58 protein-coding genes (1 of these 58 running past the window's edge) are annotated in these 57,671 nt (G+C 67.2%); 37 read left to right on the top strand and 21 right to left on the bottom strand.

The genetic code is table 11. The features are described from left to right. A protein-coding gene (gene rpsU, locus OXG33_12305) for a 30S ribosomal protein S21 (protein ID MCY4114698.1) crosses the window boundary here: on the bottom strand, window positions 1-215 show its 5' portion. 1 nt of this gene lie to the left of the window's left edge; 215 of the gene's 216 nt are visible here — the first part of the coding sequence; the start codon lies at window positions 213-215; only part of the stop codon is in view: it crosses the left edge, with 2 bases visible at window positions 1-2. A 208-nt stretch (window positions 216-423) separates the two neighbouring features. Between rpsU and OXG33_12300 the strand changes: the two genes are divergently transcribed. The 13 genes from OXG33_12300 (at window position 424) to rpe (ending at window position 12,629) form a co-directional block, all read left to right on the top strand. Continuing rightward, a complete protein-coding gene (locus OXG33_12300) occupies window positions 424-1,461 on the top strand; it encodes an MraY family glycosyltransferase (protein ID MCY4114697.1) in 1,038 nt (345 codons plus the stop codon). Window positions 1,462-1,500: 39 nt separating this feature from the next. Then, a complete protein-coding gene (gene rpmE, locus OXG33_12295; GenBank protein ID MCY4114696.1) occupies window positions 1,501-1,713 on the top strand; it encodes a 50S ribosomal protein L31 in 213 nt (70 codons plus the stop codon). A gap of 59 nt (window positions 1,714-1,772) precedes the next feature. Next, window positions 1,773-2,729: a DUF1385 domain-containing protein gene (locus tag OXG33_12290; protein ID MCY4114695.1), complete on the top strand. Its 957-nt coding sequence runs from the start codon at window positions 1,773-1,775 to the stop codon at window positions 2,727-2,729. Next, on the top strand, window positions 2,722-3,789 hold the full coding sequence (gene prfA / locus OXG33_12285; GenBank protein MCY4114694.1) for a peptide chain release factor 1: 1,068 nt from the start codon (window positions 2,722-2,724) through the stop codon (window positions 3,787-3,789). The genes OXG33_12290 and prfA overlap by 8 nt, the downstream gene beginning before the upstream one ends. Continuing rightward, the gene (prmC, locus tag OXG33_12280) at window positions 3,737-4,645 is read left to right on the top strand and encodes a peptide chain release factor N(5)-glutamine methyltransferase (GenBank protein MCY4114693.1); all 909 of its coding nucleotides are present in this window, start codon (window positions 3,737-3,739) and stop codon (window positions 4,643-4,645) included. The genes prfA and prmC overlap by 53 nt, the downstream gene beginning before the upstream one ends. After that, window positions 4,642-5,298: a guanylate kinase gene (locus OXG33_12275; GenBank protein ID MCY4114692.1), complete on the top strand. Its 657-nt coding sequence runs from the start codon at window positions 4,642-4,644 to the stop codon at window positions 5,296-5,298. Before prmC ends, OXG33_12275 begins: the two co-directional genes overlap by 4 nt. Then, window positions 5,295-7,697, top strand: coding sequence for a primosomal protein N' (gene priA, locus OXG33_12270; protein MCY4114691.1), 2,403 nt, complete (start codon window positions 5,295-5,297; stop codon window positions 7,695-7,697). The genes OXG33_12275 and priA overlap by 4 nt, the downstream gene beginning before the upstream one ends. Window positions 7,698-7,706: 9 nt before the next feature. Continuing rightward, a complete protein-coding gene (gene def, locus OXG33_12265; GenBank protein ID MCY4114690.1) occupies window positions 7,707-8,207 on the top strand; it encodes a peptide deformylase in 501 nt (166 codons plus the stop codon). 27 nt (window positions 8,208-8,234) lie between these two features. Further along, complete coding sequence (fmt, locus tag OXG33_12260; protein ID MCY4114689.1) at window positions 8,235-9,212, top strand: methionyl-tRNA formyltransferase; 978 nt, start codon at window positions 8,235-8,237, stop codon at window positions 9,210-9,212. Between the two features lie 37 nt (window positions 9,213-9,249). After that, entirely contained in the window at window positions 9,250-9,951 is a 702-nt protein-coding gene (locus OXG33_12255) for a zinc metallopeptidase (GenBank protein ID MCY4114688.1), read from the top strand. 106 nt (window positions 9,952-10,057) lie between these two features. Next, window positions 10,058-10,789, top strand: a complete 732-nt coding sequence (locus OXG33_12250) for a zinc metallopeptidase (GenBank protein MCY4114687.1) — start codon at window positions 10,058-10,060, stop codon at window positions 10,787-10,789. 60 nt (window positions 10,790-10,849) lie between these two features. Continuing rightward, entirely contained in the window at window positions 10,850-11,968 is a 1,119-nt protein-coding gene (rlmN, locus tag OXG33_12245) for a 23S rRNA (adenine(2503)-C(2))-methyltransferase RlmN (protein MCY4114686.1), read from the top strand. Continuing rightward, window positions 11,958-12,629 carry a ribulose-phosphate 3-epimerase gene (gene rpe, locus OXG33_12240; GenBank protein MCY4114685.1) on the top strand — a complete coding sequence of 224 codons (672 nt, stop codon included), beginning with the start codon at window positions 11,958-11,960 and terminating at the stop codon, window positions 12,627-12,629. Before rlmN ends, rpe begins: the two co-directional genes overlap by 11 nt. Here the strand turns inward: rpe and OXG33_12235 are convergent. Continuing rightward, window positions 12,626-12,832: a bL28 family ribosomal protein gene (locus tag OXG33_12235; protein MCY4114684.1), complete on the bottom strand. Its 207-nt coding sequence runs from the start codon at window positions 12,830-12,832 to the stop codon at window positions 12,626-12,628. The genes rpe and OXG33_12235 overlap by 4 nt on opposite strands. Before the next feature lie 88 nt (window positions 12,833-12,920). On the opposite strand from OXG33_12235, the gene OXG33_12230 reads away from it, so the two are divergent. The 12 genes from OXG33_12230 to tatC all read left to right on the top strand — a co-directional run bounded on the left by OXG33_12230 (window position 12,921) and on the right by tatC (window position 23,693). Then, on the top strand, window positions 12,921-14,564 hold the full coding sequence (locus tag OXG33_12230; protein MCY4114683.1) for a DAK2 domain-containing protein: 1,644 nt from the start codon (window positions 12,921-12,923) through the stop codon (window positions 14,562-14,564). 3 nt (window positions 14,565-14,567) lie between these two features. Then, complete coding sequence (gene recG / locus OXG33_12225) at window positions 14,568-16,892, top strand: ATP-dependent DNA helicase RecG (GenBank protein ID MCY4114682.1); 2,325 nt, start codon at window positions 14,568-14,570, stop codon at window positions 16,890-16,892. Between the two features lie 65 nt (window positions 16,893-16,957). Beyond that, window positions 16,958-17,518, top strand: coding sequence for a 16S rRNA (guanine(966)-N(2))-methyltransferase RsmD (gene rsmD, locus OXG33_12220; GenBank protein ID MCY4114681.1), 561 nt, complete (start codon window positions 16,958-16,960; stop codon window positions 17,516-17,518). A gap of 30 nt (window positions 17,519-17,548) precedes the next feature. After that, a complete protein-coding gene (gene coaD, locus OXG33_12215; GenBank protein MCY4114680.1) occupies window positions 17,549-18,040 on the top strand; it encodes a pantetheine-phosphate adenylyltransferase in 492 nt (163 codons plus the stop codon). Window positions 18,041-18,085: 45 nt separating this feature from the next. Beyond that, window positions 18,086-18,529: a hypothetical protein gene (locus tag OXG33_12210; GenBank protein ID MCY4114679.1), complete on the top strand. Its 444-nt coding sequence runs from the start codon at window positions 18,086-18,088 to the stop codon at window positions 18,527-18,529. A 22-nt stretch (window positions 18,530-18,551) separates the two neighbouring features. After that, on the top strand, window positions 18,552-19,073 hold the full coding sequence (locus OXG33_12205; GenBank protein MCY4114678.1) for a DUF177 domain-containing protein: 522 nt from the start codon (window positions 18,552-18,554) through the stop codon (window positions 19,071-19,073). A 9-nt stretch (window positions 19,074-19,082) separates the two neighbouring features. Beyond that, entirely contained in the window at window positions 19,083-19,283 is a 201-nt protein-coding gene (gene rpmF, locus OXG33_12200; GenBank protein MCY4114677.1) for a 50S ribosomal protein L32, read from the top strand. Between the two features lie 15 nt (window positions 19,284-19,298). Next, window positions 19,299-20,291 carry an ACP S-malonyltransferase gene (locus tag OXG33_12195; protein ID MCY4114676.1) on the top strand — a complete coding sequence of 331 codons (993 nt, stop codon included), beginning with the start codon at window positions 19,299-19,301 and terminating at the stop codon, window positions 20,289-20,291. Further along, on the top strand, window positions 20,284-21,048 hold the full coding sequence (gene fabG, locus OXG33_12190; protein ID MCY4114675.1) for a 3-oxoacyl-[acyl-carrier-protein] reductase: 765 nt from the start codon (window positions 20,284-20,286) through the stop codon (window positions 21,046-21,048). Before OXG33_12195 ends, fabG begins: the two co-directional genes overlap by 8 nt. A 6-nt stretch (window positions 21,049-21,054) precedes the next feature. Then, window positions 21,055-22,413, top strand: coding sequence for an acetyl-CoA carboxylase biotin carboxylase subunit (locus tag OXG33_12185; GenBank protein MCY4114674.1), 1,359 nt, complete (start codon window positions 21,055-21,057; stop codon window positions 22,411-22,413). Window positions 22,414-22,415: 2 nt separating this feature from the next. After that, window positions 22,416-22,847 carry a transcription antitermination factor NusB gene (nusB, locus tag OXG33_12180; GenBank protein MCY4114673.1) on the top strand — a complete coding sequence of 144 codons (432 nt, stop codon included), beginning with the start codon at window positions 22,416-22,418 and terminating at the stop codon, window positions 22,845-22,847. Window positions 22,848-22,862: 15 nt separating this feature from the next. Then, window positions 22,863-23,693: a twin-arginine translocase subunit TatC gene (gene tatC / locus OXG33_12175; GenBank protein MCY4114672.1), complete on the top strand. Its 831-nt coding sequence runs from the start codon at window positions 22,863-22,865 to the stop codon at window positions 23,691-23,693. A gap of 21 nt (window positions 23,694-23,714) precedes the next feature. Here the strand turns inward: tatC and OXG33_12170 are convergent, their stop codons facing one another. Further along, complete coding sequence (locus OXG33_12170) at window positions 23,715-24,650, bottom strand: RluA family pseudouridine synthase (GenBank protein MCY4114671.1); 936 nt, start codon at window positions 24,648-24,650, stop codon at window positions 23,715-23,717. Between the two features lie 106 nt (window positions 24,651-24,756). Between OXG33_12170 and lepB the strand changes: the two genes are divergently transcribed. Continuing rightward, window positions 24,757-25,335, top strand: a complete 579-nt coding sequence (gene lepB, locus OXG33_12165; protein MCY4114670.1) for a signal peptidase I — start codon at window positions 24,757-24,759, stop codon at window positions 25,333-25,335. Here lepB and OXG33_12160 read toward each other — a convergent pair. Next, window positions 25,313-25,843, bottom strand: a complete 531-nt coding sequence (locus OXG33_12160; protein ID MCY4114669.1) for an HIT domain-containing protein — start codon at window positions 25,841-25,843, stop codon at window positions 25,313-25,315. The two genes, lepB and OXG33_12160, sit on opposite strands and share 23 nt — an antisense overlap. A 69-nt stretch (window positions 25,844-25,912) precedes the next feature. On the opposite strand from OXG33_12160, the gene OXG33_12155 reads away from it, so the two are divergent. After that, window positions 25,913-27,112 (top strand): PLP-dependent aminotransferase family protein, encoded by a 1,200-nt coding sequence (locus OXG33_12155; GenBank protein ID MCY4114668.1) that lies wholly within the window; start codon window positions 25,913-25,915, stop codon window positions 27,110-27,112. Here the strand turns inward: OXG33_12155 and OXG33_12150 are convergent. Further along, window positions 27,109-28,173, bottom strand: coding sequence for a ketoacyl-ACP synthase III (locus OXG33_12150; protein ID MCY4114667.1), 1,065 nt, complete (start codon window positions 28,171-28,173; stop codon window positions 27,109-27,111). The two genes, OXG33_12155 and OXG33_12150, sit on opposite strands and share 4 nt — an antisense overlap. A gap of 191 nt (window positions 28,174-28,364) precedes the next feature. Between OXG33_12150 and fabF the strand changes: the two genes are divergently transcribed. From fabF to OXG33_12125, 5 genes are all read left to right on the top strand, one after another. Further along, the gene (fabF, locus tag OXG33_12145) at window positions 28,365-29,606 is read left to right on the top strand and encodes a beta-ketoacyl-ACP synthase II (protein ID MCY4114666.1); all 1,242 of its coding nucleotides are present in this window, start codon (window positions 28,365-28,367) and stop codon (window positions 29,604-29,606) included. Between the two features lie 16 nt (window positions 29,607-29,622). Beyond that, a complete protein-coding gene (locus tag OXG33_12140; GenBank protein ID MCY4114665.1) occupies window positions 29,623-30,063 on the top strand; it encodes a biotin/lipoyl-binding protein in 441 nt (146 codons plus the stop codon). A 3-nt stretch (window positions 30,064-30,066) separates the two neighbouring features. Continuing rightward, on the top strand, window positions 30,067-30,684 hold the full coding sequence (locus tag OXG33_12135) for a biotin transporter BioY (protein ID MCY4114664.1): 618 nt from the start codon (window positions 30,067-30,069) through the stop codon (window positions 30,682-30,684). Between the two features lie 3 nt (window positions 30,685-30,687). Next, window positions 30,688-30,927, top strand: a complete 240-nt coding sequence (gene acpP, locus OXG33_12130; protein MCY4114663.1) for an acyl carrier protein — start codon at window positions 30,688-30,690, stop codon at window positions 30,925-30,927. Window positions 30,928-31,048: 121 nt separating this feature from the next. Continuing rightward, entirely contained in the window at window positions 31,049-32,428 is a 1,380-nt protein-coding gene (locus OXG33_12125) for an aminotransferase class III-fold pyridoxal phosphate-dependent enzyme (protein ID MCY4114662.1), read from the top strand. Between the two features lie 12 nt (window positions 32,429-32,440). Here the strand turns inward: OXG33_12125 and OXG33_12120 are convergent, their stop codons facing one another. The 12 genes from OXG33_12120 to OXG33_12065 form a co-directional block, all read right to left on the bottom strand. Then, complete coding sequence (locus tag OXG33_12120; GenBank protein ID MCY4114661.1) at window positions 32,441-33,970, bottom strand: NADH-quinone oxidoreductase subunit N; 1,530 nt, start codon at window positions 33,968-33,970, stop codon at window positions 32,441-32,443. 4 nt (window positions 33,971-33,974) lie between these two features. After that, complete coding sequence (locus OXG33_12115) at window positions 33,975-35,456, bottom strand: NADH-quinone oxidoreductase subunit M (protein MCY4114660.1); 1,482 nt, start codon at window positions 35,454-35,456, stop codon at window positions 33,975-33,977. Further along, window positions 35,453-37,384: an NADH-quinone oxidoreductase subunit L gene (gene nuoL, locus OXG33_12110; GenBank protein MCY4114659.1), complete on the bottom strand. Its 1,932-nt coding sequence runs from the start codon at window positions 37,382-37,384 to the stop codon at window positions 35,453-35,455. Before nuoL ends, OXG33_12115 begins: the two co-directional genes overlap by 4 nt. A 30-nt stretch (window positions 37,385-37,414) precedes the next feature. Beyond that, window positions 37,415-37,717 (bottom strand): NADH-quinone oxidoreductase subunit NuoK, encoded by a 303-nt coding sequence (nuoK, locus tag OXG33_12105; GenBank protein MCY4114658.1) that lies wholly within the window; start codon window positions 37,715-37,717, stop codon window positions 37,415-37,417. Continuing rightward, complete coding sequence (locus OXG33_12100; GenBank protein MCY4114657.1) at window positions 37,714-38,304, bottom strand: NADH-quinone oxidoreductase subunit J; 591 nt, start codon at window positions 38,302-38,304, stop codon at window positions 37,714-37,716. The genes nuoK and OXG33_12100 overlap by 4 nt, the downstream gene beginning before the upstream one ends. Beyond that, window positions 38,297-38,788 (bottom strand): NADH-quinone oxidoreductase subunit I, encoded by a 492-nt coding sequence (locus OXG33_12095; protein ID MCY4114656.1) that lies wholly within the window; start codon window positions 38,786-38,788, stop codon window positions 38,297-38,299. Before OXG33_12095 ends, OXG33_12100 begins: the two co-directional genes overlap by 8 nt. A 7-nt stretch (window positions 38,789-38,795) precedes the next feature. Next, window positions 38,796-39,797, bottom strand: coding sequence for an NADH-quinone oxidoreductase subunit NuoH (gene nuoH / locus OXG33_12090; GenBank protein MCY4114655.1), 1,002 nt, complete (start codon window positions 39,795-39,797; stop codon window positions 38,796-38,798). Between the two features lie 3 nt (window positions 39,798-39,800). Further along, window positions 39,801-42,233 (bottom strand): molybdopterin-dependent oxidoreductase, encoded by a 2,433-nt coding sequence (locus tag OXG33_12085; GenBank protein ID MCY4114654.1) that lies wholly within the window; start codon window positions 42,231-42,233, stop codon window positions 39,801-39,803. Continuing rightward, on the bottom strand, window positions 42,230-43,399 hold the full coding sequence (gene nuoD, locus OXG33_12080) for an NADH dehydrogenase (quinone) subunit D (protein ID MCY4114653.1): 1,170 nt from the start codon (window positions 43,397-43,399) through the stop codon (window positions 42,230-42,232). Before nuoD ends, OXG33_12085 begins: the two co-directional genes overlap by 4 nt. A gap of 59 nt (window positions 43,400-43,458) precedes the next feature. Continuing rightward, a complete protein-coding gene (locus OXG33_12075) occupies window positions 43,459-44,037 on the bottom strand; it encodes an NADH-quinone oxidoreductase subunit C (GenBank protein ID MCY4114652.1) in 579 nt (192 codons plus the stop codon). 3 nt (window positions 44,038-44,040) lie between these two features. Then, window positions 44,041-44,328, bottom strand: coding sequence for an NADH-quinone oxidoreductase subunit A (locus tag OXG33_12070; GenBank protein MCY4114651.1), 288 nt, complete (start codon window positions 44,326-44,328; stop codon window positions 44,041-44,043). Between the two features lie 146 nt (window positions 44,329-44,474). Further along, window positions 44,475-45,134 carry a redox-sensing transcriptional repressor Rex gene (locus OXG33_12065; GenBank protein MCY4114650.1) on the bottom strand — a complete coding sequence of 220 codons (660 nt, stop codon included), beginning with the start codon at window positions 45,132-45,134 and terminating at the stop codon, window positions 44,475-44,477. 129 nt (window positions 45,135-45,263) lie between these two features. Here OXG33_12065 and OXG33_12060 point away from each other — a divergent pair, with 129 nt between their 5' ends. Both OXG33_12060 and OXG33_12055 read left to right on the top strand, forming a co-directional pair. Next, window positions 45,264-47,351 (top strand): beta-galactosidase, encoded by a 2,088-nt coding sequence (locus tag OXG33_12060; GenBank protein MCY4114649.1) that lies wholly within the window; start codon window positions 45,264-45,266, stop codon window positions 47,349-47,351. Between the two features lie 112 nt (window positions 47,352-47,463). Continuing rightward, window positions 47,464-49,566, top strand: coding sequence for a beta-galactosidase (locus tag OXG33_12055; GenBank protein ID MCY4114648.1), 2,103 nt, complete (start codon window positions 47,464-47,466; stop codon window positions 49,564-49,566). 70 nt (window positions 49,567-49,636) lie between these two features. On the opposite strand, the gene OXG33_12050 is transcribed toward OXG33_12055, so the two are convergent. After that, window positions 49,637-50,848, bottom strand: a complete 1,212-nt coding sequence (locus OXG33_12050) for an amino acid ABC transporter substrate-binding protein (GenBank protein ID MCY4114647.1) — start codon at window positions 50,846-50,848, stop codon at window positions 49,637-49,639. Window positions 50,849-51,167: 319 nt separating this feature from the next. Here OXG33_12050 and OXG33_12045 point away from each other — a divergent pair, with 319 nt between their 5' ends. The 3 genes from OXG33_12045 to OXG33_12035 all read left to right on the top strand — a co-directional run bounded on the left by OXG33_12045 (window position 51,168) and on the right by OXG33_12035 (window position 55,212). Further along, complete coding sequence (locus OXG33_12045; protein ID MCY4114646.1) at window positions 51,168-53,138, top strand: hydantoinase/oxoprolinase family protein; 1,971 nt, start codon at window positions 51,168-51,170, stop codon at window positions 53,136-53,138. Window positions 53,139-53,209: 71 nt separating this feature from the next. Next, window positions 53,210-54,124 (top strand): ABC transporter ATP-binding protein, encoded by a 915-nt coding sequence (locus OXG33_12040; protein ID MCY4114645.1) that lies wholly within the window; start codon window positions 53,210-53,212, stop codon window positions 54,122-54,124. Next, entirely contained in the window at window positions 54,121-55,212 is a 1,092-nt protein-coding gene (locus OXG33_12035) for an ABC transporter permease (GenBank protein ID MCY4114644.1), read from the top strand. The genes OXG33_12040 and OXG33_12035 overlap by 4 nt, the downstream gene beginning before the upstream one ends. A gap of 3 nt (window positions 55,213-55,215) precedes the next feature. On the opposite strand, the gene OXG33_12030 is transcribed toward OXG33_12035, so the two are convergent. The 3 genes from OXG33_12030 to OXG33_12020 form a co-directional block, all read right to left on the bottom strand. Further along, the gene (locus OXG33_12030; protein ID MCY4114643.1) at window positions 55,216-56,061 is read right to left on the bottom strand and encodes a hypothetical protein; all 846 of its coding nucleotides are present in this window, start codon (window positions 56,059-56,061) and stop codon (window positions 55,216-55,218) included. Between the two features lie 79 nt (window positions 56,062-56,140). Beyond that, window positions 56,141-57,079 (bottom strand): cysteine synthase family protein, encoded by a 939-nt coding sequence (locus tag OXG33_12025; protein MCY4114642.1) that lies wholly within the window; start codon window positions 57,077-57,079, stop codon window positions 56,141-56,143. Beyond that, window positions 57,070-57,671: serine--tRNA ligase (locus tag OXG33_12020; protein ID MCY4114641.1), on the bottom strand; the 602-nt coding region annotated here is incomplete at its 5' end. The genes OXG33_12020 and OXG33_12025, both read right to left, overlap by 10 nt.

Genomic DNA, 57,671 nt, shown 5'->3' with positions numbered 1-57,671 from the left:
TAGAGCGCCTGGCTCTCCGCTTGCATCGCCTTGAGCGCCGCGCGCCGGGCTTTGCGGCGCTTGGCCGCCGCCTTCTTCTTGCGCAGCACGCTGGGCTTGTCGAACGCGCTCCGCCGTCGAGACTCCGTGATAATGCCTTCTTGCTGCACCTTCTTGTTGAAGCGTCGCAGCGCGGCATCGAAGCTCTCGTTGGCGCCTACGGTGATATGAACCAAGAACTCCTCCTCGGCGTTTCCGCCAATAAAATACCCGCCGCTTGGGCGGGCTTCAGTCGGTCGCGAACAACGCCTGGGGGTATCGGAAAAGGTGCCTCCTGGCGACGCACAGCCAGTTCTGCCAGCCACTTCGCAGCAGCCACGGCTATCTTAGGAGTCGGATGATTCATCGGTCAATGCAAATCTCAGTGTAGCCGAGGTGCGGATCGTGATAGACGTCAACTGGCTCGCGCTGGCCATTGGAGCGCCGCTGGTGCTCCCTATGACGTTGGGGATCCGCACGCTCGCTCGTCGGCGCGGGTGGATGCATCAGCCCGGGCCCGATCGGATTCACGCCAAGCCTGTGCCGCGGCTCGGAGGGGTGGCGATGTATGCCGCCTTCGTCGTCGTGGCGCTGGTGGTGGCCCAACCCTACGATCTGGCGCTGGCCGGTCTGCTCGGCGGGGCGACGGTGATCGTCGCCGTGATGCTCGTCGACGATGTCCGCGGACTCCGTCCCCGCGACAAGCTCCTGGCTCAGCTGGTCGCCGCCGCAATTCCATTGGCCTGCGGCATTCGCATCGACGCGGTGAGCAACCCGCTGGGCGGCGTGATCGATCTGCCGCTGGTGATCGTGGTGCCGTTCACCCTGTTTTGGATTGTCGGCATGATGAACGCCATCAACTTCACCGATGGGCAGGACGGGCTGGCGGGCGGCGTGTCAACGATCGCCGCCCTGGTGCTGGTGGTGCTCTCGAGCCGCCTGGGACTTCCCGACGTGGCGACGCTGGCGCTGGCGCTCGCGGCCGTGTCGCTGGGGTTCCTGCCGCTCAACTTCTACCGCGCGAGCATCATCATGGGGGACAGCGGCTCGCACTTTCTCGGCTTCAGCCTGGCCGTAATCGCGATTCTCGGGCCGGCGAAGATCGCGACGGCCATGCTTGTGCTTGGCGTGCCGATCCTGGAAGTCGCCTGGTCCATCGTCCGACGGCTGGCTGCGGGCGGGAGCATGAGCACCCGTGATGCGCGCCACCTGCACCATCGGCTGTGGGAGGCGGGGCTGGCCCAGCCCGTGGTCGCGCTGTTCTACTACGTGGTGGCGGCGGGTTTGGGCACCATTGCGCTTCTGGTGGAGCGCGTGAACAAGGTCTACGCCTTCCTGGGCCTCATGGGGCTCTTGCTGGTGCTGCTTCTGGTGCTGGCGCGCCTGCCTCGGCGGCGGCTCATCGGCCGCCCCGCCGAGCCGCCGCGCATGGCCGAGCGCTAACCCTGTGATAGGTTTGACGGTGTCCACGGGAGACGCTGCATGAAGCCCGATATTCACCCTGACTACGTTGAGTGCACCGTCACGTGCGCCTGCGGCAACAGCTTTACGACGCGCGCCACGGTTGCCGCCATCAATGTTGACGTGTGCGCCGAGTGCCACCCGTTCTTCACGGGTCAGCAGCGTCTGGTCGACACCGCCGGCCAGGTGGAGCGGTTCGAGCGACGTCGCAGGCGAGCGCGCGCCAGGGCTTAGCTGCGGATGCGCGGCGTGTGCGCCGTGTTTCCGCCCCGGAATGATCGACGGCAGACCTGATGGCGGCTGACGCGCAGAGCAACGAGTTGCGCATCAACTACGGCGGCCAGGCCGTGCTCGAAGGCGTGATGATGCGCGGCCGCAAGGCGCTCGCAACCGCCGTGCGGCATCCCGCGGGACACATCGTGCTGCGGGCGGAGACGCTCGATCCCGACAGGCTCTCGCAGCGGCTGCGCCGCGCCTATTTCCTGCGCGGCGTCGTGGCGGTGTGGGAGATGCTCGTCATCGGCATGCGGTCGCTCAGCTTCTCGGCGCGCGTGCAGATGGCGGAGGACGACGGCTCCGAAACCGAGGACGTTGAGTCCTCGACCTATATCACCGGCAGCCTGGTCTTCGGGCTGGCGCTGGGCGTCGGGCTGTTCTTCGTGCTTCCGCTCGTGATCACCTCGTTCGCCGACGCGAGCGTCGAGTCGGATCTCGTCAGCAACATCATCGAAGGCGGCGTCAGACTGGCAGTGTTCATCGCCTATCTCGGCGGCATCGGCCTCATGCCCGACATTCGGCGCGTCTGGATGTATCACGGTGCGGAGCACAAGACCATCAACGCCCTGGAGGCCGGCGAGCGCCTCACGACCGCCAACGTGCAGCGGCAGAGCTTGGCCCATCCCCGCTGCGGCACGGCGTTCCTGGTGATGCTGGTGGTGGTCTCGATCATTGTGTTTGCGTTTCTGGGGCGGCCGCCGTTCGTGCTGCGGGTGCTTTCGCGCATCGCGTTGCTGCCGCTGATCGCGGGCGTCGGATTCGAGCTGATCATGCTGACGGCGCGGTACCGATCGAATCTCTTGGCACGGATCGTCTCGGCCCCCGGCATGTGGGTGCAGCGCTTGACGACACGCGAACCGGACGACGACCAGGTCGAGGTGGCGATTGCCGCCATGGATCGCGTGCTGGAAGACGAGGCGCAGCTGACGTCGCTGCGCCCCCAGGTTCAGCCGGTGGTGGTGCCGCATGCTTGACCGGCTGCACGCTCTGCACGCGCGCTCCGAGGAGATCACGGCCAAGCTGGCCGATCCCGCGGTGACAGCCGATCCGGCTCAGCTTGCGACGCTCTCCAAGGAGCTTTCGCGCTTGACGCCGCTGGCCCGTCTGCGGGAGCGATGGCTGGACGCAGCGGACCGCATGGAGGAAGCGCGAGAGCTGGTGAACTCCTCGGACCCCGAGCTCGCCGAATTGGCCGCGGATGAGCTCTCGGCGGCCGAGGAGGAGCTAAGCGAGATCGAGGACGACGTGCGCGAGCGGCTTGTGGGCCGCGACCCCGATGACGAGCGCAACGCCATCGTCGAGCTGCGCGCCGGCACCGGCGGCGACGAGGCCGGTCTGTTCGCCAAGGAGCTGATGCGCATGTACCTGCGCCTCGCCGAGCGACGCCGCCTGCGCACCGAGGTCATGTCAACGAATGAGACGGGAATCGGCGGTCTCAAGGAGGGCGTGCTGCGGATCCTGGGCGAGGGCGCCTATGGCCTCTTTCGCCACGAAAGCGGCGTGCACCGCGTGCAGCGGGTCCCCGTCACCGAAGCGAGCGGTCGCATCCACACGTCGGCCGCGAGCGTTGCCGTGCTGCCGGAGGCCGACGCCATCGAATTGAACATTCCCGACGCGGATATCCGCGTGGACGTGTTTCGGTCCAGCGGCCACGGCGGGCAGAGCGTAAATACCACCGACTCCGCCGTGCGCGTGACCCACCTGCCCACCGGCACGGCGGTGAGCATGCAGGACGAGAAATCGCAGCTCCAAAATCGCGCCAAGGCCATGGCCATCCTGCGCGCTCGGTTGCTGCAGGCAGAGCGCGAGCGCCAGGCCGCCGAGCGCGGTGAGTTGCGCCGGGGACAGATCGGCTCGGGTGACCGCAGCGAGAAAATCCGCACCTATAACTTTCCGCAGGACCGCGTGACGGATCACCGGATCGGACTCACGCTTCGCAATCTGGACGGAATCCTTGACGGTGACCTGGATCGACTGGTCGATGCCTTGCAGTCGCGCGCGGCCGAGGAGCGAGTTCAGGCTGCGGTGCTCTGAGACCACCCCGCGGAGCGTCGATGAGTGGCGGCGCCAGGCCGTGACCAAATTGCGCGCGGCGGGAGTCGACACGCCGCTGCTGGATGCCAACGTCCTCGTGGGCGAGGTGCTCGGCGTCGATCCGGGTCGGATTCCGTTCTGCGGAGATCGGCAGTTGACGGCGGCCCAATCGCGGCGCGCGGCGGCCATGGTTCAGCGGCGCGCGGCGCGCGAACCGGTGGCATACATCATCGGACGCAAGCCGTTCGCCAACGGCTCGATTCACACGACGCCGGATGTGCTCGTGCCGCGCCCGGAGTCCGAGACGCTGGTGCAGGCGACGCTCGCGGTCGCTCGCGCCTTGCGGCCGCGCGCCCTGATCGACGTGGGTACGGGGTCGGGCGCCGTAGCCGTGGCGCTGGCCCGGGAGCTGTCGGAGATTCCGGTGATTGCGAGCGACGTGTCACGGGCCGCGCTCGCCGTCGCGCGCGACAACCTCGCGGAATGGGGCGTGGCCTCGGGAGTTCGTTTGCTGCGGGCCAACGGACTTCGCGCGGTGTGTCCGAGGCAGACGGTGGTGGCCGCTAACCTTCCCTACGTGCCGTCTGCCGCGATCCCGACGCTGGAGCCGGAAGTCTCGCGGTGGGAGCCGCATCTGGCGCTTGACGGCGGCCCGGATGGACTAGTCGCCGTCCGCAGCCTCATGCGTCAATGTGCCGGGATCCAGCCGCTTGCTGTCCTGCTTGAAGTGGCCCATGACCAGCGCGTACGAGTTTCCGCCTTGGCCGCGACGGCGGGCTTCACCTGTCATGCGGTGCACCGAGACCTTGCCGGCCATCCGCGAGTGCTCGACCTCCGCCCGGTGGGCGCGGGATGACCCGCGACGCCGCCCCACCGCCACGGGGTCTGCTCTTCCTGGTGACGGCGCCCACCGCGGCGGGCAAGGACAGTGTGCTCCGCACGCTGCGAGGTCGCGGTGTCGACCTGTCGTGGGTGACGACCGCGGTCACGCGCGCGCCGCGGGAGGGCGAGGTCGACGGCCGCGATCACTTCTTTCTCCAGCCTGCCGAGTTCGAGTCGCGCCTACGCTCGGGATGGTTCCTGGAGTCGGCGCGGGTGTACGGGCGGCTCTATGGCACGCCGCTGCATCAGGTCCAGGAACCGCTGGCAGCCGGCCAGGACGTCGTGCTGCGGCTGGACGTTCAGGGCGCGCGCGAGCTGCAGCGCCTGACGCCGGAGGCAATCGTGATCTTCATCGAGCCGCCGTCGGTTGAGGAGGCGCTACGACGCATCCGGGAGCGCGGTACCGAGTCGCCGGCCGAGGCCGAACGACGCCTCCAGGCCATGCTCGACTTTGAAATGGACTTTGCCTCTCGGGCGGACTATCGGGTGCCCAACGCCACGGGCGAGCTCGAGGCCGCGGCGGACCAGGTGTGGGCCATCGTCGAAGCCGAGCGGCTGCGGGAGCCTCCGCGGCGAGTGGACCCCGCGACGCTGCGTCCCTGGAGCGATCCGCCCGTCGAGCCGTGACGGCCGCCCGAAGCTTCGCGGAAGTGGTCGTCGCCGCGGGCGACGTGCGCGGCGCGCAGACTTTTCACTACGAGATTCCGGCGAAGCTCGAAGGGCAGGTCCGGCCGGGCCAACTGGTGCTGGTTCCGTTCGGCACCCGCCAATCGCATGCCGTCGTGATGCGGGTGGGCGACGCCTCTCCGGTCGAGGCGACTCGTCCAATCTTCGACATCATTTGGGATGCTGAGGTCCTGGACGCCGTCCATCGTGAGCTCGTGGAGTGGACGGCGCGTCGTTATGCGGCGCCGATCCTGACCGCGCTCAATCTCGCGGCGCCGCCGGGACTTGCGGGACATTTGCGATCAACCTATGCGCCCGCGGACGACGCCGCCCAGCCGCAGGCCGCGTTGGCCCCGGCGGAGACTCGGACCCTGGAGTTGATCCGCCAGCGCGGGGAAGCGTCCGAGGCCGAGATCCGGCGCGTTGCCGGCAAGACGGCCGCCCGATCCGGAGTTCGCCGGCTCGTGGCGATGGGGCTCGTCAACCGGCGCATTTCGCTGCACCTGCCGCAGCCGGCGGGCGAGCGCATGGTGTCCGCGGCGGCGGTCGATGACGCTGGCGCCGTTGACGCCCTGCTGGCTCGCGCGCCCAGGCAGCGTGAGCTGTGGCGGGTGCTCGAGGCCGCCGATGAGCCCATACCCGTGCCGGCGGCGCTGCGCGCCGCGGGAGTCAGCCAGCCAATCTTGCGTGCGCTGGTCATGCGCGGGCTCGCCCGCGTCGAGCGACGCGCGAGCACTCCGTACGTCGTTGATGGCGCAGGGCCTGGTGCGACGCCCGGCGAGACGTTCGACGCGGCAGCGTGGCGGCAGCTGCAATCCATGCTCGAGGGTGGCGACGCGGGCGCCGGCATCGTTCAGGGTGACGAAGCCGACCGCTGGTCAGTTTTCGCGCAGTTGATCGAGCGTGCCGTAGACGCCGGGCGGCAAGCTCTTGTGATCGCCCCCGACGTCCGCACGTCGGCCCGACTGGCCGACTGGTTGGCGCCGCGCGTCGCGGCCAAGGTCGCGGAGGTCGGACGCGCACGGACGCCGGCTGAGCGCATTGCGCTGTGGATGGCCGTGCGCCATGGAGAGGTGGACGTCCTCGTCGGTACGCGGGCAGCCGTCTACGCCCCGGTGTCGAAGCCGGGGATCGTGATCGTGGATCGCGAGGAGGACGCGGGCCACAAGCACCGCAACACGCCGCGCTACCACGCGCGCGTCGTGGCGAGGCGCCTGGCCGAATTGAGCGGCTGTCCGCTTGTGCTTGGAACGGAGACGCCAAGCGTGCAGTCGTCTTACGACGTCGAAGTCGAGCGATCGCGACTTGTCAGCGCGCGGTCGGGCGAGTCGACGTCGCAGCCAAGCGGCGGCGTTGACGTGGTCGATATGCGCCGCGCGGTTCAAGTGGGAAGGCACGGCGTCATCTCACGCCGCCTGTTCGAGGCTCTGCGGCAAGTCCTGCACGACAACGGACGCGCGGTGCTCTACGTCAATCGCCGGGGAACGGCGACGCTCACCGTCTGCCGCGACTGTGGGCATGTATTTGGCTGCCCGCGATGCAGCACCGGTCTGGTCCAGCATCGGGAGGCGGCGAGCTTGCAGTGCCACGTATGCAACTGGCGCGAAGCCCCGCCGCGCCACTGCCCCGTGTGCCACGGCCGCCGCTTGCGGCTGTGGGGATACGGCACCGAGGCCGTCGCGGAGGCGGTGAGCCACCTGTTTCCGAGAGCCCGCGTCGAGCGAGTGGATAGCGATCGCTCGGCGCGCGATGTCGAGGCGGCGGCGAGCGCGTTCGAGCGAGGCGCGGGCGTGGACGTGCTCGTTGGCACGCAGCGGCTCGCGGGGTTTGGCGAGGCCCTGCGCGCACCGTTGCTGGGCATCGTGCAGGCGGACGTGGGGCTCAAGTTTCCCGACTTCCTGGCGCCCGAACGCGTGTTCATCAACCTCATGCGGCTGCGGCGGCTCGTCACGGGCGGTGAGGACGGCGCCCGCATGGTGGTGCAGACGCTGATGCCGCGCCACCACGTCACCCAGGCGCTGGAAGCCGGTGACACCCGGCAATTCTTCCGCGCGGAGCTGGAGGAGCGCCAGGCCGAGGGGCTGCCGCCATTTCGCCCGGTGGCCCGCGCCACGTTCGCCCATGCCGACGACGATCGAGCCGCGACGGAAGCGCGGCGGGCGCGGCGGGAGTTGGAGACCATTGCCCGCGCCGCCGAGCCGCTGGATCTCGAAATCCTCGGACCGGCGCCGGCTGCGTTGCACCGGCGGCGAGGGCAATATGTATGGCAACTCTTGCTATTCGGCGTGGATGCCCGAAAGGTCTTGCCCGAGTTGCACCGTGGCTGGACGATTGACGTCGACCCCATTGAGTTGACATAACAACCAGTAATGCCTGCGCTTCCCGTGCTCCCGGTCGACCATCCCATGCTGCGCCGCAAGTCCAGCCGCATTCGCAGCGTGACCCCCGGCATCCGCCGCATGATCGACGACATGTTCACCACTATGGACCACCATCAGGCTGTGGGCGTGGCGGCCAACCAGATCGGACGGCCGTGGCGGCTGGTCGTGGTGGGCGTCGACGACGATCGGCTGGCGCTGGTGAACCCCGAAATCGTCTGGTCCAGTGGTTCCCAGGTCGCCGACGAAGGCTGCCTCAGCCTTCCCAACTGGTACGGACCGGTGGAACGCGCGGTGAGCATTCGGGTGCGGGCGCTGGACGCGCAGGGTCGGCCGCTCCGCCGCGAGGCGACCGGGCTCCTGGCGCGCGCCATCCAGCACGAGATCGACCACCTCGACGGCGTGATCTTCACCGACCGGCTGACGGATCCGGACGCCCTGCGCTTCGTGGATCCTGCCTCCGACGAGGCGCGGCGCCTGCGGGCGTCCTGAACATGCCGCGGCAGCGCGCGGGACGAAGTGGCTGACGGCGTGCGCGCGGTTTTCCTCGGCACCCCGGAGTTCGCGCTCCCGACGCTGCGCCGGTTGCATGCGCGCGGCGTCGTGCAGCTGGTCGTTTCACAGCCTGACCGACCGGCCGGCCGTCGGGGCGTCGATCGCACGCCCGCCGTGATCACCCTGGCGCGGGAGCTGGGTCTTCCGACCATGCAACCCGCCAACCCGAACGACGCGCCGAGCCTGGAGCGCATGCGGGCGGCGCAGCCGGATGTCCTGGTGGTCGTGGCCTACGGTCGCCTGCTACGCCGGCCGCTACTCGAACTGGCGCCGGCCGGCGTGGTGAACCTTCATCCATCGTTGCTTCCGGAGTATCGCGGCGCATCCCCGATCCAGGCGGCGATCCACGATGGGCGGACTCGCACCGGGGTGACGCTGATGCGCATGGACGCCGGGCTGGACACGGGGCCGGTGATCGCCGCGCGCGAGATGTCCATCGGCCCGCATGACACGTCGCCTGCCCTGCACGACCGACTGGCCGACGCGGGCGCCGAGCTGCTGGACGAAATGCTTGACCCGTGGGTCGCCGGACGCGTGACGACGCAGCCGCAGGACCCGGAGGCCGCGACCCTTACCCGACCGCTGGAGCGAGCCGATGCCGAGTTGGACCTGCGGCGACCGGCGCAAGAGATTTACGACCAGTGGCGCGCGTTTCAGCCATGGCCCGGAGCCTTCGCGGTGGTTGACGGGCAGCGCGTGGTGATAACGGCGATGGATCAGCCCTTGGCAGAGGGACGTCCCGTCGGCCACGCGTCGCTCGACGGTGATTCACTCCTCGTGGGCTGCGGCTCCGGCGCGCTGCGGCTGACCGGTCTGCAGCCGGAAGGCCGAAAGGCAATGTCCGCACGCGCCTTTGCCAACGGCTATAGCGCACTGTTGCGGGCAACGTGGGGCGACCGGCTGCCCGCGCACCGCCCGCCGCTGACGCGTCCCGCGAGCTAGATTCGGACGCGGGTACCGCACGACGCCGAGGAACGCAGTGGCAGTGATTCTGGCCGGAGCCGTGCCGCTGGTGGCGATGCTGGCGGTTATGTGGACGCAATATCGTGTGCGCAACATCTTCGCGCGGCATGCGGACATCGTTTCCGATTTCGGTCAGCCCGCTCACCAGGCCGCGCGCTACTTGCTGGCGTCGGTCGGGCTGCGCGATGTCCGCGTGACCGCGGTCCCAGGAACGCTGACGGACCACTACGACCCCTCACGGCGCGAGCTGCGCCTTTCTGAAGGGGTCTACGAGGATGACTCAATAGCCGCCGTCGCCATCGCCGCGCACGAAGTCGGCCACGCCATGCAGGACGCGCTGGGGCATCCGTTGCTGCGTCTGCGAGTGCTCGTGGCCAAGGCGGCGTCGGCCTTTGCCGCCATTGCGCCCCTGATCATGGTGGCCGGGCTCGTCGGCGGCATCGCCACGCGGCACCCGACGGCCTTCGCGATCGCGGCATCGGGCGTGGTGGGACTGCTGCTGGCATTGCTGCTTGCCGCCGTGGCGCTGCCGGTTGAGCTCGATGCCAGCCGCCGCGCGCAGCGATCGCTCGAAGCGGCGGGCATCACCACTGCTGCCGAGGGCCCGCGGGTCCGTGAGCTTCTGCACGCCGCCGCCCTGACCTATCTCGCGTCGCTGGTGGGCACGTTCGCGCGCATGCTTGTGGGAGGGCTGCGCGGTTTCGGGAGGATTCGGTGATGGCGAATGCCGCCCGTTAGGAGAGATTTGGCACAGGCCGCTCGCGGCCCCGGTGCTAACCTTGGGCGACCGGCTGTGAGGCTGCGAACGACCGTTCGCGCGGGGCATGCCTTCGGTGTTTTTCCCCTTCTTCGACATTTGGTACATCGTGCTCATTGGGCCGGCGTTCATCCTGGCGATGTGGGCCCAGTCGCGCGTTCGGGGCACCTATCAGAAGTACTCGCAGGTGGTTTCGTCAACCGGCATGCCGGCGGCCATGGCCGCACGGCGGATCCTGGACGCGGTCGGACTCTACAACGTGGAGGTCCGACGCGTACCGGGCGAACTAACCGATCACTACGACCCACGGCAAAAGGTGCTGCGGCTATCGGAAGGCGTCTACGACAGCAACTCGCTGGCCGCCGTCGCCATCGCGGCGCACGAGGCCGGACACGCCGTCCAGGACCAGACTCGCTACCCGTGGCTGGTGATGCGCAGCGCCATGGTGCCGGTCACGACCTTCGGGTCGAAGTTTGGCTACGTGCTTCTGATCGTGGGCTTCTTGATGGCCGGCTTTCTTCAGAGCGAGATCGGTATACCGGTTGCCGTGATCGGACTGCTGCTCTTCAGCACGGCGTTCGTGTTCTCGCTGATCACGCTGCCGGTGGAGTTCAATGCCAGCGCCCGGGCGCTCAAGCTCATGGAGTCGGTGCGCGTCGTCAGCAGCCCCGAGCGCATGCACGCCAAGAAAGTGCTCGATGCCGCGGCCTTGACCTACGTGGCGGCCATGTTCATCGCGCTCATGCAGGTGCTGTATTTCGCGCTCCGCTTGCTGGCCCTGACCGGGGGACGGCGCTAGACGGTCCGGGTCGCGGGCGGTCGTGGGTGCGGAACGACACGCGGTGCTACGCCTAGACTCGTGACAACGAACGATCCGGCCGACCGGAAGCGCGCGCGAGGGCCTCAGGCTGCGGCAAGCGCCGTTTCCGATTCGGAGCTGGCCCGGCTCCTGCCCGACGAGCCCCGCTACCGACGCGACCAGGTCCGTCGCGGAATCTACGACGGAGCGGCCCACGGCTTCGACCAAGTCACGACGCTGCCGAGAAGCCTCCGCGAACGCCTCGACATGACGCTCGCCTTCAGCAGCATCAGCCCTGATCGCGTCCGCGTCGCCGCCGACGGGACCCGGGCCTTCCTCTTTCGGACTGCCGACGGGACGGTCTTCGAAACCGTACAACTGCCGTCCGAACGCGGCTCCGCCACCACGGTTTGCGTCAGCTCCCAAGCCGGATGCGCGATGGGGTGCACCTTCTGCGCGACCGGCACGCTGGGACTGACGCGAAATCTGAGCGCCTCGGAAATCGTCGACCAGTTTCTCCACGTGCGGCGCGAGAGCCGGGCGGGCGCGGCGCCGGATCGCATCGTCTTCATGGGCATGGGCGAGCCGCTGGCCAACACGGCCAACGTGCACGACGCGATCGAGGCGCTGGTCGATCCCCGGCGCGGCGGGCTGGGGGCGCGCCACGTCACGGTTTCGACGGTCGGTCTGCCGGCAGGAATCGCGGAGCTGACGCGCTGGCCGTGGCAGATCGGCCTGGCGATTTCGCTGCACGCCGCGAGCGACGACGTCCGCGCCACCCTCGTGCCGCTTGCCAAACATGTGGACCTGGCGACGTTGATGGCGTCGAGCGTTGCCTACCAGCGGACGACGCGGCGGCGGGTATCGTACGAGTACACGATGCTCCGGGATGTCAACGACCACGTCGGCCAGGCGCGCGATCTGGCGCGGCTCGTCGACGGCCAGACGTGTCACGTGAACCTGATTCCCTTCAACCCCTATCCGGGCGCGGTCTACGAGGCGCCGGCCGCCGGCACGACGCGCCGGTTCCGCGACGAGCTGCAGCGCCACGGCGTGGCCGCGACGATTCGGCGCACCCGAGGACGCGAAATCGCCGGGGCCTGCGGGCAGCTTCGGGCCGACGGCACATCTTGGCGACGACGGTCCCAAGCAGCGGTCACAACGCGCAATGCCTCCTGAGACGCCGGCGCGCATCGCCCCGTCCATTCTGGCGGCGGATTTCGGCCGTTTGGGTCAAGAAATCGAGGCCGTTGCCGCCGGCGGCGCCGACTGGATTCACATTGACGTGATGGACGGCGCGTTCGTGCCGAGCATCTCGTTCGGCACGCCCGCGGTCGTCGCCGCGCGCGCTGCCACGAAGCTGCCGCTGGACGTGCATTTGATGATCGAGCCGGTCGAGCCGCACATCGAGGACTTCGCCGCCGCGGGCTCCGACGCCATTTCGATCCACGTCGAAGCCGCGGTGAATCCCGCCGCGACGCTGCGTCGAATCCGAGAGCTCGGATTGCGCGCCGGGCTTACGCTGCGGCCTGGAACGCCAGAGTCATCGGTTTGGCCCTATCTGGACGCCCTCGACATCCTGTTGGTGATGAGCGTCGAGCCCGGCGCCGGGGGCCAGGCGTTCATTCCCGAAATGCTCGACCGTATCGAGTCGCTGGCCGACCGCATCGAATCCCAGTCCTCGAAAGTTGACCTCGTAGTAGACGGCGGCATCAACGCCGAGACCGCTCCGAGCGTCGTGCGAGCGGGCGGGAATGTTCTAGTCGCCGGAACTTCGGTGTTTGGCCATCCGGACGGTCCGGCCGCCGGGGTGCGGGCGCTCAGGGGCGCGCTCGGTTAGCCCTCTTTGTCGAGCGTCCGAATGCAGCCGGTGCAGATGCTCATGCGCTGGTAGCGCCCGTCCACGAACACCCGCTTGCGCTGTACGTTGACGCGCCAGCGGCGCGGCTTCTTGGTGGCTTTCCGTTCCCAACGCCCGGAAGCCTTGTGACGAATGTGATGGCCAAACTGCGTCCGCGTGTCGCAGACCTGACAAGTCGCCACCGAGCCCACCATTTCCTTGCGTTGACGGAGAATTCAAGGCGTTTCTAAGATCGCCCGCAACAGGCTAGCACGGGAAACGAGCAAAACAGTGGCGCCATTTGACGAGAACGGGGCGGACGCCGCGCCACCTGACGTCGTATCCGGCACCGCGTTTCAGCGGGCCATGGCGGCGAGCCTGGAGTGGCTCGAGGCGAACTCGACCCGCATTGACAGGCTCAACGTCTTTCCCGTGCCGGACGGCGACACCGGCACCAACATGGTGCTGACGATGCGGGCGGCGGTGGAACAGGCCGCTCGGTTGGAATCGCCCACGGTCGCCGAGGTTGGCCGCGGCCTGGCTCGCGGGGCGCTGCTGGGCGCCCGCGGAAACTCCGGGGTGATCCTCTCGCAAATCCTGCGTGGAATGAGTGAAGGATTGGCGAAGTTCGCGCAGTGCGGTCCGGCCGAGCTCGCCCAGGGGATCAAGCACGCGTCGCGGGCCGCCGACGAGTCGGTGACGAATCCCGTCGAGGGCACCATCCTCACCGTGGCTCGGGACGCGGCAAAGGCCGCGGTGTCGAACACCGTGGACACGTTGGAGGACCTGGGGACCACCGTCGTAGACGCGGCGCGCACCTCAGTTCGACGGACGCCCGAGCAGCTGGCCGTGCTCAAGGAAGCCGGCGTCGTCGACGCGGGCGGCCAGGGCCTGCTGGTGATCTACGAGGGATTGCTGCGCAACCTGCGCGGTCTCCCGCCGCCGGAAATAGTTGCCGAGGATCGCGGCGTGGAGGTGTTTTCGGAGTTCGCCGTAGCCCATGGCGCCGACGAGCACGGTTATTGCACGGAGTTCGTGATCCTGGGCGAAGACATGGATCCCGACGTGGTTCGCGAAACGATGGGCGAATACGGGGGCTCGTTGCTCGTGGTGGGCGACCCCACTCTCATCCGCGTGCACATGCATACCGAGACGCCGGGCGAGGCGCTGACCGCGGCGATGTCCTATGGCCCGCTGGACGCCGTCAAGGCCGAGAACATGGATATGCAGCAGGCGGAGAACTTTGCGACGGCCGCCACGGAGGCGTCGGCTGCAACAGTCGCGCGCGTTCCGGTGGTGGCGACGGCTACCGGCGAAGGCCTGACGCAAGTGTTCGAGAGCCTCGGCGCAACCGTCGTCGAGGGCGGGGCCAGCATGAATCCGAGCGCGGGCGACATCCTTGCGGCCGTCGATGGCCTCGACGGCGACTGGGCGGTGGTCTTGCCCAACAACAAGAACATCGTGATGGCCGCGCGCCAGGCGGCCGAGGAGTCCGACAAGGACGTGCGAGTGGTGGGTACGCGCACGGTGCCCGAGGGAGTGGCCGCGATGGTGGCGTTCAACGCCACGGCCGAGGTGGATGTGAACGAACGCATGATGGAAACGGCGGCGGGCGACATCACCACGCTGGAAATCACCCAGGCCGTGCGCGACGCCACCATCGGCGGCTTGACCATCAAGGAGGGGGACTACCTCGGCCTCCAGGACGACGAGTTGGTCACGACCGGCCAGGCCCCCAATGACCTGGTGAAGGGCATGCTCGAGGGGCTGGCCGACGACGAGCCCGAACTTGCCACCGTCTACTACGGCAGCCGGGTGGCGTCGGAAACCGTTGAACAGCTCAGCAATGACCTCGAGGCGAGCTTCCCGGACCTGGAGGTCGAAGTTATTCCGGGCGGCCAGGAGCTTTACGACTACGTCATCTCGGTCGAATAGCGCGTGAGTGGCGCCGGCGCGCCGACCACGCAGGCCATGGTCGAGCGGATTGCGGAAATCCTGCGCGCGGAGCAGCGCACCGGATACCGCGACTCCGCCGTCGGCGACGGGCTTTCGCGCTGGCTCGAGCGCGACCTCGGCGACCTGCCGCCGGACATCGCCGCCGCGCTGCGACGCCTCTCCAAGTACTCATCGCTGAAGCCGGCAACGCGGCAGCATCTGATCGAGACCGTGCTGCCGCTGCTGACTACCGATCACAAACCCGAACCAACGGGCAGCCTGGACGATCAGATCACCGAGCTGTGGGGCATCGGGGCCACGGCGGCCAAGCGACTGCGCAGCCTGGGGATTTCAACGGTCGGCGATTTGCTGCGACATGCCCCGCATCGCTACATCGACCACAGCGCGATGGTTTCCATTTCCGACGTCAACGCCGGGGAAGACGTGACGCTGGTCGGGTCGATCGTGGACGTTGCCTCGCGACGCGCGCGGACCCGTCGTCTGAGCATCACCGAGGCGGTCTTGCACGACGACACCGGCCAGATCACCGCCGTCTGGTTCAACCAACCGTATCTCGCGAACACGCTGGCCGGGCGGCCCAACGTGGCGCTTGCGGGGCGCGTGGAGTACGGCCGGAACGGGCTGCAGCTGACGAGTCCGGAGTATGAGCTGGACGCGGCGGAGCGGCTCCACGCCGGCCGCTTGGTCCCGGTCTACCCCTTGACCGCGGGCGTCACGCAGCGCCAGTTGCGGCGGTGGGTGTCCGCGGCCGTGGATTCGCACGCCCACCTCTTGGATGACCCGCTGCCGGACGCGCTGCGAAAGCGCCGCGAGTTGCCCGGCGTGGCGGACGCGGTGGTGATGATGCACCGCCCGGACTCGGCGGCCAGCGCCGAATCCGCGATGGCGCGCCTCGCGTTTGACGAGCTGCTGGTCTACCAGCTCGCGATCCTCACCCACCGTGGGCGCTGGCGTGACTCTCAGCCCGGCCGACCGATTGAATTCGACCGCGACGCGATGGCGGACTTCGGCGCCAGGCTGCCGTTCACGCTCACCGACGATCAGCGCCGGGCGCTGGTTGACGTTCTCAATGATCTGCGCCGCGACACACCAATGAGTCGGCTCGTGCAGGGCGACGTGGGCTCGGGCAAGACCGCCGTGGCCGCCGGCGCGCTGTTCGCGGTATGCCGTGCCGGCTGGCAGGGCGCCATGATGGCGCCAACCGAGGTGCTGGCCGAGCAGCACGCACAAACCCTTGCCGACCTGCTCGGGCCGCTGGGCGTGCGCGTTGAGCGCATCAGCGGCGGCATTCCCGCCGCGGCCAAGCGGCGGCTCTGGCGCGAGGTCGCTGCGGGCGAAATCGGCGTGGTCGTAGGCACGCAGGCGCTCATCCAGCAGAGCGCACGATTCGCTCGCCTGAACCTCGCCGTCGTGGACGAGCAGCATCGCTTTGGCGTGCAGCAGCGCGGGGAGATCCGGGCCAAGGGCTACAACCCGCATCTGCTGGCGATGACCGCCACCCCGATTCCGCGCACCCTGGCGCTGACCTTCTACGGAGACCTGGACGTCACGTCGATACGCGAGATGCCCGGTGGGCGGAAGCCGGTGCGTACGGCCTGGGTGCCGAAGTCGCGCCGAGCCGACGCCTACGCCTTCCTGCGTCAGCAGGTCGAAGCCGATGGGCAGGCATTCGTGATCTGTCCGCTGATCCAGGAGTCGGAATCGCTCCAGGTTCGATCCGCCAAGGACGAGTTCGAGCGTCTCACGACGCAGGTCTACCCCGATCTGGCGCACGCCATCGGACTCTTGCACGGGCGCCTGAGCGCCAAGGCCAAGGACGCGGTGATGCGAGCCTTTCGGGACGGCGAAGTGAAGATCCTCGTCGGCACGGCGGTTGTGGAAGTCGGCATCGACGTGCCGCAGGCCACCGTGATCATGATCGAGGGCGCCGAGCGCTTTGGACTGTCGCAGCTGCACCAGTTGCGCGGGCGCGTCGGGCGCGGCGGACAGCAGAGCCATTGCCTGCTGCTGAGCGACACCACGGACGCCACGGAGAACGCCCGACTGCGCATCCTCCAGAACGTTCACGATGGCTTTGAGCTCGCGGAGCGCGACCTCGAGCTGCGCGGCCCCGGCGATATCTTGGGCACGCGTCAGCACGGGTTGACGAGCTTTCAGTTTGCGAGCGTGAGTGACATGGAGATGATCTGGCGGACCCGTGAAGACGCCGAAGGCATCATCCAGGCCGACCCGGAGCTTGAGCGCCCGGAGCACGCCCGGCTCGCGGCCGCCGTTCAGTCCATGCTCCAGGAGAGCGAATGGAGCTAGGCTTCCATCCCGTCGGCTCCCGCGGCGAAACCTGAGTGGCATCCAGGGGACGCGGGCTCCGGGTTGTGGCAGGCGAGCTGCGCGGGCGCGGCATCCAGGTCGCGCCGGGCACGCGACCGACGATCGATCGCCTGCGGGCCGCCATCTTCGATTCCTTGGGCGCTCCACCGCCGGCGCGGGTGCTGGATTGCTACGCGGGCTCCGGCGCGTTTGGGATCGAGGCGCTCAGCCGCGGCGCCGAGCGCGTGCACTTCATTGAACGAGACGCCCGGGCGTGCGGGGTGATTCGCGCCAATCTGCGCCGGCTCGGGCTGGAACACGCCGGCAGCGTTGAGCGCGCCGATGTGCTCCGCGCCGATCTGGCGGCAGGGGGGCCCTACGGGTTGGTCCTGGCGGACCCGCCCTACGCCGATGATCCATGGGTGTCGCTGATGGACCGGCTGGCTCGGCCGGGCGTCCTTGCCGCCGGTGGCTTGATTGTTGCTGAATTCAGCGCGCGGCGCGCCGCTCCCGACTCCCCGCCAACATGGCAGGTGTGGAAGACCCGGCGTCATGGTGATGGGGCTTTTGCCATCTACTGCCACTTGGGGAACGGGAAGTCCGATGACGAGCGAACGTCGCTATAATCGCGCTCGCATCCCCAGCGGCTTTGCCATATGCGGGCGCTTTTTGCTGCCACATTCGACCCGGCGACTAACGGGCACTTGGACCTGATCGCGCGCAGCGCGGCATTTCACGCCGAAGTCGTGGCCGGGGTATACGAACAGCCGGTATCGCGCACGCTCTTTTCCACTGAGGAACGCGTCGCGCTGGTGCGGGAGGCAACCGCACACTTGCCCAACGTCTCCGTGCGCGACTATCGGGGACTCACGGTAGACTTTGCGCGGGACATTGGAGCGAGCGTATTGGTGCGCGGTCTGCGAGCAGTGTCTGACTTTGAGTATGAATTTGCGCTGTCGGCCATGAATCGCCGTCTCGCGCCGGAGTTGGATACGGTGTTCTTTCTCTCAGCGCCCGAGCATGCCTACGTCAGTTCGTCGTTGGTGCGGGAGATCGGTGCCCTTGGCCGAAGCGTGGCGCCGTTTGTGCCAGCAAACGTTGCCACGGCCGTGGCCGCGAAGTACGGCGATGCGTCGCCGAGGAGGTAGCTAGCCATCGATCTCATCAATCTGATCGAACGTCTTGAAGCCTTGGTGACCGCTGCCCAGCGCGTGCCGATGATGCGTCGCATCGTGATGGACGAGCGCACCCTGCTGGAGATCGTCGACGAAATGCGCATTCGCATTCCGGAGGAAGTCCGGGAGGCGCGGCGGGTGCTGCGGGAGCGCGAGCAGATTCCGCAATCGGCGCAAATGGAGGCCGAGCAGATCATCCAGCAGGCGCGTGAGCAGGCTGATCAAATGCTGCGCGACGAGGAGATCGTCCGCCAGGCCGAAGCGAGGGCCGAGCAGATCATCGAGGCGGCGGAAGAGCGAACCGAGGCGTCGCGAGAGGAAATGGACGTCTACGCGCTCAACATGCTGCGCGATATCGAGCATCGCCTGATTTCTCACCTGGCGAGCATTCGGCGCGGCATTTCGGCGCTCGACGAGGATTCTGCCGGTATCACGGAAATCGGCGACGAAGAGACCGTCTAGGCCGCTCACCCCTCTGATCATCGTGAACGACTTCGTCTTCAACGTCGCGGCATTCGTGCGTGAGCCGCCCGGCACCAGCCGGCGGCACGACGTCCTTGCGCCGCCCGAGGCGCTCAACGTCGCCGAATTGGCCACCTCGGTGGCTGGCCGCGTGCGCCTGGTGCGCTTGAGCGGCGCCATCCACGCATCCGGCGAGTTCGAAGCGTCCGTCGAGCAACCGTGCGCGCGATGCCTGGAGCCCGCCCGCCAGACCTTGCGCTTCGAGGCCGATGGCGAATTCTTGATCGACCCGGACGGGGCTGCGACCGAGGAAGCGGGTCTCGAGGCGGTGTGGCCGCTCGACGATCAGCACAACCTCGATCTCACGCCGTTCCTGGCCGAGGGACTGATTGCCGCACTGCCGCTCATGCCGGTGTGCCGGCCCGAATGTCCCGGATTGGAAAGCTCCGAAGAGCCCGCCGAAGCGGCCATCGATCCGCGCTGGAGCCGGCTGGCCGAGCTTCGGGCCACAATGTTTCCTGAAATGCCGGGAACTAAGGGATAATGGGAGCCTATGGGAGCTCAACCTAAACGTCGGCTGACGCGCTCGCGCCGCCGCCGCCGCCGAAATCAAATCCGCGTTGCCAGCCCGACCCTGGTGCGTTGTCCAACCTGTCACGCGCTGATGCGAAGCCATCACGTCTGCGCAGTTTGCGGCAATCTGCGTGGCACGGTGGTCGTTGAGCCGAGCGAGCAGGCTGCCAAGTATCGGTAGCAGGTGCGGGCGGCGGTGACCACCGCCGGCAGGCCAGGGATTGCCTACGTCTTTCCGGGACAGGGCGCCCAAGCGGCCGGGATGGGCGCGGATCTCTATGCCCGATCCGGCGCCGCGCGCGCGGTGTTTGCCGCCGCGGACTCGGCCTTTGGCGACGATCTGGCCGCGCTTTGCTTCCACGGACCGTCGGAGGCGCTGCACCCAACCCGGGTGCAGCAGCCGGCCGTCGTGGCCGTGGCCCTGGCGGCGTTTGCCGCGTTCACCGAGGCCCTGGGCCACGCCGCGCGCAGCGACGGCCATTCCCTTCCGGTGCGCGCCTTGGCAGGGCACAGCGTGGGCTTGTGGGCCGCCGTTGCCGTCGCCCGGTCGCTTGACATTCGCACCGTGATGGCCATGGTCGCTACGCGCGGAGCGGCGATGCAGCAGGCCGCGGCGCGCCGGCCGGGGCGCATGAGCGCCGTGCTGGGCCTGGATCCGGATCAGACTGAAACCGTCGTCGCCGAGATTCGCGCGCGTGTGCCGGGGAGCTATCTCTCCGTCGCCAATGTCAACACGCCCGGCCAGGTGGTGGTTGGCGGAGACCTGGAGTCGCTGAACGAGCTTCCCGCGGCGGCCAAGGCAGCCGGAGCGCGGCGGGTGGTGCCGCTGGACGTTTCGGGGGCGTTTCACACGGCGGCCATGCTGCCGGCGCGCGACGTGATGCGCGAGCGCCTGCTGGCCGCGCCGCTCGCGGATCCCCAGATTCCGGTCATCGCCAACATGGACGGCCAGCCGCTGCACACGGCCGCCGAGTTGCGCGTGGAGCTTGCCGAGCACGTGGCGGCCCCGTTGCAGTGGTGGCGCGGTGTGGGCACACTCGGTGCGTTGGGTGTGACCCACATCGTGGAATTCGGGCACAAGGGCCTGCTGACGAGCATGCTGCGCCGCGCAAGGCAAGACGTTTCCCTGCTCAACGTCTACGATGCTGATTCGGCCGACGCCGCGGCGAAGGAACTGCGCAATGTCTGACCCCATAGCTGGCCGCCTGACCGATCGGCGGACGTTGATCACGGGGGCGTCGGGCGCGTTGGGCGAGGCGTACGCGCGTCGCTTGGGGGCCGAGGGTGCGCGTCTGGTGTTGCACTACAACCGCAACGAGACCAAGGCGCGAGAGCTCGCCGCCGCCATCCAGGACGCGGGCGGCTCGGCCGTGGTCGTAGGAGGCGAGCTATCGACCACCGAAGGCGCCAACCACGTCGTGGATGAGGCGATCCGAGTCCTCGGTGGCCTGGACGTGTTGATCAACAACGCCGGCATCATCCGAGACTCGCTGCTGATGCGGATGCGGGACGAGGACTGGGACGACGTGATTCGCACGAATCTCCGCTCGGCCTTCGCCTGCTCCCGACGGGCGGTGCGGGGCATGCTGCGGCAGCGCGACGGGCGGATCATCAACATCTCCTCGGTGGCCGGCACCGGGGGCAACGCCGGTCAAACGAACTACGCGGCCGCCAAAGCCGGGTTGGTCGGATTCACCCTTGCGCTGGCACGCGAGGTGGCCGCTCGCGGGATCACGGTGAACGCCGTCGCGCCGGGATTCGTCATTTCCCCGCTGACCGATGACCTCGAGGGGGAGCTTCGCGAGTGGATCATCGACCGAATTCCGCTGGGGCGCTTCGCCACGCCTGACGATGTTGCGGGCGCGGTGGCGTTTCTGGCATCCAGCGACGCTTCCTATATCACCGGGCAGGTCATGACGATCGACGGCGGCCTCCACATGGGATGACGCCGAGTGCTTGAAAAAGTGCTGGTGGCCAACCGCGGTGAAATGGCGGTTCGAGTTATTCGGGCGTGTCACGATCTCGGGATCGAGACGGTGGCCATTTACTCAGAGGCCGATGCGGATAGTTTGCCGGTGCGGATTGCCGATGAGTCGGTGTGCATCGGTCCCGCGGCCTCGAGCGCGAGCTACTTGAATGTCCCCAATATCATCGGCGCCGCGCTCAACACCGGTGCGGACGCGGTGCACCCCGGCGCCGGCTTCCTGGCCGAGAATGCCTACTTTGCCGAGGTGTGCGCCCGCTACAACCTGATGTTCGTGGGACCGGCCCCCGACACGATTCGATCGTTGGGCGACAAGGTTCAGGCCCGTGCGGCGGCTGTGGCGGCGGGCCTGCCCGTCGTTCCCGGGTCCGAGGAGCCGGTGCGAGACGCCACCCATGCGCGTCAAATCGCGCGCGATATCGGGTTCCCGGTCGTGCTCAAGGCGGCGGCCGGCGGCGGGGGGCGCGGCATCCGACCGGTTGCCGATCCCGACGAGTTGACCGGGCTGTTCTCGCTGGCCCAGGCCGAAGCGCGCGCCTCCTTCGGCAGCGGCGACCTTTACGTCGAAAAACTGATCGAGTCGCCCCGTCACGTCGAGGTGCAGGTGATCGGTGACGGTACGACCGTGGTGCACGCGTGGCATCGCGAGTGCTCGATTCAACGCCGCTATCAGAAGCTCATCGAGGAGGCCCCGGCGCCCAATCTGCCGCATGGTCTGAGCGACGACATCACGCAGGCCGCGGTGCGGCTGATGCAGGCGCTCGACTACCGCAGCGCGGGCACCGTCGAGTTCCTGGTCGACGCGAGCGGTGATTTCTTCTTTATGGAGGCCAACGCCCGCATTCAGGTGGAGCACCCCATCACCGAAGCGATCACCGGTCTCGACGTGGTTGCCGCGCAACTCGCTATCGCCGGGGGCGACTCGCTCGGCGTATCCCAAGAGGACGTGGGCCGGAATGGCCATGCGATCGAGTTTCGATTGACCGCCGAAGATCCGACGCGCGACTTTCGACCGGATTCCGGGCGGATCGCGCGGCTGCACCTTCCGGGTGGCTACGGCGTGCGCGTGGATACGCACGTGTATGCCGGCTATGAGGTGCCGCCGTTCTACGATTCGCTGCTGGCAAAGCTCATCGTGTGGGGCGAGACACGCGCGGAGGCCGTCGATCGGGCGCGTCGCACCCTGGCCGAAACACTGATCGAGGGCCCAGCCACCAACCTGGCCTTTCACCAGGCGGTGCTGGACGACGCGCAGTTCGCCGAAGGTACCTACGACGTGGGATATGTCGAAGCCCTGCACGACCGGGTGGCCGGCGTAACGGCCTAGCGGTGGCTGCACGCCCGCGCCGCGACCGACGCGCCGCCCGCGAAGCCGCCATGCGCCTGCTGTTCGAAGCGTCGATGCGCGGCGGTGATCCGCTGGACCTCTTCGCGTCGCGACAACACGAGCTGGGCCTGGCGGCTGACGCGCGGGCCTATACCGCGACCCTTATAGAAGAAGTCGCTGCGCGTTTGGGTGACCTCGACGCGACCATCAGCGAGTTGGCCCCCGCATGGCCTATCGCCCAGATGGCCCAGCTCGAGGTGGCGATTCTGCGAATCGGCATCGCCGAGATCGACTCCGGTCGCGTGCCGCCGGCGGTAGCGATCAACGAGGCGGTGGAGCTTGCGAAGCAATATTGCACGGAGGGCGGGCGGCGTCTCGTCAACGGCGCGCTGGGAACTCATGTGAGGCGACAGGCGGACTCGCCGGCGTCGTAGGCGGTAGGCTTGGCTATGGACGCAGACCGACCCGCCGAGCGCCCAGAGGATCCGGCGGAGGCACCTCAGGAGCCGGAGGTCGAAGAAACCGGCGGCGTGATGACGCTGCGCGAGCACCTCCAGGAGCTCCGCACCCGCCTCACCATTGCCGTGCTGGCCGTCATCGTGGCGAGCCTGATCGTGTGGCCGTTCAAGGATCTCGTGTTCGAGGTCGTGCAGTATCCGCTGCCGCGCGGCGCCATCTTGCAGCAGATTTCTCCCACGGAGACCCTGTTCACGTTCTTCATGATTTCAATCATCGTCGGGTTGGGCATCGCCAGTCCCATCGTGCTGTATCAGGTTCTGGCGTACGTGGCGCCGGGTCTCTATGAGCACGAAAAGCGCTGGCTGTACTTGAGCATTCCGGCGATCGCGGTCGCGTTTCTCATCGGGGCGGCGTTCGCGTGGTTCGTGGTCTTGCGCTTCACGGTTGGGTTTCTGGCGGGATTCGCGCCAAGATCCATTGCCACGGAGTTCACTGTCGCGACCTGGGTCACGTTCGTCCTACGAATCCTGCTGGCGGTTGGCATCGCCTTCGAAACGCCGTTCTTCATCTTTGCGCTGGCGAAGATCGGCGTCGTGAAGGCCAGCACCCTGGGTAAGTACCGCCGCTACGCCATCGTCGCGATCGTGATCCTGGCTGCCGTCATCACGCCCACGCCGGACCCCTTCACCCAGTTGTCGGTGGCCGTGCCGGTCTACGCGCTCTATGAGATTGGCGTGGTGCTGGCCCGCGTGGCGGCGCCCGAGGATGAACCGGAGGAGGCCGACGGCCCGGCCGGCGCCGAACCGGCGGTGAGCACTTAGTCGGAGTCGCCTAGCCCGCAGTCAGAGCTTGCGGGTGGGCGGCGTGGCCGGCAAGTCGAGCTCCAGTTCCCGCAGCTCGCGCCGCATGTCCGCCGGCGGAGCGGCTGCCACGCGCCAGCGGTCGCCGGCCGGATCGGTGAATTCGAGCATCCAGGCATGCAGCAGTTGGCGTGTGGCCGCGGGCGGCTGCGGCCCGTAGCGGGGATCGCCCAGCACCGGGTGGCCAATGGACGCCAGGTGCACGCGGATTTGATGCGTCCGACCCGTGCGCGGGCGCACGTCCAGCAGCGCGGTGCTCGCGCTTGCCGCGCACACCGTGTAGGCCGTCTGGGCCGGGCGGCCCGATCGGGTAACCGCCATGTGGGTGCGGCGGGTCGGGTGCCGGCCGATGGGGGCATCGATCTCGGCGGCTGCAACCGTTGGGCGGCCGTGCACCCCGGCCAAGTAACGCTTGCGGACTTCGCGGCGCTCGAACGCCTGCTGGAGCGAATGGTAGGCCGCTGCCGTTCGGGCAATGAGGACGACGCCCGAGGTGTCGCGATCTAGGCGGTGCACGATGCCGGGACGGCGCGGATGGCCAATTCCGGCCACCTCTGGATAGTGGGCGAGCAGCTGGTGGGCAAGCGTCGCCGGCTCGTCGGCGGCTCCCGGGTGCATGACCAGCCCCGGCCGCTTGTCCACGACGACGAGATCGGGCGTTTCGAGCAGCACAGGCATCGGGCTGGAATCGGGCGCCAGGGAGCTGCGGGTCTCGTCGATTTCAACCACGACGTTGTCGCCGGCGGACACGCGATAGTCGGGATCCTGGGTCTCGTCGTTGACCAGGACACGCTCGGCCTGAATCAGCCGGGCCGCGCGCGTGCGGCTCAACGCGGAGGAGGCATCGGCTACAAAGCGGTCCAACCGGCGTCCGGCGGCGGAATCGGAAACGACGAGGCTCTGCGTGTCCGTGCTCACGTTCGCGACCTGGCCGTCACCTCCGCGCCTGCGCGTGGCCGCTGCCTATACTCGTGCCGGACGCGCCCGATTAGGGCCGTCCTTCTCATGGGGAATGGCTCCGGCGGTGCTGCGGCGCAATAGCAATGTCTTGCTCGAGATCACGGAAACCGTGCTCCTGGCATTGCTGATCTTCTTCGGCACGCGAATGGTGGTGCAGAACTTTCGCGTGGACGGCGGCAGCATGGTGCCCGTGCTTGAGAACGGGGAGTTTCTCCTGGTGAACAAGCTGGCATACGTCGCCGCGAAGCCCGATCGCGGCGACGTGGTCGTGTTTCGATCTCCAGCCAACCCCGAGGAGGACCTGGTGAAGCGAATCGTCGGGCTGCCGAATGAGACGATCGAGTTCCACGACGGCGGCGTCTATGTGGACGGTCGTCGCCTGGATGAAGACACGTACTTTGCCGGAGTCACCGCGCCCGGGAAGGACCGCAGCCTGGTCGTTCCGGAGCAGGGATACTTCGTGCTCGGCGACAATCGGGGGCAAAGCATCGATTCGCGGTGGTTCCGCGTCGTGCCGGAGGCGGCGATTGTCGGCAAGGTCTGGCTGGTGTATTGGCCGGTGGGCAGGTTTGGCGTGCTGCACGGCGCCCCCCCAGGTTTCGAGCCGGCGCCGGAACGCATCAGCTTGCTCCCGGCGGCGTAGCCCGCGGCGTTTCGTCGTCGCAGGGCCACGCCTCGATCAGGCGGCGCTTCGTTTGGTCCAACGATTCCGGGAGCACCTTGGTGTCGGCGGTCACGGCCATGAAGCTGGTATCGCCCTCCCAGCGAGGCACGAGGTGGAAGTGCAGGTGGGCGGGGATGCCGGCGCCGGCGGCGCGGCCGAGGTTCATCCCGACATTGAACGCATCAGGTCCCAGCGCGTCGCCCAACGCCATCCGCCCTTGCGTCAAGAGGTGCATCAGCTCGGCCGCCTCCTCGGGCGTAAGGTCCACGATGTCCGCCACGTGGCGATAGGGCAGCACCATGAGGTGCCCGTTGTTGTAGGGAAACAGGTTGAGGGTGGCGTACGTCAGCCGCCCGGCCTTGACGATCAGCTCGGGAACGCCGGCCGCGGTCTGGCGGTCGGTGCAAAACGGGCAATCCGATGTCTCGTCGGTCGCCGCCGCCACGTACTCCAATCGCCACGGGCTCCAAAGTCGCTGCGAGACCATCTGGGTGTCCCGGGGGCCTGTCTGCGGATGGTACCGAGCGTGGCCCGCTCGCGCTGATACGATCGGCGGATGAGCCTTAGCCGTTTTCACAGTCCGGTCGCCCGGGCGATGGAGCAGAACCCGCTGCGGCCGAACTGGTCGATGCAGCGGCCTGGTGTGCTGAGCCTGGCCTTCGGGTTTCCAGACGCCGCGAGCTTTCCGTATGACGATCTGGGCCGCGTGAGCCGCGATCTCATGGCGCAGCGAAATGCCGACGCGCTGCAGTATGGCCCCGTTTCCGGTCCCGAGCCGTTGCGGGCCTTTGTTGCCGACTGGGTTCGGGCAACCGAGGGCTTGCCGGTGGGTCCCGAACACGTGCTCATCACGAGCGGCGCGTCGCAGGCCATTGTGCTCACCGCGCGTTTGCTGGTGCCGGCCGGCGGGACCATTCTGGTTGAGTCGCCCACCTTCATCGGCGCGCTGTGGTTTCTACGTGGGCTCGGTCTGGAGATCGTCGGCGTTCCGGCGGATGTGCAGGGGATTGACCCTGACGCGCTCGAAGGAACGGTGCGGCGCCTACGCGGCGCCGGCACCGAGGCCAACGTCGTCTACACCATGCCAACGGTTCACAATCCGATCGGCACCAACGCGTCGGAAATCCGGCGACAGGAACTGGCCGACGTTGCGCAGCGCCTCGACCTAGTGCTTCTTGAAGATGACGCCTACGGCGACTTGATCTTCGACGGCAGTCGCCCGACGGCGTTATATGAGCTGGCCGGGCCCGAGCGGGTCATCAAAATGGGCACATTCTCGAAGCTCGTGGCCGGCGGTATGCGGCTGGGCTGGGCCCTGGCCGATCCGGACGATGTCGCGACCATGTGCAGCTTGAAGGCTGATAGTGCGAGCAGTCCGTTCGCGGCTTGGACGGCGGCGGAATACTTGGCTGGCGGCGCGTTGGCCGAACGCGTGCCCGCGCTGCGCACGCTCTATCGAGCTCGGCGTGACGCCATGCTCGAAGAATTGGAGCCGTTGGCCCGGCTTGGCTGCACCTGGACTCGACCGGTGGGCGGATTCTTCGTGTGGCTCACGCTGCCCGAGGGCACGGACAGCGAGGCGATTCGCCCCGCGGTTGAGGACCACGGCGTCACCTATCTGGCCGGCCACCACTGCTTCGCGGACGGCGCGCGGCGCCGCGACATTCGGCTAGCGTATAGCTATCTGCCCGAGGACCAGATTCGAGAGGGCGTGCGGCGACTGGTGCGGGGGCTAGAGGCGGTCCTGGCGAACTAGGGGAGGCGCCTCGCCGCCGATGCGGACCGCTGCGGCACGGTGGCTTCCACGCCCGACGCGGGGCCATCGCTCGGCGTGACCGGGGCCGTCCACTCCACAGCCACCGCGGCCCAGGAAAGCCCAGCCCCAAAGCCCACCAGGACAAGGCGGTCGCCTTGGTTCACGCGCCCCTGGCCGATGGCCTCGCAGAGGGCGATTGGGATCGACGCCGACGACGTATTGCCGTACACGTCCGCGTTGACGATGACCCGCTCGTCCGGCAGGCGAAGCTCATTGGCGACGGCGTCGATGATCCGCAGATTGGCTTGATGCGGAATGAAGAGATCGAGGTCGCTGGGCTGCCACCCCGCGCGCGCCATGGCCACGGCGGCCGCCCGAACGGTGGCCTTGACGGCGAACTTGTAGACCGCTCGCCCGTTCATCGAAATCAGATGCAGGCGGTCACGAACTGATTCCATGCTCGCTGGCAGCTTGCTGCCGCCGGCGGGAATGTGCAGCAGCGGAGCTCCGCTTCCGTCGGACCCCAGCGAATTCCCGCGGATCCCGCCCGTCGCGCTGCCTTGCATGACGACGGCGCCCGCGCCGTCGCCGAACAGAACGCAGGTTGAGCGGTCGGTCCAATCGACGACTCGTGACATCGTCTCGGAGCCAATCACCAATACGGTCTGCACCGACCCGGCGTCGATGAGCGCGCGCCCGATTTCCAGCCCGTAGGTGAAGCCGGCGCAGGCGGCATTGAGATCGAACGCGCCGGCACTGCGGGCCCCAATGGCGTCCTGGATCAGGTTGGCCGTTGCGGGCATGGGCGTTTCCGGCGTGAGCGTGGCGACGATGACCATGTCGACGTCGGCGGCGGTCAGCCCCGCCTGGTCCAGCGCCCGCGTGGCCGCGTCAAGTCCCAGGCTGAAGGTCGTGTCTCCGTCGTCCGCGATTCGCCGCTGCCGGATGCCGGTCCGCGACACGATCCAGGCGTCGGTGGTGTCGACCATCGATTCGAGATGGGCATTGGTCCAGATTTGCTCCGGGACCGCCATTCCCCATCCGACGATCGTGGCCGACATGGAACCTCTCGGTGTAGACGAAAAGCGACCGCCGTGGCGGCCCGCGTCGCAGAATAGCGCGAAGCCGAATCATGTTCGACCGGCTGGGGACGGCAGGCAAATGACGATCGGGGACCCATCCCGCGATATACTCGCAGCGGCGCGCCTATCCCATGTTTGCGCCAGCCCTCATGGCATCAGCACGGATACCCATGGACGATCGAGTCGTTGTTACAGGCTATGGGGCGGTGACGCCACTCGCGGATAACGCCGACGAGACGTGGCGGGCCGTTCTGAGCGGACAGAGCGGCATCGGGCGGATTACGGCCTTCGATACCTCCGCCTTTACGTCGCAGATCGCGGGCGAGGTCATCCCGTGGGACCCCAAGGCGAAGCTCGGCGCCAAGCACGCGCGCCGCACCGATCGGTTCACGCAGTTTGCGCTGGAAGCGTCGCGGGCGGCGCTCGAGCATTCGGGCTTCGATATCACCGATGCCAACCGCCACCGCGTCGGCGTCTACATCGGCACCGGGATCGGCGGCCTGGTGTTCTTGCAGAACCAAACCGACGTGCTGCGCGAACGCGGCCCGTCGCGCGTGAGCCCCTTCCTCATTCCGCTCATCATCGGCAACATGGCCGCCGGGATGGTCTCGATGGAGTACGAGATCGAGGGGCCCAATCTCGCCATCGTCTCCGCCTGCGCCACTGGCGCGCACGCCATCGGCGAGGCGGCCGAGGTGATCAGGCGCGGTGAGGCGGACGTCATGCTGGCGGGCGGCACCGAAGGCGCGATCTCTCCCATTGGTCTCGCCGGATTCTGCGCCGGACGGGCGCTGTCGACGCGGAACGACGAACCCGAGCGCGCGTCGCGTCCGTTCGATAGGGATCGCGATGGATTCGTCGCCGCCGAGGGCGCCGGAGTCGTGATTCTCGAGTCCTATGCGCATGCGACGGCGCGTGGGGCCGAGATCTGCGGCGAGCTGTTGGGCTATGGCGCGTCCGCCGACGCCTTCCACATGACCCAGCCCCCGGCCGATGGCCGCGGCGCTCGCCTCGCCATGGAGAACGCCCTGCGCAACGCCCGGCTGGACAGCGCCGACATCGACTACGTCAACGCGCATGGCACCGCCACTGAACAGGGCGACGCCGCCGAGACCCAGGCCCTCAAGGGCGTCTTCAACAGCGGGGCGGCGGATGTTCCCGTCAGCTCCACGAAGTCGATGATGGGCCACCTCATTGGCGCCGCGGGCTCCGTGGAGCTCATTCTGTGTCTGCAAGCCCTGCGGGATAACGTGGCGCCGCCGACGATCAACTACGAGGTGCCGGACCCGGCCTGCGATTTGGACTACGTGCCCAACCAGGCTCGCGAGTTGCCGCTCCGCCGGGTGATGTCGAACAGCTTCGGTTTCGGAGGGCAGAACGCCGCGCTGATCGTCGGGTCAGACGCCGGCTAAGGGTGGTCGCCGCGGCGTGAACGTCAACGTTCGGCAGCGCGTGACCGCCGTGCTCGATGCGATGCGCGACTTGAATCTCGCCGAGCTCGAGATTCGAATCGGCTCGGAGCGAGTGAGCTTGCGCCGGGCCGGGTTCTCGGCCGTACGTGAAACAGCGGGCGCGCCGGCTGTCGCCGCACCGGCCGAGCCGGCCGGCCACCTGGTGCGGGCGCCGCTGGCCGGCACATTCTTCGCCACGCCCAAGCCTGGCGACCCCGCGTTTGTGCAAGTGGGCCAGCAGATTCGCGAGGGCGACTTGGTCGGTCTCGTCGAGGCCATGAAGGTGTTCAACGAAGTGCTGTCCGATGTCGACGGCCGCGTGGCGCGCGTTCTGGTGCGCAGCGGCGACGGCGTGGCCGCGGGCCAGCCGCTGCTGCGCGTGGACGCGGAAGTCTCAGCCCAGGGTGGGTATCCTTAGCCCATGTCGACCGTGATCACCGCCGTACGTCGCCGTCCTTCCATCGTGGTGTCCGACGCCCTGCTGATTGGCGCGTTCACGGTGATGATGTGGCCGGCGGCGCACGCCAAGGTCGAGGCGGAGCCCGTTCCCTATACCCTTCAGGTGTTGATGGTGCTGCTGGCCGGCCTGCTGCTCGGCCCCTGGCGGGCCGGCGCCTCCATGGGCCTCTACGCCATCATCGGATTCGCCGGAGCGCCCATATTCGCTCGTGGCGGCGGGCCGGCCTACTTCTTCTCGCCGACGGCTGGATACATCTATGGATTTGTCATCGCGGCGGTGGTGGTGGGCCTGACCGCGCAGTTCCTGCGCCGGCGCTTCGAAGCCCGATCGGACGGCAGCCAGGGGGTGATCGAGCGATTTGCCAAAGTCGAGTTGCCGGCCGCGCTGGCGGGCATTCCGATCATCTACATCTTTGGCGTCAACCACCTTGCCCTGTACTATCTGCTCGCCACTGACAAGTCCAATCCGTGGGGGCTGGCCTGGCTCAATGGCGCCGGGATATTCATCTGGTACGACGCCATCAAGGCCGCCATCGCGGCGACTATTGCGAGCAGTGCCGGGCTACACAGAGAGAGGTAAGGCGTGGCAACGTTTGAACGGGTAGTGGCCGTAATTGCCGACAAGCTTGATATTCCCGCCGAGGACATCGGGGAGGAGTCGAAGTTTGTCGAGGACCTCAACGCCGACTCGCTGGACCAGGTTGAGTTGATCATGGCGCTCGAGGACGAATACGACATCACGATTCCCGACGAGGACGCCCAGAAGATCGTCTCCGTCAAGGACGCGCTGGACTACATCGATACGAACGTCGAGTCCGGCTAGGACGATCGCGGATCGGCCGTAGCTGCAGGCCTTCGGTCCGCCGTTCGCGACCGGCGCCGTCGCGTGACGGCTTGGTCGCGGCTTAGCCTGTTGCACGCGGGTACTATCGGCAGCGCCGACGATGCGGACTAGCACTGATGCCGAGCCGATGACCGTGGGGCAGCCCACTCGGGCCGATTCAGCAAACGCCCACTTCGAAGCGGCGCGCGAGGTCCTGGTTGCCGGCATCTCGGGGACGGCGCGCGAGAACGCGGCGCTGGGGCAGGCCATGCTCGCGGCCAGCGGGGAAGGCCCTTACATCATTGCGCCGGATGGGCGCCGGTTTCTGGACTATTTCTCCGGCTTCGGCTCCGTCATCCTCGGATATGACCACGCCGGCGTGCGCGGGGCGATCGAGCAGGCGCTCGACATGGGCATCATCCACGGGCCCGAGACGGTCTATCAGGAGCAGCTCGCGCGACGCATCGTGAACCTGGTGCCCTCGGCCGAGATGGTGCGATTTGCCAATTCGGGCTCGGAAGCCACGATGGCGGCGATCCGCCTCGCGCGAGCGCACACCCAACGGGCAAAGATTCTCAAGTTCGAAGGCCACTTCCACGGCATCCACGAGCACGTGCTCTACAACACGCATCCGGAGCCTCGCACCGTGACGCCCGGTGAGATCGTGGAGACCTCCGCGGATTCAGCGGGCATCCCTTCGGCGTTCGCCGATGCCGTGATCGTGGCGCCGTGGAACGACCTATCCGCCGTGACCCATGCCTTCGCGCGTCATGGGTCCGACATCGCCGCCGTCATCATGGAGCCGATCAACTACAACGCCGGCGCCCTGCTGGCGGACATCGGGTATCTGCGGGCCGTGCGCGAGATCACGCGCGATCACGGCAGCGTGCTGATCTTCGACGAGGTCCTGTCGGGATTCCGCACCGGAACCGACTGCGCGCAGGGCTTCTACGGCGTTACGCCCGACGTGACGCTGCTGGGCAAGGCGGTGGCGAACGGCGTGCCGCTGGCGGTCATCGCGGGTCGGCGTGAGGTGATGTCGGAGCTCGCGCCGCTGGGCCAGTCGGCGCACAGCGGGACCTACTCCGGCCACATCTTCGGCGTCAAGGCGGCGTTGGCCACGCTCGATGCGCTGGAAGCCCCCGGTGTCTTCGACGGCGAAACGGGCCTGCTGGCGATGTCCGAGCGGCTGTACAACGGTTTGCGGGACATCTTCGAGCACCGGGACATTCGCTGCCGCGTGCAGGGCGTGGGGCCGCGATTTGCGCTGTACTTCGGTCTCGACCCGGACGTGGAGCCACGGGCCTATCAAGACATTGCCGGACACGACTCCGACACCCTGAAGCGATTCGCGCGAGCCTGCTACGCGCGCGGCGTCTATTTTCACGTATACGAGGTCGTGGTTGGCCACCACGGCTTCGGGACCGCCCATGACCCAGAGGTCATCGACGACACGCTGAACCGGGTGGACGCCGCGTGTGTCGACCTGATGGCCGACTGAGGCCGTAGCGCTCTAGAACAGCCCCATCGCGACGGACGACTGGGCCCACGCCAGGATGCCGCCGCCGACGATGCCAAGCGCCAACGTCGCGCCCGCGGTGGCCGCGATGACGGCGGTGTGCAAGTCGGCCACCTCGGCGGACGCCTCGCCGCCAGGCGCCGCCTCGGCTTCAGGATCGCTCATGAACATCTGCACGATGACGCGCAGGTAGTAGAACGCCGACACGACCGACGTCACGACCAAAACGATGGCGAGCCAGCCCAGATCCGACTCAACCGCGGCCTGCAGGATGTAGAGCTTGCCGAAAAAGCCGGTCAGCGGCGGGATGCCCGTCAGTCCCAGCATGAAGACCGCCATGGCCGCGGCGGGCAACGGCGAGCGCTGCATCAGGCCGCGGAAGGCGGAGATCTCGTTGCTTCCGGTCTGGTACTCGACGACGTGCGCGACGGCGAACGCGCCGAAGTTCATGAAGGCGTAGACGAAGCCGTAGAACAGCACCGACGGCAGTCCCACGAAGTCGAAATAGGCGAAGCCGGTGTCGGTTTCAACCCGCGTGACCGCCGCGAGGCCGACCAGCATGTAGCCGGTGTGAGCGATGCTGGAATACCCGAGCATGCGCTTGATGTTGGACTGCGAGATTGCCACGAGGTTGCCCACGATCATCGTCACGCTGGCGATGATGGCGAGAGCCAGGGCGACGTTGAGCACCACTGCGGGGTCGGCGCCCGTGTCGGCGCCCTGGAATCCGAACCCGAGCCCGACGACGCGCGCCAGCAGCGCCACGGCGGCGACCTTTGGGCCCACGGATATGAATGCGGCCAGGGGCGTGGGCGCGCCCTGATAGGCGTCCGGCGTCCACGCGTGGAAGGGCACTGCGGCGACCTTGAATCCGAAGGCGACGAGGATGAGGCCGATGGCAAACAGCATCCACGGGCTGGCGCCGACGGTCATGATGCGCTCGGCAAGCTCCGGAAAGTAGGTCGTGCCAGTAAGGCCGTAGGTCCAGGCGATGCCGTATACGAGAACCGCGGTCGCGAAGGCCCCGAGCACGAGGTATTTCATCGCCGCTTCGACCGAATCTCGGCGGAACCGGGTCATGGCCGTCAGCACGTACACCGGCACCGCCATCAGCTCCAGGGCGATGAAGGCCGTCACCCAATCGACGGCGCCGGCCATGAGCAGCATGCCGCTGAGCGAGAACTGCAACGTGGCCGCCGTCTCGGTGAACGGCACGCGCTCGAAGCGTTGGGCGACGGTGAGGACGGCGAGTGATCCGACGACCAGGAACAGGGCGCGGAAGAAGGTTGAGAACCCGTCGATGACCAGCTGACCGCTGAAGATCTCGAGCGCGCCGCCGTCGATCGGCTGCCGCAGCGCCATCACGATGCCCGCGGTGGCATTGGCGCCCAGCGCGATGCTTACCGACCACCAGCGGTCGTCGTTGCGCAGGATCGCCGTCCAAAGCAGCAGCAACATCGCGCTGCCCGCCACGATGATCTCCGGGAGGATCCAGGTCAGGTCGGCAGCGTTGACTTCGCCCATGGCGCTAGCTCACCAACCCGGCCGTGGCGCCGGTGATCATGTCCACAAAGGTTGCGGGATAGATGCCGATCCATAGCACCAGCACGGCCAGCGCGGCGAAGGCCGCACCCTCTACGCGGTTGATGTCGCTGATCGAGCTAAGCGCGTCGTTCCGCATGCGACCCAGCACCACGCGCTGGTACATCCAGAGCATGTAGGCCGCCGCGAGCACCACGCCGATCGCGGCCGTTACTCCCGCGCCGATGCCGTAGTCGAAGGCGCCGACCAGGACGAGAAACTCGCCCACGAAACTGCTCAGCATCGGCAGCCCCAGCGAAGCCAACGTGAAGAACCCAAGCGCAACGGCATACGCCGGCATCCGCGCTACCAGTCCTCCCATCTCCGCGATCTGTCGGGTGTGGGCGCGGTCATAGACCACGCCGACGGCGAGGAACAGGGCGCCCGTGACCAGCCCATGGCTCATCATCAGGATGATGGCGCCGTCGATTCCCGTCTGCGAGCCGCTGAAGATGCCAAGGGTGACGAAGCCCATATGGCTCACGCTCGAGTAGGCGATGAGCTTCTTGAGATCGGGTTGGACCATGGCGACGAGGGCGCCGTAAATGATGGCCACGATCGACAGCGCGATCAGCAGCCCGCGCAGGTCGGCCACGGCGTCGGGCGTCATCGGCAGCATGAAGCGCAGGAAACCGTAGCCGCCCATCTTGAGCAGCACGCCCGCCAGCAGCACGCTGCCGCCGGTCGGGGCCTCCACGTGGGCGTCGGGCAGCCACGTGTGGAATGGGAACATCGGGACCTTGATCGCGAAGGCGAGCAGGAACGCCACGAACACCCACCGTTGCAGCCCAATCGCGGCGTCCTGCATGTGCGCCGGGATGGCCTCAATGTCAAAGGTGCCGGTGTTGAAACGCAGCGCCAGAATCGCCACCAGCATGAGCACGCTGCCGGCGAAGGTGTAGAGGAAGAACTTGATCGTCGCGTAGATGCGGCGCTCGCCGCCCCAGATGCCGATCATCAGGTACATCGGGATCAGCATCATTTCCCAGAACACGTAGAACAGGATGAAATCGAGCGTCACGAACACGCCCATCATTCCGGTCTGCAGCAGCAGCAGATTCAGGAAGAACTCGCGTGCTCGGGTCTTGATGGTGAGCCATGAAGTGGCCGCGACCACCGGCCCGAGGATGCCCGTCAGCAGCACCATCAGGATCGAGATGCCGTCGACCCCCAGCTTGTAGTTGATGCCGAGCGCCGGAATCCACTCGGCGAACTCGCCGTGCTGATACGCCAGCTCGGGATCGAACTCGGTGTTGAAGGTGATGACGATGATGATCGCGAGGATCAACTGAGCCAGGGTGGCGCCAAAGGCCGACAGAGCTTGCAGGTCGCGGGTGCGCGCGAGCAGCACCAACGGAATGCCAATGAGCAGCGGCAGCCACAGCAGCAGCGACAGCAAGGGAAGGTTGAGCGCGGCTTCGCCGCTCATGTCGCGTTCCCCCCGAAGATCATCAGCCCGCCGATGACCAGCACGATGCCCACGACCATGAGCAGGGCGTAATTCTGCGCCTGGCCGGTCTGCAATCGCTGCATTTCGCCGCTCAGGCGGCGCGTGACGGCGCCTGACGCATTGACCAGGCCGTCGATCACGCCCGCGTCAAATCCCCATGACACCACGGCGATGGCGCGGGTCAGCATCACCAACAGGCCGTCACCGAGATGGTCCATGTACCACTTGCGCTGAAAGAGCTTCTCGGCGCCCGGAGCGAGACGGCGCGCGGCGTCTGGGATCGGCACGTTTCGTCGGTAGGCGAGATAGGCGATTGCCACGCCGGACAAGGCCACCACCGTTGAGATGATGGCGAGTGCCACCGTGGGCGGAGTGCCGGCGCCCTCGAGGTGGATGATGCCGGCAGTCTTGTAGAGATATTCGTGGAGAAAGCCGTGCTCGGGCGGAATGCCGAGGACCGCGCCCGCGACGACCGCGCCGACCGCCAGGATGCCGAGCGGCAGGGTCATCACCCAGGGCGATTCATGGGCGTGGTCGTGCAGCTCCTGGTTCCGCGGCTTGCCATGGAACGTCATCAGGATCATGCGCAGCGTGTAGAACGCCGTCATGAGCGACACCACCAGGCCGACGATGAAGAAGAGCCAGAAGATGCCCGCGCCGTGGTCGGCGGCAAGTGACGCGCCCGCGGGTGCGGTGGCCTTCAGGAACGCGCTGGCCAGGATCTCGTCCTTGCTCCAAAAGCCGGCGAGCGGAAACACGGCGGCGAGGGCCAGGCCGCCGAGCAGGAAGGTGCCGTAGGTGAGCGGCATCTTGCGCCACAACCCGCCCATCTGGCGCATGTCCTGCTCGTCATTGAGGGCGTGAATGACGCTGCCGGACCCAAGGAACAGCAGCGCCTTGAAGAACGCGTGCGTCGCCAGGTGGAAGATGGCAATGGAATACGCACCGGCCCCCAGGGCCACGAACATCAGCCCAAGCTGGCTCACGGTCGAAAACGCCAATACGCGTTTGATGTCGGTTTGGACCAGGGCGATGGTCGCGGCGACGAAGGCCGTGACCGTACCGATAGCGGCGACGAATATCAGGGCCTCCGGCGCGACCGTATAGATCGGGTTCATGCGCGCCACGATGTAGACCCCCGCCGTGACCATGGTGGCGGCGTGGATCAGCGCGCTGACCGGCGTGGGGCCTTCCATCGCGTCCGGCAACCACACGTGGAGCGGGAACTGCGCGGACTTGCCCATCGCGCCGATGAACAGCAGGAAGGCGATGGCCGTGGTTATGGCCGGGTCTTTGTCGCCAATGACCTCGAAGATCTCGCGATAGCGGAGCGTGTCGAAGTGCAAGAACGCCAGGACGATGCCGATGATGAACCCGAAGTCGCCGATGCGATTGACCAGGAAGGCCTTGGTGGCGGCGATGTTGGCGCTGTGCCGGTCGTGCCAGTAGCCGATCAGCAGGTACGAGCACAGCCCCACCATTTCCCAGAAGATGAAGAGCTGGAGCAGGTTGTCCGACATGACCAGCATGACCATGCTGAACACGAACAGCGGGATCCAGGTGTGGAAGCGAGACTTCGCCGCGTCGTGGTCCATGTAGCCCACGGAATAAAGCGCCACCAATGCGCTGACGCCTGTCACCACCAGCAGCATGACGACCGCCAGCGGGTCGAGCAGGAAGCCGATGTTGACGGCGAACGTCCCGGAGTCGACCCAGGGATAGAACGTCCAGCCGGGCTGGTCCGCGGTGATGCCGCCAATCCACAGCGCGACGGTGAGCACAAATGAGCCAAGAATGGCGCCGGTGGAAATCCAACCGGTCGCGCGCGGAATGCGCCGCCCCGCCACGCCGTTGACGACGAACCCCAACAGCGGCGCGAATGGGATCAGCCAGACGACCTCAAACACGGCCGCCGCCTTGCAACGCGAGGTTCGCGGTCATCCGCGCAGATCGTCCAACTGGTCGATGTTGACCACGGGGAACACGCGACTCAGGGCGACGAGGATCGCCAGACCGACGGCGACTTCGGCGGCCGCGACGGTGAGCGAGAAGATGACCATCACGTTGCCGGCCATGTCCTCGAGGAAGGTGGAGAAGGCCGCCAACGTGAGGTTGGCGCCGTTGAGCATCAGCTCGATCGAGATGAGCATCACGATGATGTTGCGGCGCAGCAGCGTGCCCAGCACCCCGAGCGAGAAGAGCAGGCCGCCGACGACCAGGTAGGCGTTGAGATCCATCAGGAAGCAGCCTCGCCCGATTCGCCGGTCTCGGCGGCCTCAGGCATGGCTTCGAGCTCACGATCGAATCGCCGCGCCAGGATGATCGCGCCGATGGCCGCGACCAACAGCAAGACGCTGGCGACCTCGAAGGGCAGCAGGTACTCGCTGAACAGGACCGCGGCGATGGCCTGGGTGCTGCCGCCGAGATCCGAGATCGTCTGCGGCGGAAAGGCCCCCAGAAACGCCTCGCGGACTTCGGGCGTGCCCACGCCGACGAACACGGCCTCGATCGCCAGCAACACGGCCAACGGCAGGGCCAGCCACAGCTGTCGGTGGACGAATCGCTCGTGCGCGATTCCACGCATGTCCAGCATCATCAGCGTGAAGAGAAACAGCACCACGATGGCGCCGGCGTAAACGATGATCTGAACCACGGCGAGGAAGCCGGCGCCCAGGATCACGAACAGCCCGGCCACGTGGAAGATCACGTAGACCAGCGACAGGGCGGAGTGCACGGGGTTTCGCAGCGCCAGCACCCCCACGCCGCCAGTGACGGCCATGAAGGCGAGATACCAGAACGCGATGACTTCGGCGAGGTTGTCAGTCATCGCCGAACCACAGCCGGGGACGTGTTCCCGGACCGATGTTTTGGTCTTCAAGCGACCGGTTTTCGAGGTCGTGCTCGTAGATGTCGATCATCTTGAAGCCGTCGATGACGAGACCGCGGCGATCCTCGGTGACGAGGTGGAAGTCGTGCGTCCGCTGTAGCGCGTCAACCGGGCAGGCCTCGATGCAGAAGTAGCAGAAGACGCACCGGCCCACGTCGAAGAGATAGCGGTCCACCACGCGGGTGCCGTCTTCCCCCTCGCTCGTGTCGACCCGAATCACGTCGTTGGGACATGCCGTCTCGCACAGCCCGCAGCCCACGCAAGTGAGCCCATTCGTGACCTCGTCGCGGCGCATGCCCACCTGGCCCCGGAAGCGATAGGCGATGTCGCGCACGTTCTCGGGGTACATGATCGTGGCGGGCTTGCGTGCGCCCACCCTGAACACGGTGGCGAAGCCCTTGAGGATTCCTGAACCTAGCGGCATTGCAATCTCAACTCCATGCCATGCGCAGCCCGGCGGCCAGAAGCACGTTGATGATTCCGATGGGCATGAGGAACTTCCAGCAGAAGCTCATGAGCTGGTCGTAGCGCAGCCGGGGCAGGGCGGCCCGCAGCAGCAGAAACATGGCGATGAACGCGACGGTCTTCAGGGCGAACCAGACGATGCCGGTCAGGCCGTCCATTCCCGGAATGGTCCATCCCAGCCAGCCGCCGAGATAGAGCGTGGTGATGATTGCCGAGATGAGAATGATGTTGGCGTACTCGGCGATGAAGAACATCGCGAACCGCATGCCCGAATACTCCACGTGGAAGCCGGCGACGATCTCGCTTTCGGCTTCCGGCAGGTCGAACGGCACGCGATTGGTCTCGGCGACGCCGGAAATCACGAAGAGCAGAAACCCCACGAACTGCGGGACGATGAACCATAGTCCACGCTGCTGCTCGACGATATCGATGAGGCTGAGCGATCCGGCGTAGAGGATCACGGCCAGCACCGCCAGCCCCATGATGAGCTCGTAGCTGATGACCTGGGCGCTGGCGCGCAGGGCGCCGAAGTGGGCGTATTTGCTGTTGGACGACCATCCCGACATGACCACGCCGTAGACCCCCAGCGAGCCCATGGCGAGGAAAAACAGGATGCCCACGTTCAGGTCGACGGCCCACAGACCAATGTCTCGTCCGAGGCTGACTTCGGGCCCAACGGGCACGATGGCCCACGCGGCCAGCGCCGGCACGACCAGGAACACCGGCCCGAACCAGAAGACGAGCTTGTCCGCGCCGCGGGGAATCAGGTCTTCCTTGATGCCGAGCTTCAGCCCGTCGGCCGCCGTTTGCAGCGTTCCGCTCCACCCCACGCGGTTGGGACCGATGCGCGACTGCAGCCGGCCCAGCGTCCAGCGCTCGACCAGCACCAGAATCAGCGGTGCGCCGAGGAAGATCAGCAGGATCACCACGCACTTGATGGCGACGATGAGCCACTCCCAGCCGTCCATCGGCTAGCGCTTCGTCACTTGCACGGAAATCCCGTTCGGGCCCGTGGGGTCGAGGCGCCGAGGCGGCGCATCCAGGAATCGGTCCGGCAGATTGACGACGCCGCGCGGCACGCGGCTCGCCACCAGGGTCTTGAGGTTCAGCGCGCCGGTGTGCGATGCCACGCTGATCGGGTCGCCGTCGGCCAATCCGAGGTCCTCGGCGTCCGAGGGGTTTAGCTCCGCGACGGCATCCGGCAGCATCAGGGACAGGCTCGGGGCGTGCCGACCGGTCACGCCGGCGGTATAGAGGTGCTGCTCGGTTGCGAGCGTGAAGCCGACCGCTCCGTTTGCCTGCGCCAGCGCGCCGTTGAGGTCGGCGACCGACTCGCCGCCCTCGATGTCCGGCATGCGCCACAGGCGCTCGAGCTCCGCGGAGATCGGCTCGTGCGATCGCCAACCAAAGTCGTTGCCGAGCGCGGCGGCCAGCCTCGCAATGATCTCCCAGTCCGGGCGCGAGTCGCCGACGGGGATGATGGCCGGAGCGAGAGCGCCGCGCCGACCCTCGAAGTTGGTGAAGTGTCCGCCCTTCTCCGCGAACGAGGCCCCCGGAAGCACCACGTCGGCCACCTCGGCCGTTGGGCTCATGAAGATGTCCTGGACGACCAGAAGATCGAGGCCTTCCAGCTGCTCGCGCATGGCGTCGGGATCTCCGGCGCTGCCGACGAGGTCCTCGCCCATCACGTAGAGCGCCTTGGCAGCGCCCGCCAGGAAGGCGGCCAATGATGGCCCCGGATCTTGCGGCGTCGGAGCGCCGGTCGCATCCTCGACCTCGGCGCGCGCGTCGGCGTCCGCGACTGACCGCAGACCCGGCAGCATGTCGGGCGCCATGCCGTTGAGCAGCGTGCCCACCGTGTTGGCCCGTTCCGCCAGCGGAAACAGGCGGACGTCCGCATACGCCTGAGCGAGTCCAGCCGCCGCTTGGGCCAACTGCTCGACTCGGCCCAGCGTCCAAACTCCGGTGTCCCACACGACGGCAATTGAGCCGGCAGCCGCGAGTGCACCTCGCATAGCCTGCAACGATTCGTCGGAAGCGCCGGTCACGGACTCGGGCAGGTCGTCACGTCCCGCCAGCGCGGCCAGCAATGCGGCCTCGCTGCCGGGTCGCACGCGCACGGAGGCCGCCGCGTATCGATCCAGCGTGCTGGCCAGCCGCGTGGCCACCAGCAGTTTGCGCCCGTTCCGTCGCGCGGCGCGCTTGATGTGCGCGCCGACGACGTTGTGCGTCTGCCCGATGTCGGCGCCGATGACCAGGATCACGTCCGACTCCAGCAACTCACTCTGCGATCGCAGCAGGGCCTGGCCGCCCAGCACCGACGTGAGCGCGTGGAACGTCTCGTGGAATCCGCCGGACTGGCTGTAGACGTTGTTGCTGCCGACGACCTGACGCGTGAATCGCTGCAGGGCGTAGTTGTCTTCATTGGTGCAGTTCGGCGAGCCGACCGCGCCAACCGCGCTGCCGCCGTTTCGGTCGATCACGCCGCGGAGCGCGCCGCTGACGTGGGAGATGGCTTCGCGCCAGGTCGCCGGCTCCAGGCGACCGTCGCGGCGGATCAGCGGCTGCGTCAGCCGGTCGCCGCTGTTGACGAAAGAGTGGCCGAAGAATCCCTTAGCGCAGAGGATGCCGTTTGCCGGCTCCTCCAGGCCGTTGGTTCGCGTGCGCACGACGTCGCCGTGACGCGACTCCACGAGCAGCGAGCATCCCACCGAGCAGTGCGGGCAAGTCGACGCGGTCTTGTCGGTCTGCCAGCTCCGTGCCGCGTGCTTGAACGGGCGGCTGAGCAGCGCGCCCACCGGGCACGTTTCGATGCACATGCCGCAGCGCTCGCAGTCCATCTCCTTGTGCTGGGCCGGCGCGATGAACGTGCCGATCGCCCGATGGACGAAGTCGAGGGCGTAGACGCCGATCTGCTCGTCGCAGATCCGCACGCAGCGACCGCAGAGGATGCAGCGGTTGTGGTTGATGAGGATCACCTCGTTGAGGATTTCCTCCGGATGGGCCTTGGGCACCGTCTCGTAGGGGCTTTGGTGGATTTCCTGGGCGAAAGTCTCGTCCTGCAGCTCGCACGTGCCGGCCTGGTCGCAGTAGGGGCAGTCCAGCGGGTGGTGCTGCAGCTGCAACTCGATGACGTGCTTGCGGATTTCCTTAATCGACTTGCTGTCCGTGACCACGTTCATGCCGGGCGCGGCCTGCATGGTGCAGGAGGCCATGGGCCGCGGCGGCCCGGGCTGGATTTCCACCACGCACATCCGACAAGCGCCATAGGGGTCGAGGCGCGGGTCGGTGCATAGCGTCGGGATTTCGACGCCGATGGACTCGCAGGCTTGCAGCACCGTGGAGCCCGCGGGCACCTCCACTTCGACGCCGTCGACCGTCAGGCTGATGAGTTCGTTGCTCACCGGTCCACCTCACCCAGCACGATGTCGATGCTGCCGATCAGCGCCACTGTGTCGGCGATCAGTCCGCCGACCGCCGCATCCTCCATGACGCCGAGATTGACGAACGACGGCGAGCGCACGTGACAGCGATAGGGCATGCCGCTCCCGTCGCTCACGAAGTAGTAGCCCAGTTCGCCTTTCGGCCCCTCGATTCCGAAGTAGGCTTCGCCGACCGGCGGCTCGACACCGTGCATCACCAATTTGAAGTGATTGATCATGGCTTCCATGTCAAAGGGCACCCGCCCCACGTCCGGCGGCACCAGGTCGGGACGGTCCGCGTTGGACGGGGCGTCCGGCGGCAGGTCGCGGAGATGCTCCATGCACTGCCGGACGATCCGCGCCGCCTGGTACATCTCGTTGAGCCGCACCAGGTAGCGCGCGTAGACATCGCCCTCCGGGAACACCGGGATCTCAAAGTCGATCATGTCGTAGGCGGCGTAGGGCCGCGCCTTGCGCAGGTCCCAGTCGACGCCCGATCCCCGCAGGGCAGGGCCGGTGAGCCCGTAGCTCAGCGCCTGTTCGGCCGGAATGACGCCCACGCCGCGGGTGCGGCTCTGGAAAATCTCGTTGCCGGTCAAGAGAGCGTTGAGCTCGTCGAGCGTGTAGCTGTCGAGAAACGCGTCGACGTTCTCCACCCAACTTTCGGGGACGTCATGCGGACCGGTGCCACCCACGCGCATGAATGACGTGGTGAGGCGCGCGCCGCAGGCCTGCTCGAAGAGATAGAGGATCTTTTCGCGCTCGCGCAGGGACCACAGGAAGGCCGACATGGCGCCGATGTCCAGCGCGTGCGTGCCGATCCAGATGTGGTGGGACGCCAGGCGGGAAAGCTCGGCCACCGCCGTGCGAATCAGCTTGGCCCGCAGCGGAATCTCGTCCTCCATGCCCATCAGCTTCTCGATGGCCATGAGGTAGCCCATATTGTTCGACGGGCCGGCGGTGTAGTCCATGCGGTCGGTGAGCGTGATGCCGCCGCGGTAGTCGTGGGTCTCGATGAGCTTCTCCACGCCGCGGTGCAGGTAGCCCACGTCGGGGGTGCACTTGGTGACCGTTTCGCCATCGACCTCGATTAGCAACCGCATCACGCCGTGCGTGCTGGGATGCTGCGGCCCCATGTTGAGCACCATCTGGTTTTCGCTGACCTGTTCGATGTCGCCGAACATGCTGGCGGTGCCGGTTTCGACGCTCATGAGCCCGACGCTCCGGCCTCCGGCTCGTCCCAGAAGTCATCCGGGTCAAGATGTCCGAACAGATCGTTGCGGTGGGCGTCCTCGGGGAAGGTTGGGCCTTCGACCGGGTAGTCCTTGCGCAGCGGGTGGCCCTCGTAGCCCTCGGGCAGCAGCACGCGGCGCAGGTCCGGATGGCCCTCGAAGCCCACGCCGAACAGATCGTGCACCTCGCGCTCCAGCCAGCGCCCGGATTGGTAGGTGTGGGCCAGTGTCGCGACGGAGCCGCCGTCGCCTACGCGCGTCTTCACCCGAAGAAACAGGTTGTTGCTGAGCGAACGATATTGGTAGATCAGCTCAAACTCGCGCCCGGCGTCCGCGGGCCAGTGCACCGCCGTCACGTCGATGAGCTGCTCGAAGCGCAACTCGCTGTCATCACGAAGCGCCTCAGCCAGCAGATTCACGGCATCCGATGAAATCTCGACGACGGGATCGCCCCGTACGACGCGACCGCCTTCAAATGCGTCGCCGGCAAGCTCGCGCACGCGGCTCACGATGCCAGCCGCCTCAATCGTGGGTGTCGGCGCCGTGCTGATCACAGGCTAGTTCTTCCAGTCCAGGGCGCCCTTGCGCCACGCGTAGACGTAGCCGACGCCGAGGATGCCGATGAACACCAGCGCTTCAATGAACAAGAAGAGCTGTTCGTCGAGATTGCTGTAGAGCACGACCCACGGATAGAGGAACGCCAGCTCGACGTCGAATATCAGGAACAGCATGGCCACGATGTAAAAGCGGACGTTATGGCGGCCGCGCGTGTCGCCGATGGGGGGCATGCCGGACTCGTAGGCTTCGCCCTTCACCGGGTCCTTGCGGCGCGGCTTGAGGGCCATCGTCCCGACGAAGCTGCCGATGGTGAAGAGAAGCGCGAGCGCGATGAGAATGACAACGGCGATCCAAGACGGCATTAGGACGCGCTGCTACCCCTCGTCGGTTGACAGTTAGTGATGGACTTCACAAGCCGCGCTCATGATACGCATCACGCCCCGCCCGCGCCATGCCGTCCGTTGCTAAGCGCATGGGTGAGCGACTCCACTTCCATGGACAGGTCCACGTTCGAGAGGCGTACACCTGAGGGGACGCGCAACTGCGCCGGTGCGAAGTTGAGAATGGCGTGAACGTCGGCGGCCACGACTTGATCGACCACGGCCTGCGCGGCCTCCGCAGGCACTGCGACCAGGGCGATCGCCAGGCCGAGCCGTCGCGCCTCGCTCGCGAAGCTGGACACGTCCACCACTTGGACGCCCTCGACCACCGCGCCGATCTTGGCCGGGTCGGCGTCGAATGCGGCGGCGATGGTGTACTCGGGTCCGCGAAAGCCACGGTAGGCCAGCAACGCCTGGCCCAGATTGCCCACCCCTATCAGTCCCAGCGGCCACGAACGATCGATTCCAAGGATTCGAGCGAGTTGGCTCCGCAGAGCGTTCACGGAGTAGCCCACGCCCCGTGTACCGAACGACCCGAAATAGGCCAGGTCGCGGCGCACTTGCGGCGCCGTGGACCCGGCGAGATCGCTGAGCGCCTTGGACGAGACGTGCGGCACGCCCTGCTCCACGAGCGCGCCGAGCGCGCGGTAGTAGGCCGAAAGGCGCCGCACCGTGGTTGGGGGAATACGTTGCGACGAACGGCGATCTGCCATACGGGGGCGCCGGGGGCTCGCGGTCGGCACCACGAGCGCGAGACGGCCGCAATCTAGCATGGGCGATCTTGCCAGGCTCACGGCGGATACCATGGGGCCGACTCACGCGCGGGAACGGAGCTTGTCGAGATGACTGCAGCCCACCGCTTTGGCATTCCAGGAGATCCGTTTCCGGTTGGGGTGGAGTACTACCGCGCGCCGATCCCCAAGCTTGACGTCTGGGACGAGGACTTCGCGCGATTGCGCGCGGCGGGTTTCCGCATTGTCCGCAGCTTCTCCTACTGGAACCACATGGAGCCGCGACCGGGCCAGTATGAGCTGGAGGACTTTGACCGGCTGTTCGATCTGGCGGCGAAGCACGAACTCAAGGTCTGGCTCGACATCACGTTGGCTACGCACGGGGCCTGCCCCGAGTGGCTGACCCGCGAGCATCCCGACATGCGGATCGTCACCAACAGCGGGGAACCGGTAGCGCCGACTGCCGGCGCGGCCACGCCGCAGGGCTCGCAGATTCACTGCTACGACCACCCGGCCTGGCGCGACTACGGGGGCGCGCTGCTTCGCCACGTGGTGACGCGTTACCGGGAGCGGCCCAGCTTGCTGATATGGGGCCTTTGGGACGGTGTCGGCCTAGCGTCGGCACGCGGCTATCCCTGCTACTGCCGGCACACCCTGGCGCGGTACGAGGCCTGGCTGCGCGAGCGCTTCACGCTGGACGAGCTCAACGAGCGCCTGCTGCGCCGCTACCGCCGCTGGGAGGACGTGGAGCCGCCGCGGTCGAATGGGAACGTGGTGGAGATGCTGCTGTACCGGCGCTTCCACTACGAAAACCTGGCCGGCCACCTGCAATGGATGGTCGACGAGACGAAGCAGATCGATCCCGACCATGAGACCCGCTCCCACGGCGCTTGGTCCCCTCGCCCCTTGGACGAGGACTGCGCGGCCATCGCCGACAGTTGGGGCATGTCCATGCCCTCGAACAACCTGCTGACCTCCAGAGACCCGAACCAGGTTTCGGGGCGAGCGTTCGGGTTCGATTGGTCGCGCAGCGCGGGGAAGGACGGGCGCTGGTGGAACGAGGAGATCTACGCCGGCATGTCACGTGGCGGGGTGGCGTGGAAGAAGCAATCGGACCCGCGCGAGCTGACTATGCTGCTCTGGATGACCTTGGCGCACGGTGCTTCGGGGGCCATGTTCTGGCAGTACCGGCCGGAGTACCTCAGCTTCGAATCGCCGGGCTACAACCTGGTGGCGTTGGACGGGGAGCCCACGCCGCGATTTGCGGCTGCGACAAGGGCCATCCGGCAGATCGACGGCCTGCGCGAGCACCTGCCGTTGGAGTGTCCGCGCGCCGCGGTGGGGATCGTCTATCACCCCGAATCGCAGGAGCTGTTCGGCTACAACGACGAGGACGACCGCTTCCTGGCCGACCTGCGGGGCGTGTACCGCACGCTGTGGGCGCACGGCGTGCCGGCTGACGTGGTGACCCCGAGCATGGATTGGACGGGCTACCGGTTGCTGTTCCTGCCCAACGTGACGCTGATGACCGACGGCGTGCGGGAGCGGATCGAGCGCACCCTAGAGCAGTGCCCGGAGACGCGGCTAGTGGCGGAGGGCAGCTTTGGCCTCTACACGGGCGACGGGCAGTCCAGCTACGGTCCGCCAGAGGGCTTTGCCGAGCGGCTGGGGGTGCGGGTGGCGGACTTTTCGGCAGTGACTGAATACGACATCGAGCAGGGAGACAACGTGGTGCAGACGCCCCACGGCCGGCACGCGATCACGAGCCCCTGCGGCTATGCCGTGCTGGAGCCGCGGGGGGAGACGCGCGCCATTGCTTCCCTGGATGGGGGTACCGTCGCGGTGCAGACCGCGGACGGGCGGTTCACGTGGTATGGGCTGACCCTGTCGGCGGGCTTCGGTGATGTGGGCCAGCGGGATGTGGTGCTAGGGGCGGTGGGCGAGGCCGGCATCGAAGCGCCGGTGGCGCTGGAAGGCGACCGAGTGGTGCCGGTGGTGCGGCGTTCGCAGCAGGGGGGATGGCTGGTGTTCGTGTTCAATCTGAAGCGGGCCGCGGCGCAGGTGAATCTGCGACCGCGCTGGCGGACGACCATGGCGCGCGATCTCCTGGCGCAGGCCGATCTTGCATTGGAGGACAACGCGTTCCAGCTCGAGATCGACCAGTGGGAAGTCGCCGTCATCCACTGCTCAGAGGCTTGAGCGGCGCGAGGAAACATTATTCGGCTTGTCATGTTGGATCGGAGAGAAATGGCGGGCGGCAGTCCGTTGGCCATGAGCAGAGGCCGGCACGCGGATGAAGGGACCGAGCCAGATGTCTGACCAGGAGCTCTTCGGCATTCCCGGCGTCCCGTTTCCGGTTGGGGTGGGGTACTACCGCGCCCCGATGCCCAAGCTCGATCTCTGGGACGACGACTTCGCGCGTTTGAACGCCGCGGGCTTCCGCATCGTCCGCAGCTTCACCTATTGGAACCACATGGAGCCACGACCGGGCCAGTATGAGCTGGAGGACATTGACCGGCTGTTCGATTTGGCGGCCGAACACGATCTCCAGATTTGGCTCGACATCATTCTGGCTACGCACGGCGCCTGCCCCGAGTGGCTGACACGCGAACATCCCGACATGCGGGTGGTCACCTACCGCGGGGAACGGGTATCGCCGACCGCGGGCGCGGCCACGCCGCAAGGCTCCCAGATGCACTGCTACGACCACCCGGCCTGGCGTGAATACGCGGGCGCGCTGCTGCGCCATGTGGTGACGCGCTACCGGGAGCGGCCGAGCCTGCTGATCTGGGGGATCTGGGACGGGATCAACCTCACGTCGGCATTCTGCCGCGACAGCGACGGATATCCCTGCTACTGCCCGCACACGCTGGCGCGGTACGAGGCCTGGCTGCGGGAGCGCTTCACGTTGGATGAGCTGAACGAGCGCCTGTTGCGCCGCTACCGCCGCTGGGAAGACGTGGAGCCGCCGCGGTCAAATGACAACGTGGTGGAGATGCTGCTGTACCGGCGATTCCACTACGAGAACCTGGCCGGTCACCTGCAATGGATGATTGACGAAACCAAGCGGCTTGATCCGGTCCACGAAACCCGCTCCCACGGCGCTTGGTTTCCGCGGCCGTGGGACGAGAGTTGCGCGGCCATTGCGGACAGCTGGGGCATGTCCATGCCCTCGAACAACCTGCTGACCTCCAGAGATCCGTACCAGCTCGCGGATCGCGCGTTCGGGTTCGACTGGTCGCGCAGCGCGGGGAAGCAGGGGCGCTGGTGGAACGAGGAGATCTACTCGGGCATGTCGCGAGGCGGGGTGACGTGGAAGAAGCAAAGCGACCCGCGCGAGCTGACCACCCTGGTCTGGATGACCCTGGCGCACGGCGCCTCGGGGGCCATGTTCTGGCAGCACCGGCCGGAATACCTGAGCTTCGAGTCGCCGGGCTACAACCTTGTGGCGCTGGACGGCGAGCCCACGTCGCGTTTCGAGGCCGTGACGCAGGCCATCCGGCAGATCGACCGCTTGAGTGAGCATTTGACGCTGGAGTGTCCGCAGGCCGAAGTTGGAATCGTCTATCACCCCGAATCGCAGGAGCTGTTCGGCTACAACAACGAGGCCGAGCGCTACCTGGCCGACGTGCGGGGCGTGTACCGCACGCTATGGACGCACGGCGTCCCGGCCGACGTGGTCACCCCGAGCATGGACTGGTCGGGCTATCGGCTGCTGTTCCTGCCCAACGTGACGCTGATGACGGACGAGGTGCGCGAGCGCATCGAGCGCACGCTGGAGCACTGCCCGGAGACTCGGCTGGTGGCGGAAGGCAGCTTCGGGATCTACCAGGGTGATGGGCAATCCAGCTATGGCCCGCCCGAGGGCCTGGCGGATCGGTTGGGCGTGCGGGTGGCCGATTTCTCGGCGGTGACCGACTACGACATCGAGCAGGGGCGCAACGTGCTGCGGACGCCCCACGGCGCGCATTCGGTCACCAGTCCGTGCGGTTACGCCGTACTGGAGCCACTGGGGGAAACGCAAACCATTGCCACACTCGATGGAGCAAGCGTCGCGGTGCGGACGGTTGACGGACGCTTCACGTGGTACGGACTGACTCTTTCGGCGGGCTTTGGCGATGTTGGGCAGCCGGAAATGGTGTGGGGCCTTCTGGATGAGTGCGGCATAGAGGCCCCGGTCGCAATCGAAGGCGATCGGGTGGTGCCCGTCGTCCGTCGGTCGCGGCAAGGCGGGTGGCTGGTGTTCGTTTTCAACCTCGAGCGATCCACGGCGCAGGTGCGGCTGCGCCCAGGTTGGATGCTTGCGTCCGCGCGGGATCTCCTCGCGCAGGCCGACCTTGCCGTCGAGGACAACGCGTTCCACCTCTCGATCGACCAGTGGGAGGTTGCCGTTGTCCATTGCCCGGGGGATTGATCGGGTTACGAGTTCAGGTCAGCCGCTCCACCGGTCTGGACGCCCGAACGGAGTCTTGGGACGGCGCCTCCTATCGGTCCTTCCACCCGGGCACGGGGTAAGTCAGCTCGGTGACCGCGGCGTCGGGCGGCGCCACCACGCGAATGTCGCCGCCGTGGATTTGAATTGCGCCCATTGGCCTGGCCGCGTTCTTGCCAGTCTCGTCGAAGCTGATTTGACCGAAGAAAGTGCTCGCGTCGAGGTCGCGCAGGGCGGCGCGCACGTCGTCGGTGTTCAGGGTCCCGGCGGCCTCGATCGCCAACTGGAGCGCCAGCGCGGCAGCGGTTCCCGACGCGGCCTGATAGGTCGGAGGCCCACCCCACTTCGCGGCGTAGCGCTCGGCGTAGTCCGACGCCGACCCGAAATAGGCGCCTCGATAGCTCATGGTCGATTCCCACTGCGTGGGCCCGATGAGGAAGTTGGCGTCCTCGCCGACCTCTTCGATCAGCGCCGGATCGGTTGGGCCAACGGTGAGCACCATTGCCGCCGGATCGAAGTCCAGCGCCTTGGCGGCGCGGACGAACAGCAAGGCGTCGTTGAAGTATCCGGCGCCAAGGAAGACATCGGGCTCCAAGTCCCGAAGCCTTGACACTATGTCCGTGACGTCGGTGATGTCCTGCGAATACGCCTCGACGCGCAGCACCGAAAGGCCATACTCGCCGGCCCAATGCTCGGCGCCCTCGGCGACGCTGGTCGGGAACAGGCTGTCCGCGTGGACGATGACGATCGTCTTGGCCCCGCTCTCAGCGAGCGCCCGAAGCGCGGACTGGGTGTAGTTGACTGCGGGAGTCAGCACGGCGAACAGGTTTTGGTACGACTGCTGAAAGAGCGTTTCGGCTCCCCCGCTGCCTTCGACCAGGAGCATGCCGCGCTCTTCGGCGACCTCGATGGCTGGTTGAGTGAGGGTTGAGCTGTACGGTCCCAAGAGGAAGTCGACCTTGTCCTCGTCGATCAGTCGCTCCACGAGCGCAGCGGTCGTGTCCGTGTCGCCCTGGTCGTCATACATGATCAACTCGACCTGATATCGGTCGTTGCCCACCTTGATGCCGCCGTACTCGTTGTTGACCCAGTCTTCCCAAAGCAGATAGCCCCGGCGAACGTGCTCACCCCCTTTGGCATGCCTGCCCGTCTCGCTCACGGCGGCCCCGATCCTGATGATCTCTTCGTCGGCATCCGGGCCGCAGGCCGCAGTCGTGACCGATGCGATCAGGAGCAGGACGAGAGGCAGCGCGATGCGACGCACGAGAGCCATCCTTGTTTTGCTGTGTGGGGCGGAATCTTGACGATGTCGGCACGCGGCGGGCTGCCATCAGCGCCGAGCTTGAGTATAGGAATCTGACCGGTTGGTCTCGTGAGGCTTCGGAGCCAGGCTCAGAATGACCGCCGGCAAGTTGTGGTGGGCGGAGCCGACTCCATGTCGGGCTGCCGGAAGAGATCGCGGAGGCACGGCGGAGTCCCCGGCCCACATGCTCTCCCGCGGCATGGGTCACAATGCGCACCGGGCAACAGCCTGACCACCTAGCTGGGTGGCCGCGAGCGCCCGGAGCTTGAGGAGGAGACGCGTGCGGGTTGGCGTGGACGTGGGCGGCACGTTTACCGATTTCGTCGTCATCGCCGACGGCCAAATGCGCGTCTTCAAGGTTCCCAGCACGCCGGGCGCGCCGGAGCAGGCGATCGTGGACGGCCTGGCCGCGGGAGGCATTGCGTCGGCCGAGGCCATCGTGCATGGGTCCACGGTTGCCACCAACGCCTTGCTCGAGCGTCGCGGCGCGCGAGCGGTGCTGGTGACGACCGAGGGATTTCGCGATGTGCTCGAGATTGGGCGCCAGAATCGGCCGTCGCTCTATGAGCTGGAGCCAGAGCGACCGCCGCCGCTGATTCCGCGGGACCGCCGGCTCGAGGTGACGGAGCGCATCGGCGCTGACGGCAGCGTCGTCACCCCGATCGACCAGGCGTCGCTCGATCGTCTGGCGGCCCGTGTGCGGCGGCTGAACCCGGCATCCGCCGCCGTCTGCCTGCTCTTCAGCTTCCTGCAGCCCGCCCATGAGCGCGCCGTGCGTGAGGCGCTGCGCCGGGCGGGCGTGGAGGCCGTCTCCCTCTCGTCCGACGTTCTGCCGGAATACCGCGAGTTCGAGCGCACCAGCACGACGGTGGTCGACGCCTACGTGGCGCCGGTCGTTGCCAGCTACCTGCGCCGGCTCGAACCGGCCATGCCCGGCCCCCTGTGGGTGGTGCAGTCCAACGGTGGCGTGCTGCGCTCGAACGAGGCGGCCGAGGCGCCGGTGCGCACCGTGCTCAGCGGTCCCGCCGCCGGCGTCGTGGGCGCGCAGCACGTCGCGCGCGCTTCGGGTATCGCCAATATCGCCACGCTCGATATGGGCGGCACGTCGACCGACGTGGCCGTCTGCCCGGGTGAGCCGCTGCGCACGACCCACGCCGAAGTCGCCGGCCTGCCCGTGGCCATTCCCATGACGGACATTCACACGGTCGGCGCCGGCGGCGGCTCGATTGCCCAGCTTGACGAGGCCGGCGCCCTGAGGGTCGGTCCTCGGAGCGCGGGCGCGCTGCCAGGTCCCGCCGCCTACGCGCGGGGCGGCACCGAGCCCACGGTGACCGACGCGAACCTGGTCCTGGGCCGGCTTGCCCCGGATGCGGCCCTTGGCGATCGTGTGCACCTCGACGCCGCGCGAGCCCGGCGCGCGGTCGGGCGGCTCGTTGCCGACGCCGAACTTTCCGATGCCGCGCTTCAACGGGCGGCCCTGGCGGTCATTGCGGTGGCGAACGCGCACATGGACCGCGCGCTGCGCGTGATCACGCTGGAACGCGGCTTCGACCCGCGCGACTTCACCTTGCTGCCGTTCGGCGGCGCGGGTCCGATGCACTGCTGCGAGTTGGCGGAACGGCTCGAGATCGAGCAAGTGCTCGTGCCGCCGCATCCCGGCGTACTGTCCGCGCTCGGCGCCCTTACCGGCGCCCACACGCGCGAATACACCGCCACCGTGCTCGACGAGTCGCACGCGCTCACGCCGGATCGGCTGGAAGAGCTGTTTGGTCCGCTCGAGCAAGCGGCGAGCGACGACCTGGCGCCGGCGCGCGATCCGCGGCTGCAGCGCCTGCTCGACGTGCGCTACGTCGGGCAGTCGTTCGAGTTGAGCGTGCCGCTTGGGGATGGAGGCGTGCCCGAGGCCGTGCGGATGTTCCACGAACGACATCAGCAGCGCTACGCCCACAGCCGGCCGGATGCGCCGGTCGAGATCGTCGTGGCCCGGCTCGTCGCGTCGGTGCCGCAGCCGTCGATTGCCGCGACGGCGCCGTCGGCAGCCGGTGACGTGGAGGCCCAGACGACGCGGGCCACTCTGGCCGACGGCACGGTGCGCGACGTGCCGTTGCATTCGCGCCACGACCTGGGCGTCGGCTTCGAGCTCGAAGGTCCGGCCGTGGTCACCCAGTCCGACGCGACCACCTGGGTGGCGCCTGGATGGCGGGCGACCGTGGACCCACAAGGCGCGATGATCTTGCGGCGATTGCCATAGCTCGCCACGTGGCGCTTGGTGAGATTGGTCACTTTGGAGTGCAAGCGGCGCCCATATCGTTGACTCCCGGAATGTCCGTCATCGAAGTCCAGGACCTCCGCAAGACTTACGGCGACGTCAAGGCCGTGGACGGGGTCTCGTTCGCGGTCGAGGTCGGCGAAGTCTTCGGCATGCTCGGTCCGAACGGCGCGGGCAAGACGACCACGGTCGAGATCATGGAAGGTCTGCGATCGCGCGATTCCGGCGCCGTGCGTGTGCTGGGGTTGGACCCGGGTCGTGAGTCGGGCGACCTCAAGCGCAAAATTGGCGTCCAGCTTCAGCAGGTGTCGCTCTACCCCCGGTTGCGCGTGGCGGAGGTGATCGAGCTGTTCGCGTCGTTCTACGGACGCGCGGGCGTGGCCGACCATCTCTTGAACCTCCTGGGATTGGAAGAGAGACGCCGCGCGTTCGTCAAAGACCTTTCCGGCGGGCAGCAGCAGCGCCTATCCGTGGCGCTGGCCATGGTCAACGATCCGCCGATCATCTTTCTCGACGAGCCCACCACCGGCATGGACCCGCAGGCCCGCCGCAGCCTTTGGGAGACCATCGAGCAGTTCAAGGCCGAAGGCCGGACCGTCCTGCTGACCACGCACTACATGGAAGAAGCGGAGCGCCTGTGCGACCGCGTGGCCGTGATGGACCACGGCCGCATCATCGCCACGGATACGCCCGAGGACCTCGTGCGGACCCATTTCGCCGAAGACGCCATCGAGTTCAGCCAGCGCGACGGCCTGACAGCGACCGAAATTGAATCGCTGCCGGCGGTGGTGAACGCGTCGATCCAGGGCGACCGGGTGAGCATGTTCAGCGACGACGTGCCGTCGTCGATGGCGGCGCTGCTGCAACTTGGACAGGAGCGCGGCGAGCCGATTCAGAACCTGCGGCTGCGGCGGGCCACGCTCGAAGACGTATTCCTCAAGCTCACCGGACGGACGTTGCGAGATTGAGAGCCCTCGCTCAGCTCACGCTGGCCAACACGCGCGAATTCACGCGGGATCGGGCCGCGTTGTTTTGGACGTTCGCGTTTCCGCTGCTGTTCGTCCTGATCTTCGGGCTAGTCTTCAGCCGCGACAGCGCCACGCAATATGAAATCGGCCTGATCAACGAGGATGAATCGCCGCAGGCCAGCCTGCTCGTCGACACGCTTCAGGCCATCGATGTGTTCGACCTCTCGCGGGGCAGCCTGGCGGACGAGATCGCCAGCCTGGAGGACGGCGATCGGCGCGCCGTGATCGCGATCCCAAGCGGATTCGGCGCCTCGATTGACGCGGGGACGCCAATGTCCGTGGACATTCACTACGACGAGACGCGGCAGAGCAGCCAGCAGGTCGTCGTGCCGGTGATCCTGCAAGCGTTCGAGGCCGCGGATCGCGCGCTCACGCGGAGCCAGCCGGTCGTGCGTCCCGCGTTTCAGACGCTGCGGAGCGAGCGGCTTTCGACCATCGACTTCATCGTGCCCGGCATCGTGGCCTTCAGCGTGATGAACGCCGGCGTGTTCGGCGCGGTGAATATCGTGTCGCTGCGCGAGCGGCGCGTGCTGCGCCGCCCGCAAGCGACGCCGGTTTCCCGGCTCACGCTGGTGAGCGCCGATTTGATCCTGCGCATGGTCCTGGTGCTGGCGCAGTCCGCCATTCTCATCGGCGTCGCCCGCCTGGTGTTCGACATTCGGCTCAACAGCGATGCCGGGTCGCTGGCCGCGTTGGCCGGCGTGGTGGTGCTTGGGGGCTTGGCGTTCCTCGCCATTGGCTTCTTCCTCGGCTCATTCACCAAGACCGAGCAGGGGTTCTTTCCGGTGGCGCAGGTCGTGACGTTTCCCATGATGTTTATCTCGGGCGTGTTCTTTCCGCTGGAGTTCATGCCGGATTGGCTGCGGCCGGTGATCAACGTGCTTCCGCTGACGCATCTGGCCGAGGCCACGCGCCAACTCATGATTGGCGGCGCGACCACCATTCCCATGGGCGTGGCCGTGGCGGCCATGGCGGCCTACCTGGTCGTGTTCGTGGCGCTGGCGGTGCGACTGTTTCGCTGGGAGTAGTGCTTACGCGTTGAGGGCGCGGTGCAGCGTCCGCACCTCGCGCACCAGGGCCTGCGGATCCAGGCCGACCGTTTCGATCATGTGCAGCGTGCCCGGATTTCGGCCCACGGTGCGCATCAGCATCGCGAGGTCCAGCCCATCCTCGAGGGTGCGGTGCAACGGCACGCTGGGACGCGTGCCCGGCGCGGTGTTGTGCCAGCGAATCTCCGCGATTTGATCCACGAAGCGGCGCAGGTAGTCCATGCGGGCCTCGAACGCCAGGTGATTCGCGTCCACGGAATGAAACGCGAATCCCGTATGCAGGGCGAAGCGAAAGTGGCGCGCGCTATCGAGCGCATTGAGCACGCTGTCGATGCGCCCGAGCACCGCCTCTCCGCTCGCGTTGGCGATGGCGATGGGGAGACCCGGGAACAAGTTGTGCAGCGTGCGCATGCTTTCGCGTAGCGCGTCCAAGTGCGCGGCCTCGTGCGTGACTCGGCGTCCCGGATGAACCACGTACATCTCCATGGCGTGCCGGTGCTCGAAAAACTCGACGATCTGGACGATTTGCCGTAGCGCCACGCTGCGTGAGTAGCTGGTGACGTCGGTGATCGCCGACCGCTCGGTCATCGCGGCGTCGGCGAACAGGTTGAGATGGAACCGCAGCGGAGCGTCGTCGAGAATCTCGATGGCCTGAGGGTCGAAGATGGTCGTCAAGCCCAACTCGTGCATGGAGGTCGAGAGCCCCAGCTCGACGACGTCGAACTCCAGATGCACCGCGACCTCCACGACGTGGCGTAAGCGTTGATGGAAGCGGCGCCGGCTCTCGGGCGCAATGCGCGGGTTGAAGCCGAGGCGCAGAGGCTTCACGCCGGCCCTCCGCCAAAATGCGTCTGGGCGGAAGCTGTTTGCATCCCTGGTGGCGCTGCTGCTGTGTCGACGGTCGAGGTCACGGACTCGCGAGCGTCGGCGCCACGTCCCATAGTCCAGTGCTGAAGTAGCGGTCGCCGGCGTCGGGGAACAAGGTCACCACGACGGCGTCCGGGTCGTCCGCGAGCACGGTCTCGACCGTATACATATAGGCGCCGGCCGATTGCCCGACGAAGAGGCCCTCGGCCGCCAATAGCACGGAAAACTCGCGAGCCTTGTCCACGTCGATGTCTATCCAGGTGTCGATCAGCGAGGCGTCGAGGATTGCCGGCACCAGGTGGTCGGGACCCATGGGTTTCAACCCCTCGATGCCCGGAAACTCCGGTGGCGTGGCGCACACGATCTGAACGTCGGGGCACGCCTCGTCGAATCGGCGCGCCACGCCGGTGATCGTGCCGCCGGTGCCGACGCCCGCGACGAAATGCGTGATGTCGGGCGGAGCCTCGGCGAGGATCTCGCTCGCCGTGCCGTCGAAGTGCGCCTGCCAGTTCGATTCGTTGCTGTATTGGTCGGCGAAGTAGTAGCGCTCGGGCGCTGCTTCATGGCGGCGCTGGACCTCCCGCATGGCCTCGTCGTAGCCCAGGATGGCGTCGGTGAAGCGAATGCGCGCGCCGTGCGCGGTGATGCGCTGCACGCGCTCCCGGCTGGCGTTGTCGGGCATCACGATCTCCACGTCGTGTCCCAGGAGACCGCCGATCATCGCGTAGGCGATGCCCGCGTTGCCGGACGACGAGTCAAGGATGGTCTGGCCCGGGCGCAGGTCGCCGCGCGCCTGCGCGTCGGCCAGCATGCGCGCCACGGGTCGATCCTTGATCGACCCGCCTGGATTGAAGGCCTCCATCTTGGCGAAGACCCTGGCTCTCGGATAGCGATCCCGGAAGAGGCGCGTTTCGACCAACGGCGTGCGGCCGATGAGTTGCAGGGTGGGATGCCGGTCGATCACCGGGTCTACTGCCATCCGGGCTCCACCTCAAGCACTTCCTGGCCGCCGAGATACGGCTGGAGAACCTCCGGCACGCGGACCGTGCCGTCTGCCTGCTGGTAGTTCTCCAGAATGGCCACCATCGTACGGGCCATACCAAGCCCGGACCCATTGAGCGTATGCACGAATTCCGTGTGGCTGCCACCGGGCTTCCGGGCTCGGATGCCCGCCCGGCGTGCCTGAAACGCCTCGCAGTTCGAAATCGACGAGATCTCCAGCCACGCGTTCACGCCCGGCGCCCAGGCCTCCAGGTCGTAGGTCTTGGCGGCGGTGAATCCGAGATCGCCGGTGCACAGTTCCAGCGTGCGGTAGGGCAGCCCCAGTGCCTCGACGGCTGCCTCGGCGTGCCGGCGCATCAGCTCAAGCTCGTCGTAGGAGTGCTCGGCGAGCGCGAACGCGTACAGCTCCACCTTGTCGAACTGATGCAAGCGCTGGAGGCCCCGCGTGTCGATGCCGGCGGCGCCGGCCTCGCGGCGAAATGCCGGGGTGTAGGCCACGTAGCGCAGCGGGAGGGCGCCGCCGTCCAAGACCTCGTCACGGTGCATGGCCGTGAGCGGCACTTCGGCCG

Source organism: Chloroflexota bacterium (genome assembly GCA_026708035.1).
In the GTDB taxonomy this organism is placed as follows: domain Bacteria; phylum Chloroflexota; class UBA11872; order UBA11872; family UBA11872; genus JAJECS01.
This window is presented reverse-complemented; position numbering and strand designations above follow the sequence as displayed.

Bases quoted from the DNA above. Each gene is read 5' to 3' on its own strand.
- rpmE (MCY4114696.1), top strand. From the start codon at position 1,501: ATGAAGCCCGATATTCACCCTGACTACGTTGAGTGCACCGTCACGTGC.
- OXG33_12290 (MCY4114695.1), top strand. From the start codon at position 1,773: ATGGCGGCTGACGCGCAGAGCAACGAGTTGCGCATCAACTACGGCGGC.
- prfA (MCY4114694.1), top strand. From the start codon at position 2,722: ATGCTTGACCGGCTGCACGCTCTGCACGCGCGCTCCGAGGAGATCACG.
- prmC (MCY4114693.1), top strand. From the start codon at position 3,737: ATGCCTTGCAGTCGCGCGCGGCCGAGGAGCGAGTTCAGGCTGCGGTGC.
- OXG33_12275 (MCY4114692.1), top strand. From the start codon at position 4,642: ATGACCCGCGACGCCGCCCCACCGCCACGGGGTCTGCTCTTCCTGGTG.
- def (MCY4114690.1), top strand. From the start codon at position 7,707: ATGCCTGCGCTTCCCGTGCTCCCGGTCGACCATCCCATGCTGCGCCGC.
- OXG33_12250 (MCY4114687.1), top strand. From the start codon at position 10,058: ATGCCTTCGGTGTTTTTCCCCTTCTTCGACATTTGGTACATCGTGCTC.
- rpe (MCY4114685.1), top strand. From the start codon at position 11,958: ATGCCTCCTGAGACGCCGGCGCGCATCGCCCCGTCCATTCTGGCGGCG.
- coaD (MCY4114680.1), top strand. From the start codon at position 17,549: ATGCGGGCGCTTTTTGCTGCCACATTCGACCCGGCGACTAACGGGCAC.
- rpmF (MCY4114677.1), top strand. From the start codon at position 19,083: ATGGGAGCTCAACCTAAACGTCGGCTGACGCGCTCGCGCCGCCGCCGC.
- fabG (MCY4114675.1), top strand. From the start codon at position 20,284: ATGTCTGACCCCATAGCTGGCCGCCTGACCGATCGGCGGACGTTGATC.
- tatC (MCY4114672.1), top strand. From the start codon at position 22,863: ATGGACGCAGACCGACCCGCCGAGCGCCCAGAGGATCCGGCGGAGGCA.
- OXG33_12160 (MCY4114669.1), bottom strand. From the start codon at position 25,843: ATGGTCTCGCAGCGACTTTGGAGCCCGTGGCGATTGGAGTACGTGGCG.
- OXG33_12155 (MCY4114668.1), top strand. From the start codon at position 25,913: ATGAGCCTTAGCCGTTTTCACAGTCCGGTCGCCCGGGCGATGGAGCAG.
- OXG33_12150 (MCY4114667.1), bottom strand. From the start codon at position 28,173: ATGTCGGCCACGATCGTCGGATGGGGAATGGCGGTCCCGGAGCAAATC.
- fabF (MCY4114666.1), top strand. From the start codon at position 28,365: ATGGACGATCGAGTCGTTGTTACAGGCTATGGGGCGGTGACGCCACTC.
- OXG33_12135 (MCY4114664.1), top strand. From the start codon at position 30,067: ATGTCGACCGTGATCACCGCCGTACGTCGCCGTCCTTCCATCGTGGTG.
- OXG33_12125 (MCY4114662.1), top strand. From the start codon at position 31,049: ATGCGGACTAGCACTGATGCCGAGCCGATGACCGTGGGGCAGCCCACT.
- OXG33_12120 (MCY4114661.1), bottom strand. From the start codon at position 33,970: ATGGGCGAAGTCAACGCTGCCGACCTGACCTGGATCCTCCCGGAGATC.
- OXG33_12115 (MCY4114660.1), bottom strand. From the start codon at position 35,456: ATGAGCGGCGAAGCCGCGCTCAACCTTCCCTTGCTGTCGCTGCTGCTG.
- OXG33_12100 (MCY4114657.1), bottom strand. From the start codon at position 38,304: ATGACTGACAACCTCGCCGAAGTCATCGCGTTCTGGTATCTCGCCTTC.
- OXG33_12095 (MCY4114656.1), bottom strand. From the start codon at position 38,788: ATGCCGCTAGGTTCAGGAATCCTCAAGGGCTTCGCCACCGTGTTCAGG.
- nuoH (MCY4114655.1), bottom strand. From the start codon at position 39,797: ATGGACGGCTGGGAGTGGCTCATCGTCGCCATCAAGTGCGTGGTGATC.
- nuoD (MCY4114653.1), bottom strand. From the start codon at position 43,399: ATGGTGCTCAACATGGGGCCGCAGCATCCCAGCACGCACGGCGTGATG.
- OXG33_12070 (MCY4114651.1), bottom strand. From the start codon at position 44,328: ATGGCCCTCAAGCCGCGCCGCAAGGACCCGGTGAAGGGCGAAGCCTAC.
- OXG33_12065 (MCY4114650.1), bottom strand. From the start codon at position 45,134: ATGGCAGATCGCCGTTCGTCGCAACGTATTCCCCCAACCACGGTGCGG.
- OXG33_12060 (MCY4114649.1), top strand. From the start codon at position 45,264: ATGACTGCAGCCCACCGCTTTGGCATTCCAGGAGATCCGTTTCCGGTT.
- OXG33_12055 (MCY4114648.1), top strand. From the start codon at position 47,464: ATGTCTGACCAGGAGCTCTTCGGCATTCCCGGCGTCCCGTTTCCGGTT.
- OXG33_12040 (MCY4114645.1), top strand. From the start codon at position 53,210: ATGTCCGTCATCGAAGTCCAGGACCTCCGCAAGACTTACGGCGACGTC.
- OXG33_12025 (MCY4114642.1), bottom strand. From the start codon at position 57,079: ATGGCAGTAGACCCGGTGATCGACCGGCATCCCACCCTGCAACTCATC.